At 28.9% G+C, this 57,671-nt stretch carries 57 protein-coding genes and 1 tRNA gene (1 of these 58 running past the window's edge); 46 read left to right on the top strand and 12 right to left on the bottom strand.

The genetic code is table 11. The annotated features are described in order from the left end of the window. Window positions 1–447: part of a transglycosylase domain-containing protein coding region (locus Q0U66_RS00290; protein WP_297376236.1), annotated on the bottom strand (this coding region is incomplete at its 3' end). Its footprint begins 1,617 nt before the window's first position; the window shows 447 of its 2,064 annotated nt. 132 nt (window positions 448–579) lie between these two features. Here Q0U66_RS00290 and hflX point away from each other — a divergent pair. The 21 genes from hflX (at window position 580) to Q0U66_RS00185 (ending at window position 20,650) form a co-directional block, all read left to right on the top strand. Then, window positions 580–1,842, top strand: a complete 1,263-nt coding sequence (gene hflX / locus Q0U66_RS00285) for a GTPase HflX (protein ID WP_297376234.1) — start codon at window positions 580–582, stop codon at window positions 1,840–1,842. After that, window positions 1,843–2,502: a YigZ family protein gene (locus Q0U66_RS00280; RefSeq protein WP_297376232.1), complete on the top strand. Its 660-nt coding sequence runs from the start codon at window positions 1,843–1,845 to the stop codon at window positions 2,500–2,502. Next, on the top strand, window positions 2,502–3,233 hold the full coding sequence (locus tag Q0U66_RS00275; RefSeq protein ID WP_297376230.1) for a YebC/PmpR family DNA-binding transcriptional regulator: 732 nt from the start codon (window positions 2,502–2,504) through the stop codon (window positions 3,231–3,233). Before Q0U66_RS00280 ends, Q0U66_RS00275 begins: the two co-directional genes overlap by 1 nt. After that, the gene (locus Q0U66_RS00270; RefSeq protein WP_297376228.1) at window positions 3,223–3,933 is read left to right on the top strand and encodes a TIGR01906 family membrane protein; all 711 of its coding nucleotides are present in this window, start codon (window positions 3,223–3,225) and stop codon (window positions 3,931–3,933) included. The genes Q0U66_RS00275 and Q0U66_RS00270 overlap by 11 nt, the downstream gene beginning before the upstream one ends. Beyond that, window positions 3,926–4,678, top strand: coding sequence for a prolipoprotein diacylglyceryl transferase (gene lgt, locus Q0U66_RS00265; RefSeq protein ID WP_297376226.1), 753 nt, complete (start codon window positions 3,926–3,928; stop codon window positions 4,676–4,678). The genes Q0U66_RS00270 and lgt overlap by 8 nt, the downstream gene beginning before the upstream one ends. 248 nt (window positions 4,679–4,926) lie before the next feature. Then, a complete protein-coding gene (gene mraZ / locus Q0U66_RS00260; protein WP_297376242.1) occupies window positions 4,927–5,358 on the top strand; it encodes a division/cell wall cluster transcriptional repressor MraZ in 432 nt (143 codons plus the stop codon). A 16-nt stretch (window positions 5,359–5,374) separates the two neighbouring features. Beyond that, window positions 5,375–6,310: a 16S rRNA (cytosine(1402)-N(4))-methyltransferase RsmH gene (gene rsmH / locus Q0U66_RS00255; RefSeq protein ID WP_297376224.1), complete on the top strand. Its 936-nt coding sequence runs from the start codon at window positions 5,375–5,377 to the stop codon at window positions 6,308–6,310. 24 nt (window positions 6,311–6,334) lie between these two features. Further along, a complete protein-coding gene (locus Q0U66_RS00250; protein ID WP_297376222.1) occupies window positions 6,335–6,826 on the top strand; it encodes a septum formation initiator family protein in 492 nt (163 codons plus the stop codon). Beyond that, window positions 6,826–9,072, top strand: coding sequence for a penicillin-binding transpeptidase domain-containing protein (locus Q0U66_RS00245; protein WP_297376219.1), 2,247 nt, complete (start codon window positions 6,826–6,828; stop codon window positions 9,070–9,072). The genes Q0U66_RS00250 and Q0U66_RS00245 overlap by 1 nt, the downstream gene beginning before the upstream one ends. Then, entirely contained in the window at window positions 9,069–10,019 is a 951-nt protein-coding gene (gene mraY / locus Q0U66_RS00240; protein ID WP_297376218.1) for a phospho-N-acetylmuramoyl-pentapeptide-transferase, read from the top strand. Before Q0U66_RS00245 ends, mraY begins: the two co-directional genes overlap by 4 nt. Before the next feature lie 11 nt (window positions 10,020–10,030). Next, entirely contained in the window at window positions 10,031–11,353 is a 1,323-nt protein-coding gene (gene murD, locus Q0U66_RS00235; protein WP_297376216.1) for a UDP-N-acetylmuramoyl-L-alanine--D-glutamate ligase, read from the top strand. Then, the gene (locus tag Q0U66_RS00230; RefSeq protein ID WP_297376214.1) at window positions 11,346–12,542 is read left to right on the top strand and encodes an FtsW/RodA/SpoVE family cell cycle protein; all 1,197 of its coding nucleotides are present in this window, start codon (window positions 11,346–11,348) and stop codon (window positions 12,540–12,542) included. Before murD ends, Q0U66_RS00230 begins: the two co-directional genes overlap by 8 nt. After that, a tRNA-Arg gene (locus tag Q0U66_RS00225) sits at window positions 12,542–12,615 on the top strand. The genes Q0U66_RS00230 and Q0U66_RS00225 overlap by 1 nt, the downstream gene beginning before the upstream one ends. Before the next feature lie 108 nt (window positions 12,616–12,723). Beyond that, window positions 12,724–13,779, top strand: coding sequence for a cell division protein FtsZ (gene ftsZ, locus Q0U66_RS00220; protein WP_297376212.1), 1,056 nt, complete (start codon window positions 12,724–12,726; stop codon window positions 13,777–13,779). Window positions 13,780–13,789: 10 nt separating this feature from the next. Continuing rightward, on the top strand, window positions 13,790–14,239 hold the full coding sequence (gene nrdR / locus Q0U66_RS00215; protein WP_297376209.1) for a transcriptional regulator NrdR: 450 nt from the start codon (window positions 13,790–13,792) through the stop codon (window positions 14,237–14,239). 53 nt (window positions 14,240–14,292) lie between these two features. Beyond that, window positions 14,293–15,621: a replication-associated recombination protein A gene (locus tag Q0U66_RS00210; RefSeq protein ID WP_297376240.1), complete on the top strand. Its 1,329-nt coding sequence runs from the start codon at window positions 14,293–14,295 to the stop codon at window positions 15,619–15,621. Then, on the top strand, window positions 15,611–16,999 hold the full coding sequence (asnS, locus tag Q0U66_RS00205; protein ID WP_297376207.1) for an asparagine--tRNA ligase: 1,389 nt from the start codon (window positions 15,611–15,613) through the stop codon (window positions 16,997–16,999). Before Q0U66_RS00210 ends, asnS begins: the two co-directional genes overlap by 11 nt. Before the next feature lie 53 nt (window positions 17,000–17,052). Beyond that, window positions 17,053–17,934: a TraX family protein gene (locus Q0U66_RS00200; RefSeq protein WP_297376205.1), complete on the top strand. Its 882-nt coding sequence runs from the start codon at window positions 17,053–17,055 to the stop codon at window positions 17,932–17,934. 122 nt (window positions 17,935–18,056) lie between these two features. Further along, on the top strand, window positions 18,057–18,836 hold the full coding sequence (locus Q0U66_RS00195) for a Yip1 family protein (protein WP_297376203.1): 780 nt from the start codon (window positions 18,057–18,059) through the stop codon (window positions 18,834–18,836). A 14-nt stretch (window positions 18,837–18,850) separates the two neighbouring features. Continuing rightward, on the top strand, window positions 18,851–19,885 hold the full coding sequence (locus tag Q0U66_RS00190) for a hypothetical protein (protein WP_297376201.1): 1,035 nt from the start codon (window positions 18,851–18,853) through the stop codon (window positions 19,883–19,885). 162 nt (window positions 19,886–20,047) lie between these two features. Beyond that, entirely contained in the window at window positions 20,048–20,650 is a 603-nt protein-coding gene (locus Q0U66_RS00185; protein WP_297376199.1) for a hypothetical protein, read from the top strand. A 106-nt stretch (window positions 20,651–20,756) separates the two neighbouring features. Here Q0U66_RS00185 and Q0U66_RS00180 read toward each other — a convergent pair whose 3' ends face one another. The 5 genes from Q0U66_RS00180 to murQ are packed head-to-tail and all read right to left on the bottom strand — an operon-like array spanning window position 20,757 to window position 25,883. Continuing rightward, window positions 20,757–22,307 (bottom strand): glycoside hydrolase family 3 protein, encoded by a 1,551-nt coding sequence (locus Q0U66_RS00180; RefSeq protein ID WP_297376196.1) that lies wholly within the window; start codon window positions 22,305–22,307, stop codon window positions 20,757–20,759. 5 nt (window positions 22,308–22,312) lie between these two features. Beyond that, on the bottom strand, window positions 22,313–23,389 hold the full coding sequence (locus Q0U66_RS00175; protein WP_297376193.1) for a MupG family TIM beta-alpha barrel fold protein: 1,077 nt from the start codon (window positions 23,387–23,389) through the stop codon (window positions 22,313–22,315). Between the two features lie 13 nt (window positions 23,390–23,402). Then, the gene (locus Q0U66_RS00170) at window positions 23,403–24,719 is read right to left on the bottom strand and encodes a PTS transporter subunit EIIC (RefSeq protein WP_297376190.1); all 1,317 of its coding nucleotides are present in this window, start codon (window positions 24,717–24,719) and stop codon (window positions 23,403–23,405) included. A gap of 22 nt (window positions 24,720–24,741) precedes the next feature. After that, the gene (locus tag Q0U66_RS00165) at window positions 24,742–24,960 is read right to left on the bottom strand and encodes a hypothetical protein (RefSeq protein ID WP_297376188.1); all 219 of its coding nucleotides are present in this window, start codon (window positions 24,958–24,960) and stop codon (window positions 24,742–24,744) included. Between the two features lie 29 nt (window positions 24,961–24,989). Beyond that, window positions 24,990–25,883 carry an N-acetylmuramic acid 6-phosphate etherase gene (murQ, locus tag Q0U66_RS00160; protein WP_297376185.1) on the bottom strand — a complete coding sequence of 298 codons (894 nt, stop codon included), beginning with the start codon at window positions 25,881–25,883 and terminating at the stop codon, window positions 24,990–24,992. Between the two features lie 236 nt (window positions 25,884–26,119). Between murQ and leuS the strand changes: the two genes are divergently transcribed. The 13 genes from leuS (at window position 26,120) to Q0U66_RS00095 (ending at window position 39,425) form a co-directional block, all read left to right on the top strand. Next, a complete protein-coding gene (leuS, locus tag Q0U66_RS00155; RefSeq protein ID WP_297376183.1) occupies window positions 26,120–28,537 on the top strand; it encodes a leucine--tRNA ligase in 2,418 nt (805 codons plus the stop codon). A 222-nt stretch (window positions 28,538–28,759) separates the two neighbouring features. Further along, entirely contained in the window at window positions 28,760–31,360 is a 2,601-nt protein-coding gene (gene alaS, locus Q0U66_RS00150) for an alanine--tRNA ligase (RefSeq protein ID WP_297376180.1), read from the top strand. 11 nt (window positions 31,361–31,371) lie between these two features. Continuing rightward, window positions 31,372–31,641 (top strand): IreB family regulatory phosphoprotein, encoded by a 270-nt coding sequence (locus tag Q0U66_RS00145; RefSeq protein WP_103981005.1) that lies wholly within the window; start codon window positions 31,372–31,374, stop codon window positions 31,639–31,641. A gap of 44 nt (window positions 31,642–31,685) precedes the next feature. Then, a complete protein-coding gene (gene ruvX / locus Q0U66_RS00140) occupies window positions 31,686–32,096 on the top strand; it encodes a Holliday junction resolvase RuvX (RefSeq protein WP_103981004.1) in 411 nt (136 codons plus the stop codon). A gap of 2 nt (window positions 32,097–32,098) precedes the next feature. Beyond that, on the top strand, window positions 32,099–32,338 hold the full coding sequence (locus tag Q0U66_RS00135; RefSeq protein WP_297376175.1) for a DUF1292 domain-containing protein: 240 nt from the start codon (window positions 32,099–32,101) through the stop codon (window positions 32,336–32,338). Between the two features lie 20 nt (window positions 32,339–32,358). Beyond that, a complete protein-coding gene (locus tag Q0U66_RS00130) occupies window positions 32,359–34,038 on the top strand; it encodes a ribonuclease J (RefSeq protein WP_297376172.1) in 1,680 nt (559 codons plus the stop codon). A gap of 10 nt (window positions 34,039–34,048) precedes the next feature. Next, window positions 34,049–34,957, top strand: coding sequence for a YitT family protein (locus Q0U66_RS00125; RefSeq protein ID WP_297376169.1), 909 nt, complete (start codon window positions 34,049–34,051; stop codon window positions 34,955–34,957). Further along, window positions 34,920–35,762, top strand: coding sequence for a S1-like domain-containing RNA-binding protein (locus Q0U66_RS00120; protein ID WP_297376166.1), 843 nt, complete (start codon window positions 34,920–34,922; stop codon window positions 35,760–35,762). The genes Q0U66_RS00125 and Q0U66_RS00120 overlap by 38 nt, the downstream gene beginning before the upstream one ends. An 8-nt stretch (window positions 35,763–35,770) precedes the next feature. Beyond that, window positions 35,771–36,514 (top strand): peptidylprolyl isomerase, encoded by a 744-nt coding sequence (locus Q0U66_RS00115; protein ID WP_297376162.1) that lies wholly within the window; start codon window positions 35,771–35,773, stop codon window positions 36,512–36,514. Next, on the top strand, window positions 36,514–37,959 hold the full coding sequence (locus Q0U66_RS00110; RefSeq protein ID WP_297376159.1) for an aminoacyl-histidine dipeptidase: 1,446 nt from the start codon (window positions 36,514–36,516) through the stop codon (window positions 37,957–37,959). The genes Q0U66_RS00115 and Q0U66_RS00110 overlap by 1 nt, the downstream gene beginning before the upstream one ends. A gap of 48 nt (window positions 37,960–38,007) precedes the next feature. Next, a complete protein-coding gene (locus Q0U66_RS00105) occupies window positions 38,008–38,445 on the top strand; it encodes a DUF1292 domain-containing protein (protein ID WP_297376157.1) in 438 nt (145 codons plus the stop codon). Window positions 38,446–38,469: 24 nt separating this feature from the next. Further along, complete coding sequence (locus Q0U66_RS00100; RefSeq protein WP_297376154.1) at window positions 38,470–38,886, top strand: hypothetical protein; 417 nt, start codon at window positions 38,470–38,472, stop codon at window positions 38,884–38,886. Next, on the top strand, window positions 38,886–39,425 hold the full coding sequence (locus tag Q0U66_RS00095) for a DUF6648 family protein (RefSeq protein ID WP_297376151.1): 540 nt from the start codon (window positions 38,886–38,888) through the stop codon (window positions 39,423–39,425). Before Q0U66_RS00100 ends, Q0U66_RS00095 begins: the two co-directional genes overlap by 1 nt. A 71-nt stretch (window positions 39,426–39,496) precedes the next feature. Here the strand turns inward: Q0U66_RS00095 and Q0U66_RS00090 are convergent, their stop codons facing one another. Continuing rightward, window positions 39,497–39,874 (bottom strand): hypothetical protein, encoded by a 378-nt coding sequence (locus Q0U66_RS00090; RefSeq protein ID WP_297376148.1) that lies wholly within the window; start codon window positions 39,872–39,874, stop codon window positions 39,497–39,499. Between the two features lie 71 nt (window positions 39,875–39,945). Between Q0U66_RS00090 and Q0U66_RS00085 the strand changes: the two genes are divergently transcribed. The 4 genes from Q0U66_RS00085 (at window position 39,946) to Q0U66_RS00070 (ending at window position 44,479) form a co-directional block, all read left to right on the top strand. Continuing rightward, a complete protein-coding gene (locus Q0U66_RS00085; protein ID WP_297376145.1) occupies window positions 39,946–40,887 on the top strand; it encodes an RluA family pseudouridine synthase in 942 nt (313 codons plus the stop codon). Next, window positions 40,880–41,575: a response regulator transcription factor gene (locus Q0U66_RS00080; protein WP_297376142.1), complete on the top strand. Its 696-nt coding sequence runs from the start codon at window positions 40,880–40,882 to the stop codon at window positions 41,573–41,575. Before Q0U66_RS00085 ends, Q0U66_RS00080 begins: the two co-directional genes overlap by 8 nt. A 92-nt stretch (window positions 41,576–41,667) precedes the next feature. Beyond that, a complete protein-coding gene (locus Q0U66_RS00075) occupies window positions 41,668–42,999 on the top strand; it encodes a HAMP domain-containing sensor histidine kinase (protein WP_297376140.1) in 1,332 nt (443 codons plus the stop codon). Next, window positions 42,983–44,479, top strand: coding sequence for a hypothetical protein (locus Q0U66_RS00070; protein WP_297376137.1), 1,497 nt, complete (start codon window positions 42,983–42,985; stop codon window positions 44,477–44,479). Before Q0U66_RS00075 ends, Q0U66_RS00070 begins: the two co-directional genes overlap by 17 nt. Before the next feature lie 116 nt (window positions 44,480–44,595). Here the strand turns inward: Q0U66_RS00070 and Q0U66_RS00065 are convergent, their stop codons facing one another. The 3 genes from Q0U66_RS00065 to rpmB all read right to left on the bottom strand — a co-directional run bounded on the left by Q0U66_RS00065 (window position 44,596) and on the right by rpmB (window position 46,655). Beyond that, entirely contained in the window at window positions 44,596–44,982 is a 387-nt protein-coding gene (locus tag Q0U66_RS00065; RefSeq protein ID WP_297376134.1) for a hypothetical protein, read from the bottom strand. 9 nt (window positions 44,983–44,991) lie between these two features. Continuing rightward, window positions 44,992–46,026 carry a hypothetical protein gene (locus Q0U66_RS00060; RefSeq protein ID WP_297376131.1) on the bottom strand — a complete coding sequence of 345 codons (1,035 nt, stop codon included), beginning with the start codon at window positions 46,024–46,026 and terminating at the stop codon, window positions 44,992–44,994. 413 nt (window positions 46,027–46,439) lie between these two features. Next, the gene (rpmB, locus tag Q0U66_RS00055) at window positions 46,440–46,655 is read right to left on the bottom strand and encodes a 50S ribosomal protein L28 (protein WP_297376128.1); all 216 of its coding nucleotides are present in this window, start codon (window positions 46,653–46,655) and stop codon (window positions 46,440–46,442) included. A gap of 124 nt (window positions 46,656–46,779) precedes the next feature. Between rpmB and Q0U66_RS00050 the strand changes: the two genes are divergently transcribed. The 6 genes from Q0U66_RS00050 to Q0U66_RS00025 are packed head-to-tail and all read left to right on the top strand — an operon-like array spanning window position 46,780 to window position 52,281. After that, window positions 46,780–47,130 carry an Asp23/Gls24 family envelope stress response protein gene (locus tag Q0U66_RS00050; protein ID WP_297376124.1) on the top strand — a complete coding sequence of 117 codons (351 nt, stop codon included), beginning with the start codon at window positions 46,780–46,782 and terminating at the stop codon, window positions 47,128–47,130. Between the two features lie 10 nt (window positions 47,131–47,140). Next, on the top strand, window positions 47,141–48,784 hold the full coding sequence (locus Q0U66_RS00045; RefSeq protein WP_297376121.1) for a DAK2 domain-containing protein: 1,644 nt from the start codon (window positions 47,141–47,143) through the stop codon (window positions 48,782–48,784). Window position 48,785: 1 nt separating this feature from the next. Further along, window positions 48,786–50,771 carry an ATP-dependent DNA helicase RecG gene (locus tag Q0U66_RS00040; RefSeq protein ID WP_297376238.1) on the top strand — a complete coding sequence of 662 codons (1,986 nt, stop codon included), beginning with the start codon at window positions 48,786–48,788 and terminating at the stop codon, window positions 50,769–50,771. A 6-nt stretch (window positions 50,772–50,777) separates the two neighbouring features. Further along, the gene (gene rsmD, locus Q0U66_RS00035; RefSeq protein ID WP_297376118.1) at window positions 50,778–51,326 is read left to right on the top strand and encodes a 16S rRNA (guanine(966)-N(2))-methyltransferase RsmD; all 549 of its coding nucleotides are present in this window, start codon (window positions 50,778–50,780) and stop codon (window positions 51,324–51,326) included. Next, a complete protein-coding gene (gene coaD / locus Q0U66_RS00030) occupies window positions 51,323–51,799 on the top strand; it encodes a pantetheine-phosphate adenylyltransferase (protein WP_297376115.1) in 477 nt (158 codons plus the stop codon). Before rsmD ends, coaD begins: the two co-directional genes overlap by 4 nt. 8 nt (window positions 51,800–51,807) lie before the next feature. Further along, complete coding sequence (locus Q0U66_RS00025; RefSeq protein ID WP_297376112.1) at window positions 51,808–52,281, top strand: ATPase; 474 nt, start codon at window positions 51,808–51,810, stop codon at window positions 52,279–52,281. Between the two features lie 45 nt (window positions 52,282–52,326). On the opposite strand, the gene mprF is transcribed toward Q0U66_RS00025, so the two are convergent. Continuing rightward, entirely contained in the window at window positions 52,327–54,906 is a 2,580-nt protein-coding gene (gene mprF / locus Q0U66_RS00020; RefSeq protein ID WP_297376109.1) for a bifunctional lysylphosphatidylglycerol flippase/synthetase MprF, read from the bottom strand. Window positions 54,907–54,925: 19 nt separating this feature from the next. Further along, window positions 54,926–56,092, bottom strand: coding sequence for a nucleotidyltransferase family protein (locus Q0U66_RS00015; protein WP_297376106.1), 1,167 nt, complete (start codon window positions 56,090–56,092; stop codon window positions 54,926–54,928). A gap of 108 nt (window positions 56,093–56,200) precedes the next feature. Between Q0U66_RS00015 and Q0U66_RS00010 the strand changes: the two genes are divergently transcribed. Both Q0U66_RS00010 and rpmF read left to right on the top strand, forming a co-directional pair. Then, a complete protein-coding gene (locus Q0U66_RS00010; RefSeq protein WP_297376103.1) occupies window positions 56,201–57,397 on the top strand; it encodes an acetate kinase in 1,197 nt (398 codons plus the stop codon). A gap of 84 nt (window positions 57,398–57,481) precedes the next feature. Then, a complete protein-coding gene (gene rpmF / locus Q0U66_RS00005; RefSeq protein WP_103980979.1) occupies window positions 57,482–57,667 on the top strand; it encodes a 50S ribosomal protein L32 in 186 nt (61 codons plus the stop codon). The last annotated feature ends 4 nt before the right edge of the window (window positions 57,668–57,671 follow it).

Raw genomic sequence — 57,671 nt, 5'->3', positions numbered from 1 at the left:
ATTTTTAACTAATTGTTGAGTAATGGTAGAACCACCTTGTACTATACCACCAGAACTTATGTTTTGAACTATAGATCTAGCTATACTATTTAAATCTATACCATTATGTTGTAAAAATCTTTCATCTTCAATTGATATAAAAGCATCTATTAAATGCTGAGGTATATCTTCATATTTTATTAGCTCTCTATATTGACCATCAGAACCATATGCAATAGATTCTATCATGTTACCATCTTTATCATATATTTTTGAGTTTTCATCTAAGGTTAACATTATATTTTTAGGTTCAATTTTTGGAGCATTTTCAGCAACTTTTACCATTGAAATTCCAAGCATAGCGCTAACAACTACAGCTACCATACTTGCAACTAATACGAATAATAGGATTATTTGAAGGATTGACTTAAGTAAGACCCATATTCGGTTATTTGAGTTTTTAATCATTTTTTCTCCTTATTTACAATATTTCAATTATAATATATGCTATTATACCATAGATAAATATCAAATTAAATATTAGGATTTATGGATTATACAGCTTGACTGACTTTTGATATAATATATTTAGAGGTGAAGATGATCAAGGAAAAAGTTTTAATTGTATTATTAAATGTAGATAATCAGTATAGTGTATCTGAAATTGAATACAAGATAAGCGAATTAAAAGAGTTAGTAAGGGCTTCTAATGCAGAAGTTAAATATACTGTAGTGCAAAATGCTGGTAATATAAATCCTAAATATTATATTGGAAAAGGTAAAGTTGAAGAAATAAGATTACTTTGTGATAATCATAATATTGATACTGTAATATTTAATCATGATTTATCAGGTAGTCAAATGAAGAATTTAGAAGATATTATAGATAGGAAGATTGTCGATAGGACTGGATTAATTCTAGATATATTTGCAAGAAGAGCTAAAACTAAGGAAGGTAAATTACAAGTAAAATTAGCCCAGTTAGAATATAGGCTACCCAAATTAGTTGGCTTTAGAAATTATCTATCCAGGGAAGGAGCTGGTATAGGTACTAGGGGACCTGGTGAACAAAAACTTGAAATTGATAGGAGATCTATTCAATCTGAAATCACATCGATTAAACATAAACTAAAAAATGAAAAACTTAAAAAAGAGACAAAGACAAAGAAGAGATTCAATTCCAAATTACCTAGTGTATCACTTATTGGTTATTCAAACTCAGGAAAGTCTACTATACTAAATAGTTTATTAGCAAAAAACACTAAAGACAATAAGTATGTATATTCTGACAATTTACTTTTTGCTACTTTAGACACATCTTCAAGAACTATTAGATTAGATAATGATAAGGATATAATTATTAGTGACACTGTTGGTTTTATTAGTGATTTACCAACAGGGTTAGTTGAGTCTTTTAAATCAACTCTAGAAGAAATAAAAGAATCTGATTTATTGGTATTAGTAATTGACTCTTCAAATGAACAGTATGAAAATCAAATACAAGCAACTTTAGATGTATTAAAAGAAATGAAATTAGAAGATAAAAAAATACTTTATGTGTTTAACAAAATTGATCTTGTAGAAGATTTTAAGGATTACAACAATTTTGATAATGAAATTTATATATCAGCGCTATTAGATGAAGATATAGATGCTTTAATAGTAAAAATAAAAAATATTTTATACGCTGATTATGACTACTATAAGGTATTAATACCCTATGATATTTATGATGATTTAATTTCTCTTATTCCTAACAAAATAAGAGAAAATCAAATATATAAAGAAGATGGAATCGAAACATTTATTTATATTAATAAAAAAGATTTACCATTATACAAAGATATAATTAAGGATGAATAGATGGAAGAAAAATTAAAAGATGAATATACCACTATTTTAGGCCATAGTATTAAAGAAATTGAAATTAAAAAATCTAGGTTTATTGCCAATTTAAAAAGATGTAATAGTGAAGAGGAATCTCTTGCTTTTATAGAAAAAATAAATAAGATGCATAGGGAGGCTACCCATAACTGCACGGCCTATATAAATGGACCAAGGCAAATGGTTCAAAGATATAACGATGATGGTGAACCACAAGGTACAGCAGGTATACCTATGCTAGAGGTCTTAAAAAAGGAAGGCCTTACTGATATAGCAGTAGTAGTAACAAGATATTTTGGTGGTAAAAAACTTGGAGCTTCTGGACTAATAAGAGCCTATGGCGGAGCTGTTTCTGAAGTTTTACAAACTTCTAAGATAGTTGACCTCAAAAATTTCTATAAAATTAAACTTGTATTCGACTATACTTTTTTAGGTAAAATAGACAATTATATATCTGAGAATAATTTTTATCTTAAAAGTAGAGACTATTTAGAAAAAGTAGAAAATACTATGTATATTAGTGTAAATGAATATAAGAAATTTAAGAGTGATTTATTAGATATGACAAGTGCAAACATAGAAATAGACATTGAAGATGTAATATTATTACAAGTGAGTAAAGGAGAGATAATAGAATAATGGCTGGACATAATAAATGGAGTAAAATAAAAAATAAAAAAGGTGTTGCTGACGTAAAGAAAGGAAAAATGTTTACTAAAGTAGGTAGACAGATTACGGTAGCGGTTAAAGAAGGTGGAGAAAATCCAGAATACAATGCTGCCTTACAATCAGCTATAGAAGATGCGAAAGCAATAAATATGCCAAATAAAAACATAGAAAGAGCTATAAAGGCAGCTAGTCAAAACCTAGACTCTGCTAATTTTGAACATGTTTTATATGAGGGCTATGGACCTGAAGGTATAGCATTTATAGTTGAAGGATTGACTGATAATAGAAATAGAACTGCTCCAGAGATAAGACATGCTTTTGATAAACATGAAGGAAATTTGGGTACAGATGGATCTGTTGTTTTTATGTTTGATAGATTGGGTGTAATCCAACTAAAAGGAGAAAATCATAATCAAGAAGAGCTTATGGAATTAGCTTTGGAATCTAATGCTAATGATGTAGTTGAAGAAGATGGTATTTCTGAAATATTTACTAGCGTAGAAGATTTCCATCAAGCTAAGCAAGTTATCAAAAGTAAAGGTTATGAAATAGAAAATTCTCAAATAATGTACTTACCTAAAATGACTAATACCGTCAGTGATCCTGACAAGAAAAAATTATTAGAAAGCTTGATTGAAACTTTAGAAGACAATGATGATGTACAAGATGTGTATCATAACTGGGAGAATGATGAAGACTAATAAAAAATTGAACATTCTATATGTTGCTTTGGCTATTATAGTGATACTTTATTGCCTAACATCTGCCATACATCAAATTTCAAATGATAGGAATTATTATAAAGATTATGTTGTAAAAAATGAATTAGATAAACAAGTTAATTTAGATGAAAAACAAATATTTGATCTCTATGATTCTTTGATAGATTATATAGATACTGGAGATGAGAACTTAATAAAAGATAATTTTAATAATAGAGAAGTTTTGCATATGAAAGATGTTCATCAATTGTTTAACTTAAATAAGCAAATAAACAAAGCAAGTATGCTGGTATTTTATCTTTTTATTTTAATGAATTTTATTATAATAATATATAAAGAAAAATCTAAGACATTAACTGAAAAAGATTTAATTAGATTTAGTGAAAAGACAAAATTAGTTAAAAATTATATTCTTGTTATTATTGTAGCAATGTTAATTTTATCTATTTTTATTGCTAGTGATTTTAGTAAATATTTTATAAAATTTCACGAATTGTTTTTTGACAATGATTTATGGGTATTAAATCCCGAAACAGATATTATGATAAGAATGTTACCAGAAGATTACTTTATGAAGATGGCAAGTAGAATCGCTTTTTCCTTTATTTCGAAACTTGCTATAATAATAATTATATTAATGGGCTTATCATATTTAGCAAAAAGGAGACAAAATGTTTGAATACAATGGAAGTAGAATTGCTTTTTCTTTATTTGGTATAGATGTGTATTGGTATGGATTACTTATAGTATCAGGTATGGTTTTGGCAATAAGTTTAATAGCAAATGAGTTGAAAAAACAAGGTGAAGATCCAGACTTGATTTACGACTTATCTTTATGGGTTATTCCCGTTGCCATAATTGGTGCTAGATTGTGGTATGTAATATTTGAATTTGATAGGTATGACACTATATTAGAAATGATAAATGTTAGAGACGGTGGTCTCGCTATACAAGGTGGTATAATAGCTGGTGTAATCAGTGGTTATATATTCTCTAAAAGAAAGAAAGTAGATTTTATAAAATTATCTGATATAATATTTATATTTTTACCTCTAGCCCAAGCTATAGGAAGATGGGGAAACTTTATAAATAATGAAGCTTATGGTTATGAAACTAATTTACCATGGGCTGTTATCATCGATGGTAAGTCATACCATCCAACATTCTTTTATGAGTCTTTTGCTAACTTTATATTATTTATGTTTTTATGGTATTTATATAGGAATAAAAAACTCAAAGCAGGAACTACTACGTCTTTATACTTAATATTTTATGGAATAATAAGATTTTTCGTAGAAGGCTTACGAACAGACTCACTTTACTGGGGTCCTATAAGAGTTGCTCAATTATTATCAATAGTATTTATACTTGTAGGTATAGCATTGTTGGTTTATATGAATTCAAAAAAGAAAAAAGACATATAGAAATATTACAAAAAATTAATAATACAAAATATAGTTGCTTATATGGTGTGAAGCACTAAATAAGCTGAAAATTATGAAAGTATTTACATGAAAAATGTAAATACTTTTTTTTGTTTTTAAAATTCTATAAAAATAATGTTTAGATATTGAGAATTCTCAAGTTTAAGCTTGTAAATTTCAAAATATTAGTATAGAATATAGGCAAGTGGTAACACAGTGGAGTGTTAGTGGAAGAAAGTGGTGGAATTATGTTTATAGGTGAATACAATCATTCAATAGACAATAAGGGAAGAGTAATCATGCCTTCTAAATTTAGGGAAGAGCTTGGTGAAAAGTTTTACGTGACCAAGGGAATGGAAGGTTGCGTTTTTGTCTATGATGAAAATGAATGGCACCGCTTAGAAGAAAAAACTAAACAACTAAGATTGACTTCTAAAAAGGCAAGACAATTTGAAAGAATCTTCTACGCACCTGCAAGAGAAATGGAATTTGATAAACAAGGAAGATTTGTAATACCACAAAACTTAAGAGAATATGCAGATATTTCAAAAGAAGCTACCATAATCGGGGTTTCTTCAAGAATTGAAATATGGGATACAGATAAATATGAAGAATATATGAAGTCTGAAGATATGGATTATGACAACATATTCGAAGATTTTGAGGATTTAGGAATATAGAAAGTAGATGGCTGATATGAAATTTCAACATGAACCTGTATTGTTAGCAGAAACAATTGAGGCGTTAAATATTAAAGAAAATGGAATATATGTTGATTGCACCGTAGGTGGAGCAGGCCATTCAATTGAAATTTTAAAAAGAGTGGGTAAAGATGGTCGTTTAGTTGCTATAGACCAAGATGCTAATGCTTTAATGGCGGCCACTGAAAGGCTTAAAGAATATAAAGATCAGGTATATTTCATTAAATGTAATTATGCCTATTTAGGGCAAATATTAGATGAATTAAATATTGATAAAGTAGACGGAGTATTGATGGACATAGGAGTTTCTTCCCATCAATTAGATGAGGGGAATAGAGGATTTTCCTATCATCAAGATGCCCCATTAGATATGAGAATGGATAGTGACCAAGAGTTAACAGCTAAAGATGTCGTTAATACTTATAGTCAAGAAGAATTAGAAAATATTCTTTGGAACTATGGTGAAGAAAAATGGGGAATGAGAATAGCTGAATTTATAGTAAAGGCAAGAGAAGAAAAAGAAATTGAAACAACCTTTGAGCTAGTTGAAATTATTAAGGCAGCTATTCCTAAAAAAGTCAGAATGAATAGCAAACATCCAGCTAAAAAAACCTTCCAAGCTATAAGGATTGAAGTAAACAAAGAGTTAGATGTTTTAGAAACAGGCATACATTCGGCAGTTGATAGGTTAAAAGTTGGTGGAAGATTGGTAATAATTACCTTCCATTCTCTGGAAGATAGAATAGTTAAAACTAATTTCAAAGAATTAGCACAAACTTTTGAATATCCACCAGAAATACCTATACAAGCACATGAAAAGACTGAAAAAATAAAAGTAATTACAAGAAAACCAATTGTTGCATCTAAAGAAGAATTAGAAAAAAACAATAGGTCCAGGTCTGCAAAACTAAGAGTAGCAGAGAGAGTTTAATTTATAAAATAAGAAGAGGTTAAAATGGAAGATTTAAGACAAATTCAATTAAATAATAATTTTACAGGAGCTTTATCTTCCAATAACAGGCGAAGTAGAGTTAAAAAAGCAAATAAACAAAATATAAAAATTAATTATTATAAGCTTAAAAGTAGCTTAATTAAAATTAATATATTAGGAATGTTTTTTGCTGTAATATTGTTAGCTTCTTCTTACTCTAACATGGTTAAATTATCTTCTAATAATTTAGTTTTGAAAGAAGAAATTGAGGGATTAAAAACAGAGCTAAACAATATAGAAACTATAGCTATGACAACAAATTCTTTATCTAGAATAGAGAAAGTAGCTAAATCTAGGTTAGAGATGTCTTATCCAGATGAAAATAGCTATGTTGCTCTGGAAAATGTGGATAAGATTAATACAGCAAAAGAAAAAGATAGTAAAATAAAGATGGCAGAAAATGATAATAAATCTTTAATGTCAACACTTGGCAAGATTTTTGGTAGTGGTGAATAATGAGAAATAGACAAAAAAATAAAAAGCTAAAAACAAATGAAAAGATATTTCGTGTTCTTTTGTTTTTAGCTTTTTTACTTATAACATATATAGGAAGATTATTTTCTTTACAAATAATTGATAAATATAATTATAAAGAAAAAGGAAACAATGTATCATTAGTAGGTAGGGCTATAAAACCTGAAAGGGGTAATATATACGATAGAAATGGTAATCCATTAGCTGTGAGTCAAAGAATAGAAAGCTTATATATGCTAAATGTGGTTAGCGAAGAAGAAAGTAAAAAGGCTCTAGATATTATAAATAATAAAGTATATTTTGATAGTCTAAGTCAAGAAGAAAAAGACAAATACCTAAATACTGCTTCATTAGCTATATATAAAGAAGAAGAAATATCTAAGATTGCAAAAATATTGAAGGTTGACGAAGAATATTTGTATAACTTTATAAAGGAAAATAAAGAAGATTTTATATATAAGTCATTAACTAAATATCAAAAAGATCAATTGCAACTATTAGATCTTCCATACTTATTATTTTTAAACCAAGATGATAGATATTATCCAAATCATGAAATATTATCTAATACACTAGGTTTTGTTGAAAGTGACGGTCAAGCTAACTACGGTTTAGAAAAATATTATGATGAAATATTATCTGGTAAGGAAGGTTACAGAGAATTTTTCAAAGCTCTTAGAGGAACAGAAATACCTTACACCAAAGATAAGGATGTTAAAGAAGAGGAATCAAAAGATCTAAGAACCAGTATAAATATTGAATACCAAAAAATAGTACATGAATATTTAACAAAGGTTGTGTATAGGTTGAAACCTATGTATACAACAGCTATACTTTCTAATCCTAATAATGGTGAAATTCTAGCTATAGAATCTCTTCCTAGCTTTGATGCTAATGAGCCAAGAAAACTAGATTCTGAAATTGATAATATGTTTTTAAAACATATAAAAGTAAGCCAAGGTGATTATTTACTAAGCAAGTGGAATAATAGGGCTGTCTCAAATCAATATGAGCCTGGTTCAACTTATAAAACTATTACTGCTGCATTGGCTTTAGAAACAAATCCTGATTTAGCTAATAAGGTATATCAAGATAATGGTTATTATCAATTAGCACCAGGAGTTGTAATAAGATCATGGAGATATTGGGATCCACATGGACCACAAAACCTAAGAGAAGCATTTAAAAATTCATCAAACCCTGTATTTGTTCAATTAGCTAAAGATATAGGTAAAGAAGATTATGTAAAATATGCAAAAGGTTTTAGATTTGGCCAAAAATCAGGCATTGATTTACCAAATGAAGTTGAAGGTAATTATCCTAAGGATGCTAATATAAACGATGTAGATTTTGGAACCTTATCATATGGACACTATTTAAATGTAAACCCAGTTCAATTAGTTGCAGCATTGAATTCGGTTGTAAATGGTGGAAAATATTATAAACCTCATATCGGTCAAGCTGTATTAGATAAAGATGGAAAAGTATTATATGAAATTGGTGAAGAGTATAAAAATAGAACAATATCAGAAAGTACTTCTAAAGAAATTAATGAATACATGAACTATACAGCAACTGAATTTAAGTTGAATACTGGTGGCTATGAATTTGGTGCTAAAACAGGAACAACTGTAAAATATAAATCTGATTCTATTTTTGATTCAAATAATCAATATCCAGATAATATAGCTTCTTTATATGTTACTTATCCTGCTGATAAACCTGAGTTAAGTTTATTAGTTATTATAGATGAGCCTTTAGTAAATAATTCTAGTACTGAAACTATAAGTATGGCCAAAGGAATAATGGAAGATATTTTGAGTTTAAAGAAGAACGAAAAAAATCCTGATGAAAAGGCTCAATTAGTAAGAATACCAGACTTTAATGGACAAACAGTCGAGGAAGCTAAAACAAAATTAGATGAAATAGGATTAGATACATTTATAGAGTCTAATTATGGAAAATACCATATTGTAAATGACCAATATCCTGCAAAAGGTAATATGATTGAAGCTGGGTCTACAATAGAGTTAAAAACAGATGGTAATATAAGAATTCCAAATTTAATTGATATGGATATAGATGAAGCTTTAAGTTTGTTGGAAAATAACAATATACCATATGAAGTTAAAAATAATGGTAAGTTTATAGAAAGTCAATCTATAGAGTCTGGAGAAGTTCTTAAAAAAGATTCCAAGCTTATAATTACATCAAAGGAGAAAAAATGAGCAATACTTTAATATTTATTTTAGCTATAGTTTTAACTATGTTAGCTACAGCTGCATTAATTCCATTCTTAAAAAAGAAAAAATATGGGCAACCAATAAGAGAAGAAGGAAATAAGGAACATTATAAAAAATCAGGAACACCTACTATGGGAGGTGTTGCATTTACTTTAGTCTTTATACTATCTTGTATTTTGTTTATAAGATTCAATGTACATGTCTTATTCATTGTCTTATATACTTTAGCCTATGGTTTGATAGGATTTATTGATGATTATGCTAAGATTGCAAAGGGCAACAACTTAGGTTTAACAGAAAAACAAAAACTTATATTACAATTTGGAGTTGCTTTTGTATTATTAATTTTACAATATTTCTTACTTGATATAGATATGTCAAAAGTAAACATTCCTTTATTTAATGTAGATATCAATGTAAGTATATTTATAATACCAATATTGATGTTTATAGTAGTTGGAACAACCAATGCTACAAATTTAACTGACGGTTTAGATGGCCTCTTATCATCTGTATCAATACCTGTCTTTTTAGGGATTGCTTATTTGGCGAAGGATACTAAAGTGGAAGTTGCAACTAGTGCGATAATATTTGCTGGAGCTTTAATTGGATTTTTAGTTTTCAACTCCAATCCAGCATCAATATTTATGGGGGACACTGGTTCCATGGCTATTGGTGGTGCTATAGTATCTATGTTAATTTCAATAAATAAACCAATATATTTAATTTTTATAGGTGGAATATATTTCTTAGAAGCTGTATCAGTACTTGTACAGACTATATACTATAAAAAATATAAGAAAAGAGTATTTTTGATGGCTCCAATACACCATCACTTTGAATTAAAAGGTTATAAAGAAACTAAAATTGTAGCAGCTTTTACAACTGCAAGTGTGATTTTAACACTATTCACAATTTTGATTATTAGATAGCGTAGGTAAATATGCAAGTGAAAAATAAAAATATTATTGTTTTCGGTTTAGGGATAACCGGGAAATCTGTAGTAAAAGCTCTATCAAACTTAGGAGCAAATGTTTTAATTTATGATGATCGTCCTTATGAAGAATTAAAAAATGATGTATTCTCAATTTCAGATTATAACTTCGGCATAATTCATGAAGATGTAGATGTAAATTGGGAAGAAATAAGTTTGCTCATAAAATCTCCTGGCATAAACCTAAATAATCAATTTATACAGTTAGCTATTTCAAATAATGTTGAAGTAATATCAGAAATAGAATTAACATATAGAATATATGGTGGTGATAGATTTATTTCTATTACTGGTACTAACGGCAAAACAACAGTTACTTCACTTATTGGACATATTTTAAAAGCTGCGGGTAAAAAAGTAAAACTGGTAGGAAATATAGGTGTTGGCTTATTAGCTGAAATGGAAAAATCTGATGAAGACACCTTATATGTTTTGGAACTTTCAAGTTTTCAATTGGCTAGTACAAGAGATTTTAGGTCTAAAATTTCAGTAATTACAAATATTAGCCCTGATCATTTAGATTGGCATGGAAGTTTCGAAGAGTATTATAAGAGTAAGCTAAATCTAATAAAAAATATTAAAGATACTGATTTACTAATTGTTAATAAAGATGATGATTATTTAAATAAGCTAACTGCTAATAGAATACAGTATTTTTCAATTAATACTAAAACAGATGCTTATTTATCTGAAAATGAACTTATAAGTGGTGATTTCACATATGATAAGGATAATATGCAACTTGTCGGTAAGCATAATATAGCAAATGTTTTAGCGTCGATACTAGTCGCTCAAGAATGTGGTATAGCTAATGAAATGATTAGGGAGGCGCTAAATTCATTCAAGCCAATAAAACATAGGCTGGAATTTATTTCCGAAATAAAAGGCGTAAAGTATTATAATGATTCTAAAGGGACAAATGTGGATTCTAGCAAGGTTGCTTTGGATTCTTTTGATGATAATATAATCCTTATTGCAGGGGGATATGATAAAGGCGTAAAATTTGATGATTTATTTTTGGATCCAAAAAAAATCAAGAATTTAATTTTAATTGGGCAAACAGCGAAAAAAATAGAAGAAACAGCTATAAACTATGGTTTGAAAAATATAAATATTGTAAATGATATGGCAGAAGCAGTTAAGCTAGCTTATAAAACAGCAGTTAGTGGAGATGTAGTTTTACTATCACCAGCTTGTGCCTCATGGGACATGTATAAAAACTATGAAATTAGAGGGGATGATTTTAGAAATCTAGTTAAAAGTTATGAATAAGAGAAAAAACAAAAGAGGGATTATCAATAGATATTTAGATAAGTATTTCAATTATCCTGAAAAAAACAATCAATTTAATATATATTTATTTTTATCTATTCTTGCTTTGTCTTTTGTTGGACTATTAGTTTTGTTTAGTGCTTCATCATATTTAACAATCAAATATGATACCTCAACTTATCATTTTGTTTTAAGACAAGCAATGTTTTTAACTGTTGGTATAGTTGTAATGATCATAAGCTCAAAATTATCCTATAAGTTTTATAAAGATCATGCAAAGATTTTATATATTATAGGTATTATACTTTTAATCATGGTATATATACCTGGGATAGGGAATTTTGAAAAAGGTGCGAGAAGAAGTGTGAACTTAGGTATAACTTTTATGCCTTCTGATATAGCTAAGTTTACTTCAGTAGTATTTTTAGCTAAATATTTAATAGATAATAGAAAAACCATGTATAAGTTTATGGAAGGATTTTTCTATCCGGTACTTATAATTATCTTTCCTTTCTTACTTATAGCTATGCAAACGGATTTATCTACTTCAATAGTTGTTTTTGTGAGCCTTTCTTTAGTATATTTAATTGGTGGTTTTAATTCCAAATTTATGCCGATTTTAATTAGTGGAGGAGTTCTTCTATTGATTTTAATAATATTTGGATTAAAAGATTACCAAATTGCAAGGATAACTGGTTTTCTAAATCCCGAAGCTGACTACCAAAACCAAACTTGGCAAGTATTAAATGGATTATTTGCAGTAAGTCGAGGCGGGATTATAGGTCAAGGTTATGGTAAATCAATTTATAAATATGGGTACCTATCAGACGAAGTAAGTAATGATATGATTTTTTCTGTAATAGGTGAAGAATTCGGATTTTTAGGTTCAGTTTTATTTCTTATTTTAGTATGTACAATAACTTATTTAATAATTAAAACTGCTATTCAAAGTAAAGATTTGTTTGCGAAATTATTAGTATTTGGAATTTCTATGGTTTATGCCTTACAATCATTCATAAATATAGGTGTATCTCTATCACTAATACCTAATACAGGTATAAACCTACCTATGGTATCTAATGGGGGGACCTCATTGGTTGCCTTTTGCTTCATGTTTGGAGTGGTATTGAATGTTTCAAGATATAATAATGAGAACAAACAAAGAGATAAGTCCAGAAAAAGGATATAGAGCATTTAGTTTAATGGTAAAACAGGACAGTCCGAATGTTAAGTTAGGGGTTCGATTCCTCTAATGCTCGCCATTAATAAAAAACACATAAAAGTTTTAAATTTTAATAGTCTTTGATATAATATATTAAAGTGTTACAAAATAGTTAAGAATATATTTAAATTTATAAGCGGAGGAATATATGAGCAATTTTGATATGGAAGTAGACAACATGGGTCTTGCAAAAATCAAAGTAATTGGTGTTGGTGGTGGTGGAAACAACGCTATCAGCAGAATGAAGGAAGAAGGTTTGACTGGAGTTGAGTTTATAGCTGTTAATACTGACAAACAAATATTAGATGCTATAAATACAGATGAAGTTTTACAAATTGGAACAAAAATTACAAGAGGTCTAGGTTCTGGTGGTAACCCAGAAGTTGGTGAAAAAGCTGCTGAAGAAAGTAAAACAGAAATTTCAAACATGCTTGAAGGCGCAGACATGGTATTTGTAACTGCAGGTATGGGCGGAGGTACTGGTACAGGTGCTGCACCTATTATAGCTCAAGTAGCAAAAGAATTAGGTATACTTACAGTAGCAGTTGTTACAAAACCATTCATGTTTGAAGGTCGTACAAGACAAAAACAAGCTGAAAATGGTATAGAAAGTCTAAAAAATAATGTAGATACCTTAATAGTTGTTCCTAACGATAGATTATTACAAATATCAGAAAAAAGAACAACAATGATTGATGCCTTCAAGATGGCTGATAAAGTAATCTTAGACGGGGTTAAGGGTATATCAGATTTAATAGCTGTACCAAACATGATTAACCTTGACTTTGCAGACGTTGAATCAGTTATGAAAGACCAAGGTGTAGCACACATGGGTATAGGTTATGCATCAGGTGAAAATAGAGCTGTTGAAGCTGCAAAAGCTGCAATCAAATCACCTCTATTAGAAACATCTATAGATGGAGCAAAAGCTGTATTAATTAATATTACAGGTAATGATTTAGGTCTATTTGAAGTAAATGAAGCATCAGAATTAATTAGAAACCAAATTGACCAAGATGCAAATATTATATTTGGTGCTGGTACAGATGAAAGTCTAAAGGATGAAATTAAAGTTACAGTTATTGGTACAGGTTTTGACAATAGACGTATTGTATCTTCATCAAATTCCAACAAACAAGTACAAAACAATTCTCCAAAATCAGATGATAATCAAGAGTTTGTAATACCTGATTTTTTAAGATAGGATTATTAAAATGAAGTGTCCTTATTGTAATTTTCATGACTCAAAAGTCATAGACACTAGACCAACTGATAACAATGAATCAATTAGACGAAGAAGGTCTTGCTTATCTTGTGGTAAGCGCTTTACAACTTATGAAAGAGTTGAAGGGCAAACATTAGTAGTTATAAAAAAAGATGATACTAGAGAAGCTTTTCAACGTAGTAAAGTCTTAAATAGTTTGATAAGAGCAGCTGAAAAGAGACCAGTAAAATTAGAAACTTTAGAAAATGCTGTTGATGAAATTGAAAAAGAAATTAATCACTTAAACCAAAAGGAAGTAACATCCGCTTACATAGGTGAGCTTGTTATGGATAAATTAAAAGGCATAGATAAAGTTGCTTATATAAGGTTTGCATCTGTATATCGTGAATTTGAGGATGTACAATCATTTGCAGACGAAGTTGAAAACTTAAAAGATTAGATAAATGCCTTCTTGAAGGCATTTATTTTTTATAAAGGATTAATATGGATAACTTGGATTTTTTCTCAATGAATAAAGAAAAACAATTAAATCACTTTAAGCCTCTAGCAGCTAGACTTAGACCAAATACCTTGGAAGACTATGTGGGCCAAGAACATTTAATTGGGAAAGATAAACCTTTGTATAGGATGATAAAGGCTGATAGATTATCATCTATGATTTTTTATGGTCCTCCTGGTACAGGAAAAACTACCTTAGCTTATATTATAGCAAAGGCAAGTAAGATGAACTTTGTTGAATTATCTGCAACTTCTTCCGGTGTTAAAGATATCAAAGATGTAGTAAAAAAAGCTGAAGAAAACCTATCTATGTATTCAATAAGGACCTTATTATTTATAGATGAGATACATAGGTTCAATAAAGCTCAACAGGATACATTATTACCACATGTTGAAAGTGGATTAATAATATTAATAGGTGCGACTACAGAAAATCCTTATTTTGAAGTAAACAAGGCTTTAATTTCTAGGTCTCAAGTCTTAACTTTAAATAGTTTTACTGATGATGATTTAAGGATATTGATAGATAGGGCTCTAAAGGATAAAGAAAATGGCTTTGGTAAATTAAATGTAAGTATAAGTGACGAGGCGGTAAATTACTTAATAAGAACAAGTAATGGTGATGGAAGGAATTTATTAAATAGTTTAGAAATTGCTGTTTTATCAAGTAATGATAATGAAAATATAAATATTAATTTAGAAGATATTAAAAATAGTATTATTAAAAAAGCTGCAGTATATGATAAATCTGGAGACCAGCATTATGATACAATATCGGCTTTTATAAAATCAATGAGAGGGTCAGATCCAGATGCTTCAATATACTATTTAGCAAAGATGTTGGTTGCTGGGGAAGATATAAAATTTATTGCTAGACGAATAATTATTTTTGCTTCTGAAGATATTGGTCTGGCAGATCCAAATGCTATGAATATAGCTAACTCAGCTTTCCAATCAATTAATGTAGTTGGTATGCCTGAGGCTAGGATTATACTTGCTAATGCAGTTTTATATATGGCCCTAGCTCCAAAATCTAACTCAGCTTACATGGCTATAAACAAGGCTATGTCATTTGTGAAAGATAATAAAGACTTTGACATACCAAATCATTTAAGAGATAGTCATTATAAAGATGCTGAAAAATTAGATCATGGTAGAGGATATAAATATCCTCACAACTATGAAAATTCATATGTTGCCCAAACTTATTTACCTTATGACATTAAAGATTTAATTTTGTATAATGAAAGAGATACAGGTTTAGAAAAAGAATTAAATTCTAGACTTAAAGAAATAAAGAAAAGGAGAAGAGATGGAAATTAAAGACTTATTTAAAAGCTACAAAAATTTTGTAGGTCAAGAAATTGAAATCCATGGATGGATAAAAAAATCTAGACAATCTAAAAATATTGGATTTTTGGAAATAAATGATGGTACATTCTTTAATAATGTGCAAGTTGTTGTTGATTCTAGTTTAGATAATTTTAATGAAATATTTCACTTAGGCCTATATTCAGCTATAAAAGTAAAGGGGATATTAGTAGAGCCTGAAAATGCTAAACAAGACTTTGAAGTACAGGCTAAAGAAGTGAATATTTTGAATGAATCATCTAGTGACTATCCTCTACAAAACAAGAGACAAACATTCGAATATTTAAGAACTATGCCTTCTTTGAGATCCAGAACAAATGCTTTTAATGCTGTGTTTAGGGTAAGAAGTGAGTTAGCCTTTGCTATTCACAAGTTTTTCAATGAAAGAGGTTTTGTATACATCCATACTCCTATCATCACTGCATCAGATGCGGAAGGTGCAGGTGAAATGTTTAGGGTAACCAACCTAGATTTAAATGATTTACCAAAAGATGAACAAGGTAAAGTTGATTTAACTAAAGATTTCTTTGGTTCAGAATCTAATTTAACAGTATCCGGTCAGCTTGAAGTTGAAAGTTTTGCTATGACTTATTCAAAGGTATATACCTTTGGACCAACCTTTAGAGCAGAAAATTCAAATACACCTAGACATGCTGCTGAGTTTTGGATGATTGAGCCAGAAATAGCTTTTGCAGAATTACCACAAGTTATGGACTTGGCTGAAGACATGGTTAAGTATATTATTAATCATGTTCTAGAAACTCTACCTGAGGAAATGAACTTATTTAACCAATTTGTAGAAAAAGGTATTATTGATAAATTAACCAACATAGTTAAATCAGATTTTAAGAGAATTACTTATACTGAAGCTATTGATATTTTAGAAAAATCTGATAAGAAATTTGAATATCCAGTGGAATGGGGAGTTGACTTACAAACTGAGCATGAAAGATACTTATCAGAAGAAGTATTCAATGGACCAGTTTTTGTTACTGATTATCCTAAAGATATAAAATCATTCTACATGAAGCTCAATGACGATAAAAAGACCGTTGCAGCAATGGATTTATTAGTTCCTGGAGTAGGGGAATTAATTGGTGGTTCTGAAAGAGAAAATGATTCTGAAACTTTAGAAATGTTGATGGAAGAAAAAGGAATTAACAAAGAAGATTATCAATGGTATACAAACCTAAGAAGATTTGGTGGAGTAGCTCACGGTGGTTATGGACTAGGTTTTGAAAGAATGGTTATGTATATGACTGGTATGAAAAATATAAGGGACGTTATACCATATCCAAGAACAGTAGGATCAATGAAAAAACACAAATAATAAATTATAGTTAAATAGTTGGGGAAACCCAACTATTTTTGTATAGGAGGAACATGTCAACTTTTGCATTTAAAATGATAGCTACTATATTAATGTTTGTAGACCATTTAGCAGCTAGCCTTCAATTAAGTAATAGTAATTTAATATCATATGAAAGTTTATCTTTTATGAGATCACTGGGTAGGATGGCCTTACCAATATTTGCATACTTCCTAGTAATTTCATATGGGAAAACTAGAGATGTCAATAAATATATTTCCAGGTTACACCTAGGAGCCATTATATCTCAAGTACCTTTTTCCTTACTATTTAATCAAAATTTATATGCTTATGAGTCCATAAGTTTTTTTAAGTATCAGTATGAAAACTTAATATATATTATTCTAATTATTGTTAGCTACTATATTTTTATAGCCAATAAAAAGTTTACTAAAGACCTATTTATTATATGCTTGGCCTGGTTAATTTCTCCATTAAACATATTCTATAAGGGGAATTACATATTTAATCCAGCCGATTTAAATATTTTTTATGAATTAGGTATATCACTTATAGTCATATGTTTATTGGATAAACTTATAAATCTGAATAAGACTTATACTATAGAAGCTTCTTTAGCTATTATATCCATATTAGTAATAAGCTATTTTATTGATAAAGTTGGAAATTATGGCTTTTCAGTTCTTTTATTAATAATGTTGCTTTTTGCCTCTAGAAATAACCAATATATACAAAGTGGAATTATTGCTTTATGGGGATGCTATATGTATTCTTACAATATTACAAATGTAATTTTTGTAGTTTTAGCAGGAGTATCTTTATTATTTTATAATGGTAAAAAGGGTAAAAACTTAAAAAGTTTCTTTTACTTTTTTTATCCTTTGCATATGCTTTTATTAATCTTTTTAAGGTCAAAGTTTTTCATTAACCTATAAGTCAGTAAACAAAATTAATAGTTTTGTATAGTTATTTATGATATTATAAATTTGTAAGTTATAAGTCATTTAATAATTTTATAAATGGCAAGCAAATCAATATTATGGGTACAGGAGGGAATATGGACGATAAATTAAATAATAATGAAAGTAATAATAATTTTGAAGAAAACAATAATCAAGAAGAAAGAAAACAGCTTGAATTAGAGCTCACAGGCAAGAGTGAATCATATGAAAATAATAATACCTTTAATAAGAAAGAATTTACAAATATATTTGCAGATATATTAGAAACATCAAAAAAATGGTTTACTAAACAACCTTTAAGTGCTTTTTCTAAAAAATTAGATATGCAAACTAGTTTAAGTCTATTAGCTAGTCATCTATTAATTTCAATGATAATATTTTTCTTATCATTTAATAGTATTGTATCAGTAATGGATGGACTTAATATGATTAATCGTTCTGGATTATCATTTAGAATGATTTTACCAATATTTTCTATGCATATCATATATTATCTTTTACTAACAACAACAATTATGTTAATAGCTAAATTGATAAAAACCTCTGAAAATAGCTTTAAGGACTCTTTATCATTAGTATCTATTGCATTGATACCTGTGACTGCCTTAGCTCTGGCGAGCTTAATAATAGGATTTATTATTCCACAATTAATTCCTGTTTTTTATATAATGCAATTTATAGTTTATTTAATTTCATTATACATGGGTTTAATGGTTCATCTTGGAAAATCTGAAAAATCTCTATTTTGGATTTATCCTACAGCTATAACTATCATGCTTATATTATTTATCTTAATAATGGGAAGTATATCTAGAGCTATAGTTACAAGCCGAGTTAATAGTATAAATAATTTTAATTTCTTTAATGGATTTTAATATTAGGTAAGCTAATGAAAAATAATAAAAAAAATAAATTTAAATTATTACTTGTAATATTGTCCTGTTTTTTGCTAACTGCATGTGGTATACAAGCTAAAGATAACTTAGAAATAAATGAAAATTTTAAAGGTAAACGTGTAATAAATATTAGCTTAGATAAAGAAAGCTTAGATAGAATTAATGGAAGCAGTACAGCTGTAAAGAAATTCTTAAATGACTATATTGAACAACCTCTAAGCTATGAAATAAAAAATGAAGAAGACAATTTTCTAAATTTTGATTTAACTTTTTCCTTTAATGATATTAGTGAATATAAGGATATAGTAAAAAAATTATATGAAAAAAGCGGTGAAAACTACGAAGATAATATAAAGTTTTTATATGCTGATTCTGAATCAGTATTTGCTAGAGGTATGGAGTTTGAAGATTCATCTGATATTAAAATAATGCTAAGATTTTTGGAACAAAAATTAGTAGATGAAAAACTTATTAAAGAATCTGATGTATCTAATATTTGGAAAAATGTAGAAAAGAATGTAAGTATTAACGATGAATTAATTATCAAAGATGCCTATACAAAAGCGTCCTACAATAATATTTCTTATACTGGACCTTATCAACATTTGATCTCTATATCTAAAAGTAATATATCTGACAATTATAATATGAGAATAAGGTTAGCTTTTGATAATAAAAATCTTGAAAAGTTAGCAAATAATTGGAAAGATAGATTATTTGATAAGAATTTAGTTACTAATATTAAACCTATAAATAAAGAAGAAAGTACTATTGAAATTTTTGATATAGAAAATAAAGATCTAACAGACATAATAAAAATTTTGGAAAAGCTTTTTAATACTAAGGTTTCCTTATCTTTTGATAGCAAGTTAGATAAAAGTAAATTAGCTAAAGTTATCAAAATTAATCAGAATATAGCTGGTGATAATAATTCCAAATCAAATTATGGATTTATATATTATGCAGATCCATTGAGTGTTGAAAAGCATATAAAAGATATTGACTATTCTAATATTGAAGAAAAATAGCTTTCAACTAATAGTTTAGAAAATGTAGAATTAGAAGAAGAATTTCCTATTATATTTGCTAAACTAGAAATTATTACAAGAGTAAATAAAGATTCTATTTCTAGAAGCCTAACTATTAATAAAGCAGATAACTACAACAAAGAGCTTGTTAATGAATTTCTAGTGTCCTACTTAGATGACTTAGGAATTAAATATAAAAATAACCAGACAAATTTGACAATAGAATATTCTGGAGACGAATTTTCAGAGACAAATAGCAAATTATTTACGAGAAATCCAAATGTAGACAAGCAAAGTTTAGGATTTTTTAAAGACCTTATAAATTATTCAGAAGATTCTAGCTTGATTAACATAAATTTTAATACTATAGAATATTCATATAAATATCCTATACTTGCGTCCGAGACAAGACAAGTTGAACATATATTTACGACAAATAATAATTGGATAAATGCTCAATTGCATATTGAAGTCTTTAAGATGTCATCCTTCATTATATTAGCTATTCTTTTAATGGCCTTAATTTTCTTTATAATCTTTTTCATGAAAAAAATGAAGTCTAATAATAAAAGTTTTAATGAATATATGGCAAAAGGAAGAGAAAAGGCAAATGAAGCTAAAGAAAAAACTAGGGCAGCTAAGGATAAGCTAGATGACAAGGTAAAAGAAAATACTTCAGCTGAATATAAAAATGCTAAAAATAATGTTGATGTAAATCAAGTGCTAGATGATTTTATTGATAGTATAAATCAAGATGAAAATTAATATGAAAAAAACTGCTAAAATATTTAGCAGTTTTTTTATAGAATGTTGAATAATTTTATATAAGGTAGTGGACTGATTTAGCAATCTCCTTATTTAATCAAAATAATTATTTAAAACTTAACTTAACTGGTAGTTTTCCTTTTGGGGATATTTTACCAACTAAACTTTTAACAGCAATGTCTATTGGAATTGGACTTGCTTGATAAGTGTTTATATAAGACTTCGAAATATCATAAACTACTTTATTTGGATAAGGATCTCTCATAGCAATTGTATAAAATTCTTTGCTAGAAGCTATATCATTAATTGAGTTTTCGATATTTTCATCTAATTCATTAGATAAAAGTCCAAATATAATTTGATTTGAATCTTTTATATCATATATAAGCTCAAGTTTTTCTTTTAAGTTAGTTTTATCGTAGTAAATAAATTCTACATTTTTAATATTATCTTTTACACTATCAGCAAGATATCTTTGTTTTTTCTCGTCTGATTTTTCTCCTACTTGTCTTCTTTCGTTGTTTGGTACTAAAGCTATAACTTTTTGATTTTTATCAACAAATGATTCATTTTTTAATAAAGTAACTGAATTAATAAAGTATTTTTCTACCTTTGAAAAATTAATTTCTTCATCATTAGCATCATAGAATTTTTCTATTTTTTCATATAGTTTATTAATTCTAGAGATGCTTTCATCTAAATCTTCTAATTCAATTTCCTTATCTTCTATAGCTTTGACTAGGGCATCTGCTGCATTATACTGTTCTTCCGGTGTATGAGATACTATTATTAAATCAGCTCCTGCCTTAAATGAATTAATAGCACCATTTCCTACGCCATATTCTTTTGAAATAGCATCCATTTCAAGGCAGTCTGTAACCACAACGCCATTAAAACCCATTTTATCTCTTAGAATATCAGTTAGGAATGTCTTTGACATTGTTACAGGATAATCATCCTTCTTTATATTAGGGAAAAGAACATGAGATGTCATCACTGAATCCACTCCATTTTCAATAGCATATTTAAATGGGATTAGTTCTTTTTCTTCTAATTCTTCCAAGTTTTTATTTACAACTGGTAATCCAAAATGTGGATCTACTGAAGTGTTTCCAAGCCCTGGGAAATGTTTAATTGTAGTCAAGACATTATTTTTATTGTGTCCTTTGATGAATGCATAAGCTAGTTTTTTTGCTAAATTGGGATCATCACTAAATGACCTTATACCAATTCCTGGATTGTTAGGATTAGTATTTATATCTAATACTGGAGCTAAATTCCAATTTATACCAAGTTTTCTTAAATATTTTGCTGTTAGATTACCTACATCTTCTGAAATTTCTTCAGAAGATGTAGCCCCTATAGACATAGCACCGGGTAGATAAAAGTTAATATCATTTAATCTATTAACTAATCCATTTTCTTGATCGATACATATTAATATAGGTCTATCATATCCAGCTAATTTAGCTTCTTTTTGAATATCGTCTGTTAGTTTTTTTATCTCTTTTTTGGTACCTAAATTATGAGAAAAAAGTATTAATGAACCAACATTATATTCGTAAATCAGCTTTTTAACATGGTCATCAACTTCTTTGCCCTTAAATCCAAAAATAAATAGCTTGCCAACTTTTTTTCTTAAATTATTAATATCCATACTTGTTATACCGCTTTTTTCATTTCAATAAATTTGAACTTAACATCATCAATAATATATTTCAAAAGGTTAATATCATCAGATAAAACTTCTCCAATTACATTAACTCTTTCATCTGCTTTAAGATCTCTTAAAGCTATTTGAAGTTCTCCGTTATATCGTAGATATTTTTTATTATCCAAAGTAATATAACCTTTTTTTCTCTCAATATTATTGTATGGTTCTATTTCTTTTTTTATATTTACTCTTGTCATAGTACTTCTCAAGATATATTCTGAGTAATCTTTTCTATTTTTATGTTCACCCATAATAACATTTTTTAAATCTGAATCTAAGTCATAAAAGAATTTAACATTGAGTTCAATTAAATTTTCGTTTTCAAATTTTAGTATTCTTCTTAATGATTCTTCCTTCATACTTATATCACCAACTAAGACTTCATCAACATGAAAATCTTCCTTTAATTCAATATAAGCAACTAATGGATCAATAAACCTATGTCTTTCTAGGGTAGGGAGTCCTTCTTTAAGAGGACCCCTTAAAATGTCATCACCTGGTATAAAGGCTTGGATTTTGAAACCCTTAGACTTTAGGTATTTATTTTTTTCTAAAAGAAACTTTTCTGATAAGCCTGTTTCAGGTCTAGGATAGAAATTATGGCATACAGTTATATTTGATAAGTCCAATCCGGCCTTAGTTAAATTTTCACAGTAGCTATCATCTATAGTACTTGCATTTAATACTATATTGAAATCTCGGCTTATATTCTTTATTTCTTCAAAGGTAAAACCATAATCAATTCTTAAACTTTTAACTTTAAGATTTTTTAGAAAGTCTACCATTTCATCTAATGTCATTTCATATTTTTTTAGAGTATTAGTTGAAATATCAACCATCAATTCTAAGTTGTTTTCATTAATTTTATTTGATACTTCTTTTATTTTATTAATAGAATCGTCTTTATCGTCTTCTAAAATATGCATAGAAGTGAATATAGTTTTAGCTCCAACTCTTGACATTTTGTCTAAATAATCAAAAATATCTTTTTTGTCTTGAGATAAATAAATAGATGCTCCAAACATGAATTCTCCTTAATTATGCATTAGCTTTTTTTGCTTCTTTACCTACATCTAAATCTTTTTCTAAGTCTTGTTTTTCAATAATTTTAACAAATGGATAGAATACAAGACCCATAGCAACCCATCCTAATAGAACGTAAATAGCTGGCCATATAGAGGCGTTTGTGGCTAAGAATGTTTTTATTGGTGCTGGCATTATCCAAGGTACTGTTAAAACAGGAACTGGTAATACTCCTAGTGAAGTCAATACTACTGATACTATAGCTAGTATTACATAAGATAATACAAAAGGTATCATTAATAGTGGGTTCATCATAATTGGAAGACCAAATATTAGAGGTTCACCAATGTTGAATAATGCAGCTGGTATAGCCAATATACCTAAGGATTTTAATCTTGGTGATTTTGAGAATGACATTATTAATGCTAATGGTAATAAACCTGTCCAAATATAGTTATCCATATATATTGATGTAAATGTATATGGTAAATTCTGTAAGCTACCTGTTAACTTAAATGCTTCTTGGTTTGCAGCAACCATTTGTTGCCAAATAGTTCCACCTACAGATGAAACGATATTTCCACCGTGAATACCAACTGACCATAAAACTCTATTTAAGAAAGATGCAAGTACAACAGCTATACCGGTATCACCAACTCTTACTAAAGGTTGGAAAATTGATTGAATAATTTCAGGAATATTTAATCCGGCAACGTGTCTAATTAACCACCAGAATAGAACAACTACAAATGATGGAATTAAAGAAACAAAAGCTTGTGATACCATTGGAGGTACATTTTCAGGTAATTTAATTACAATTTTCTTCTGAATAAAGAATCTATATATTTCTACAGTTACAATACCAACTATAATAGCTGTGAATACACCTAGTGCTCCAAGATATGTGGTTGGTACACCAGAGAATTTAACAGGGTCTGCCACACCTTCTACTATACTATCAACTGTTTTCACAGGGTTTAATAGTAAGAATGAAGCTGCGGCTAATATTGTTGGTTGTAATAAGTCCATCTTAAAGCCTTTATTTTTGTTATACCATTCAGTTAAACCATATGAAATAGTAATTACTGTGTATAATCCTATAAATTGAGTAGCAATACCCGCTGCTTGTGCAATTGTCCATCTAAAATCACCTAAAAAGTCTAGGTAAGGTTGATATGGAAATGATGCAAATATTAAGAATATAGAGCCTATAACAAGTAAACTCATTATACCTAGACCCATTCTTTGCATAACTGCAACATATCTCATTTGTGAAAACTTAATAAGAGGTGGTGCTATTTTTTCTTCTACAAATTTAGTTAATTTATCCATAATATTCTCCTTTTTATATTTATTAAATATATTCTTTTCTAACTTTGATTATAATTCCATTACTTATTGGATCAGACTTGATCCTATTTTTTATAATGGATATAGCTTGATCATCATCAACATTAGTTTCAAAATACATGTTAATGCCTTCAGTTTTTATATGCTTAACATCTATTTCTTCTATTTCTTCAACAATTTTTAATACCTTATCCTTCATTAAAGGACTAGTAACGATTACCATAAATAACTCCTTATAAAAAATTTAAATTATTACATATTAATTTTATCGATATGACCATCTGATTCATTTAACCTGTTTAGAGCATCCTCTTTATTCAGATTAAATAATATCATAACTATTGCTAGCTTAACATGTCCATCTGTTTCTTTTAGTTTTTCTTCAGCTTCCTCAACAGAGCAACCAGTAACCTCGGTCAATATATTGATAGCTCTTGTAGAAAGTTTTTTATTGGAAAGTTTTAAATCTACCATATAATTTTTATAAACTTTCCCTAAATTTTTCATACTAATAGTACTAATCATATTTAAGACTAATTTAGTAGATGTACCAGCTTTTAACCTTGTAGAGCCTGTTAAGACTTCTGGTCCAGGTACGACTTCAACAGGGTAATCGCTAATCCTTCCTATTTCACTTTCTGTAGTGCATGCTATTGATCCAGTACTAGCTCCAATAGATTTAGCATATTCAATAGCTCCAATAACATAGGGAGTTCTGCCACTAGCGGCAATACCTATTAAAATATCTTTTTGGGAGAAGTTTATTTTTTCTAAATTTTTTTTTCCTTCTTCCTTACTGTCTTCTGCACCTTCTTTAGCCTTTACAAAAGCGTTATCTCCACCTGCGATTAATCCAACAACAGTATTATAATCTACTCCAAAAGTGGGAGGGCATTCAACAGCATCTAAAACACCTAGTCTTCCACTAGTACCTGCTCCAGCATAAATTATTCTTCCGCCGCTTCTTAGAACATCGCTTGTCTTAGAGATAAGTCTTTCGATATTATCAAATTGCTCTTTAATACATTCAACAGATTTTAAATCTTCTTCATTCATTATCTCTAGCGCTTCTCTAATAGACATGCTACTGAAATTACTAGTATTAGGATTTACTTTTTCGGTTTTAACCTTGCTTAAATCTATCATTAATATCACCTCCTTTATTTATAATATTATAAGAAAGCGAAATCATTTACAATATGACGGAAACATTATTAAACAAAGTTTCACAAATAGAAATATTTAATACCATATATATTAATCAATAGAAGATGATTAGTGATTAGAAGTAGGATTTATTTACTACTTGGATTAATATATTAGTAAAGATAAGTAAATTTATGGTATTATGTTTATTATAATAATTAAGAATGGAGACTGAAATGGTAGAAAGATATAATCCTAATGCGATTGAAAAAAAATGGCAAAAGATATGGGATAAAGAAAAAACATTTAAAACTGTTATGGATAAGAGTAAGGATAAATTTTACGGCTTAGTAGAATTCCCGTATCCATCAGGAGCAGGCTTGCACGTGGGTCACCCAAGATCATATACAGCCTTAGATGTAATTTCAAGAAAAAGAAGAATGCAAGACCAGGTTGTGTTATATCCGATGGGTTTTGATGCCTTCGGTCTGCCAGCTGAAAATTACGCTATAAAAAATAAGATTCATCCAAAGATTGTTACAGAAGAAAATATAGCTAATTTTACTAGACAATTAAAATCTATTGGATTTTCTTTTGACTGGGACAGGATGATTGATACTACTGATCCGGATTATTATAAGTGGACCCAATGGATATTTGTTCAAATGTTCAAGAAAGGGCTAGCCTACAAAAAAGAATTTCCGATTAACTGGTGCCCATCATGTAAGGTTGGTCTTGCCAATGAGGAAGTTGTTGGTGGTAAGTGTGAAAGATGTGGTAGTGAGGTAGAGCATAAGATAAGAAATCAATGGATGCTAAAGATTACAGAATATGCAGATAGACTTATTGATGACCTAGATACTGTGAACTACTTAGACCATATTAAGCAACAGCAAATAAATTGGATTGGAAGATCTCATGGTGCAGAGATAGATTTTCAAATAAAAGACAAAGAAAATAAATTAAGAGTTTATACAACAAGGCCAGATACTATCTATGGTGCCACATATATGGTAATAGCTCCAGAACATGAAACTATAAATGAATTAGCAGACTCTATTGAAAACTTAGAAGAAGTCCAAGCATACAAAGATGCAGCAAATAAAAAGTCCGAATTTGAGAGAACTGAAATGAATAAGGACAAAACTGGTATTGAATTGAAAGGACTTAAGGCTATAAACCCTGTATCTAAAGAAGAAATGCCTATATGGGTATCAGATTATGTAATGATTACCTACGGTACAGGGGCCATAATGGCCGTACCAGCCCATGATACTAGGGACTATGAATTTGCTAAAAAATTCAATTTACCTATAAGAGAAGTTGTAAAAGGTGGAGATATAAGCAAAGAGGCTTATACAGACACTGAAAATGGAGAAATTATTAATTCTGAATTAATAAATGGTTTACAGGTTGATGAAGCTAAAGAAAAAATTGTACAAATTTTAGAAAAAGAAGGATTAGCTTCTAAAAAAACAAATTATAAGTTAAGAGACTGGGTATTTTCTAGACAAAGATATTGGGGAGAGCCAATACCTATGGTTTATTGTGAAGACCATGGTTGGACACCAGTTGATGAAAAAGACCTACCAGTTAAATTACCTGAAGTTGAAAATTACGAACCAAGTGGTGATGGATCAAGTCCTCTAGCGGATATAGATGAATTTGTTAAAACAACTTGTCCAATATGTGGTAAACCAGCAGAAAGGGAAACAGACACCATGCCTCAATGGGGAGGATCTTCATGGTACTACCTAAGATATATGGATCCGAAAAATGATAAAGACTTAGTAGGTAAGGAAGAAGAAGCCTTCTTTGGACCAGTAGACTGGTACAATGGTGGTAATGAACATACAACCTTACACTTGTTATATTCAAGATTTTGGCATAAATTCCTATATGATATAGGAGTAGTATCAACAAAAGAACCTTATATGAAGCGTACTTCACATGGTATGATTTTAGGTGAAAACAATGAGAAAATGTCTAAATCAAGGGGCAATGTTGTAAATCCAGATGATATAGTTGCAAATTATGGCGCTGATACCCTAAGAACTTATGAAATGTTTATTTCAGAATTTGACAAGTCTGTGGCTTGGTCAGATGAAGGGGTAAATGGTATAAGAAAATATTTAGATAGGGTATGGAGACTTTTAGATATTTTAGTTGATGGTGACCATTATTCTGAAGATTTAGAAGTTTTAATAAATCAAACAATTAAAAAAGTAAGCGATGATATTGAAAATATGAAATTCAATACAGCTATTTCACAATTAATGATTTTACAAAATGCCTTTGTTAAGAAAAATCAAGTTACTAAAAAAGAACTAGAAACTTATTTGATCTTACTAAATCCATTCGCACCTCATATTACAGAAGAAATGTGGGAAAAGATTGGAAATACAGAACAATTAGCAAATCAAAATATATGGCCTTCATATGATGAGGACAAATTAATTGCTGATGAAATAGATTTACCTGTACAAGTTAATGGTAAAATGAGAGGTAAATTAAAAGTATCTGTAAATGAAGATAAGGATAAAATAATAGACCTGGCAAAACAAGATGAAAATGTAAATAGTTTCATTGAAGGAAAAGAAATTGTAAAATTAATATATGTACCGGGCAAAATACTAAATATAGTTGTAAAATAGACTAAAGGAGTTGCTAGTAAATAGTAGCTCCTTTAATTTATTCTAAATATCAAGCTTACTTTAAATATTGCTCAATATTTGATATATTTAATTATAGGTTATTGTGCTAAATAGAAGTTATATTATCTAAGTAGATTAACTGTAATAGAAGTTTACAGATCTTTAAAACATATAAATATTACATAGGTAGAAAAACCTTGACCATAAATTATTGAGGTGTAAATGAAAAAAATGAATTTTAATGAGTTAAGAACAGCTTTTCTTGACTTTTATGAAAAAGAAAATGACCATATAAGACTTAAATCATATTCATTAATTCCAAATAATGATAAGAGTCTTTTATTAATAAATGCGGGCATGGCTCCACTTAAGGACTATTTTACAGGAGCTAAAAAGTTTCCTAAAAACAGAGCAACATCATCACAAAAGTGTATACGTACTGCTGATATTGAAAATGTAGGAAAGACACATAGACATGCTACCTTCTTTGAAATGTTAGGTAATTTTTCATTCGGAGATTATTTTAAAAAAGAAGCAATAACATGGGCATGGAGATTTTTAACAGAAATTATTGAATTGGATAAGGATAAGCTATCTGTTACAGTGTATGAAAATGATGACGAAGCTTACGACATTTGGGCCAAAGAAGTAGGGCTAGATCCTTCTAAAATTTCTAGATTAGGTAAGGATGAAAATTTCTGGGAACTTGAAGAAGGACCATGTGGTCCATGCACAGAAATCATGTATGACAGAGGTGAAGAATATACAGACCCTGAAGATAGGTACCTAGAAATCTGGAACCTGGTATTTACACAATTTAATAAAAAAGCTAATGGTGAATACGAACCTTTAGAACATAAAAATATAGATACTGGTATGGGCTTAGAAAGATTGGCTTTAATTGTAGAAGATGCTGCAAATATTTTTGAACTAGACTCATTTAGACCTTTATTAACAGCTATTGAAGATTTATCAGGCCATAAATATGGAACAAATGAAAAATATGATGAATCATTCAGAGTAGTTATGGACCATACAAAGGCAATGACCTTCTTAATATATGATGGTGTTATCCCTTCAAATGAGGGAAGGGGTTATGTCCTAAGAAGACTAATGAGAAGAGCTATCAGACATGGAAAGTTGTTAAATATTGAAGGTCAATTCTTAGAAAAACTATCTAAAATAGTTATGGAAATTTATAAAACAGAATATCCTGAATTATTAGAAGATAAGGATAGAATTTTCAAAATAATAAATAGGGAAGAAAAGAAATTCCAAGAAACTTTAGACCAAGGACTAGACATCCTAAATAAGATGATTGCCGACCTAGATGAAGATGCTAAAGAATTGAATGGTGAGGATGCTTTCAAACTTTATGATACTTATGGATTCCCACTTGATTTAACCTTAGAAATTTTGGAAGAGAAATCATTAACTGTAAATAAAGAAGACTTTGAAGAAGCGATGAACAAGCAAAAAGAAAGTTCTAGACAACACACTTCATTTAAAGGCGGATGGGAAGATGATAAACTTGAAATATCAGGTTATCCAAAAACAGAATTTGTAGGTTATGTTCAAAATGATATAAAGGCAGAAATAATAGGTATAGAAGCCTTTGATGATAACAGTTTATCTGAATCAGACAAGGCTATAATAATTTTGGATAAAACACCATTTTATGCTGAATCTGGTGGACAAATTGGTGATACCGGATATCTAGAATCTGATAATGGACTTATAAGAGTCTATAATACTAAAAAGACAGCTGATGATATTTTCTATCATTTTGTAGAAGTGGAAAATGGAGAGTTTAAAAAGGGTGATATAGTAGAAGCTAAAATCGATGTTGATAGGAGAGAAGATATCAAGAGAAATCACTCTGCTACTCACTTATTGAATAAGGCTTTAAAAACAGTACTTGGAAATCATATTAACCAAGCAGGTTCTCTAGTTACAGATGAAAGACTTAGATTTGACTTTACCCATTACGAGGCTATTACAAAAGAGCAATTAAGCGAAATTGAAAGAATAGTAAATAAATCTATTTATGATAATTTACCAGTAAATATTAATGAAATGTCCTTAAAAGAATCACAAGAAATTGGAGCAGTTGGACTATTTGAAGACAAATATAAAGATATAGTAAGAGTTGTTGATATGGGTGGATACTCTACAGAATTATGTGGTGGTACTCATGTAAACAATTCAAGCGAGATTATGATGTTTAAAATTTTATCTGAATCTGGTATAGCTGCTGGTGTTCGTAGGATTGAAGCTATAACTGCTTTTAGAGTTTATGATTATATGAATCATATGATTGAAAAAGAAGACAATATAAGTCGCTTATTAAAAACACCAAAGGATTCATTAGAAGATAAGATTTCATCTATATTAGAAGAAGAAAAAGAATTAAATAAAACGATTGAATCATTTAAATCATCTGTTGAAAATGGATTAATAGATTCATTAGTAGAAAAAGCAAAAGATATAGATGGCGTAAAGACAATAATTGCTAAATTAAATGATCTTGATGGACAATCCCTAAAAAATATGGCTGATAAAATTCAAGCTAAGGATGATGATTATATTTCCTTACTAGCATCAGTAGTAGAAGATAAAATTATTTATGTATGTTCAGTATCTAAAGCCTTGGTAAAGAAAAATATAAAAGCTGGTGATTTAGTTAAATTTGTTGCTCAATACACAGGCGGAAATGGTGGAGGAAGACCAGACTTTGCTCAAGCTGGTGGTAAAGATGTAGATAAACTTGATGAAGCCTTATTAAAATTGGAAGACTTTATTAAAGAAAAGATAAATTCATAAAATAGGAGACCATTATGCAAAAAGATTTTGATGAAACAATGAAGTTTAGTATGGAAAATTTAGAAGAAGCAAAATTAATAAATATAATGCAAGATGTTTATACTGCCCTAGAAGAAAAGGGCTATGATCCTGCAAGCCAAATTATTGGATATATTATTTCAGGGGATCCTACTTATATAACAAGCCATAAGGATGCAAGAAAGAAAATTAAACAAATCGATAGAAACGATATACTTGAAGATATTTTAGAGTTTTATTTTGTAAAGAATAATATTAAATAATACAAAACAAGGGTAGAAATTTTTCTACCCTTTTGTGGGGTAATATGGATAGGTTTTTAGGTTTAGATTTGGGCAAAAAAACTATTGGTGTTGCTATTTCTGATCCAATGAAAATTTTTGCTAATGGTTTAGTGACAATAAAAAGAACAAGTGTAAGAGAAGATATAGATAAGTTAAAGAAAATAATAGAAGAAGAGAATATAGATAAAATAATTGTGGGTATGCCATACAATATGGATGGTAGCAAAGGTCCACAAGCTCAAAGAGTTATGAGTTTTGTAGATTTATTGAAAAAAGAGATTGACAATGAAATCATATATGAAGATGAAAGGCTTACAACTCTTGAAGCGGAAGAAGTATTAATAAAACAAAAAGTTAGAAGAGAGAATAGAAAGGAGCATATAGATAAGATTGCAGCTTGTTTTATACTACAATCTTATTTAGACGCAAGGTGATTATGGATAATTTAGATCAATATATTGAAATTACTGATGGAGATACAACATTGAATCTACTTCTTTTAGACACATTTGGAGTAGATGATAAAGACTATGCAGCTTTACTAAATGAAGAAGTAGAAGAATTATATATTTTTGAGATTGAAACTGAAGGAGATGAAGCTGTATTTTATCCAATAGAAGATGATAAAGAGTTAGATGAAATCCTTGCTGTATATGCTGAACTTTTAGAAGATTAAATTAGATTGAAAGGTTAAATATGGCAAGATATTATAAAAAGAAAAAAAATCAAACAATAAAAATTATTCCTTTAGGCGGTGTTGGTGAAATTGGAAAAAATATGACCGCAGTTGAATATAACAATCAAATATTCATTATAGATGCAGGTACAACTTTCCCTGATGATTCAATGCCTGGTGTAGATATAGTTATACAAGACTTTACCTACTTAGAGGAAAACAAAGATAAGATAAAAGCTTTACTAATAACACATGGTCATGAGGACCACATTGGTGCAGTACCATACTTATTAAAGAAGATAAACACAAGAGTTTATAGTACAAGACTTACAAATGGATTAATCCAAGGAAAATTAGAAGAACATGGTTTACCAACAAACATGTTAAAAAATGTATCTCCTGGTCAAACAATTAGACTAGGTGATGTTGATGTTGAATTTATTTCTGTAAACCACTCCATTCCTGCAGCTTGTGCTATAGCCCTTCATACAGAAGTTGGAACTATACTTTTCACAGGTGACTTCAAGGTTGACTATACACCTATAGATGGTGTTCATATGGACTTACAAAGACTTGGTGAACTTGGTAGACAAGGTGTACTAGCTATGTTAAGTGATTCAACTAATGTAGAGAGATCTGGATATACAATGAGTGAAGTTTCCATCAGAGAAACTTTTAAGAAAGTTTTCTCAGAAGCTGAAGGACGTATTTGTGTAGCTACTTTTGCATCAAACCTACACCGTGTACAACAAGTATTTGACGCTGCTGAATACCATAAGAAAAAAATATTTATATCAGGTAGGTCAATGGTAAGAAATATTGGGATAGCTGTTGAACTAGGTTATTTAAGAGTTAAGAAAGATACTATTCAAGATATTAGTAAGATTAACAAGTTTAAAGATAATGAAATTGTTATGTTGACTACTGGTAGTCAGGGTGAACAAATGGCTGCTCTTACTAGAATGGCTAGGGGAGACCACAGGCAATTAAAATTGGAAAAAGGGGATACAGTAATTATTTCTGCATCTCCAATACCAGGTAATGAAGAATCAGTTTCTACAGTTATAAACAACCTAGCAAAATTAGGTGTTAAAACTGTTTACTCAGCCCTAGCAGATGTTCACGTTTCAGGACACGCATCTAGGGAAGAACTAAAGCTAATGCTTGCCTTGGTTAGACCTAAATACTTTATTCCTGTCCACGGTGAACTTAGACATCAAATCATGCACAAAGAACTTTATGTATCTATGGGGGCTAAAGAAAAAGATTGCTTCATATTAGAGCTTGGTGATGTCCTAGAATTAACTAATAATTCTGCAAAGATTGTTGGCAAAGTGCCAGCAGGAAAAGTTTTAGTTGATGGTTTAGGTATAGGTGATGTTGGTAATATTGTCTTAAAAGATAGGCAAAAATTATCTGATGATGGTATTATCACAGCTTCAATGGTATGGGATAGCAAAGCTAAAAAGATTGTTGGTAATCCACAAATTTTATCAAGAGGATTTGTGTATGTTAAAGATTCCCAAGATTTGATGGATGGAGCTTATAAAATTTTAGGTAAACTTAAGAATGAAATTAACAACAAAAAGATTACTGATGTATCAGAAATGAAACGTCAAGTAATCGATAGGTTAAAATCATATACAAGAAAGGAATTAAATAGAGACCCTATAATATTAATAATGATCTCTGAAATATAAGGAGGTATAGATGAAAGAATCTATAATAAATAGAAAAAGAATAGAATCCATATTTTTTATTTTAGTAGGTACATTTATAATGACGACAGGTACAATATTTTTTAATATACCATTAAAAATTGCAGCTGGCGGAGTTACTGGTTTTGCCCAAGTAATTAATTATTACATACCTAATTTAAATATTGGTTTGACCATGGGGGTATTAAATGTTATTTTACTCTTGGTCGGCTATATGGTTATTGGTAAAGAATTTGGATTATATACTATTATAGGGGCTGGCTCATATTCTGGTTTTATGACTATATTTGATGCTTTGATAGATATAAAAGAACCTATCTTAGGAGACAATTTAGCTAATCTAATCTTAGGTGCTGTTCTAATAGGTCTGGGACTAGCTATAGTATTTAGACAAAATGCATCAACGGGTGGAACCGATGTTTTAGCTAAAATATTAGAGGCTAAGATGGGAATATCAGTTAGCAAAGGGATGTTGATAGTAGATGCCTTTGTAATAGCCTTAGCTGGTCTTACTTTTGGTTTGCAATCTGGTATTTATGCCTTTATGTCCCTATATATAACAACATGGGTCCTAGATAATACTATCGCTGGATTTAACTCAAAAATTCAAATGGTTATTGTATCTAAAGAAATTGATAATATTAATAATTTTATCCACAAAGAAATTAACAGAGGTACAACTTTTTACGATGCTAGAGGTGGATATACTAAAAAAGAACAAAATGTACTAGTATCTATAGTTGATACAAAACAGTATATTAAAATAAGAAATTATATTGATAGTATAGATGACGATGCATTTGTATATATAACTAACATAAATGAAGTTATAGGATATGGTTTCTCAAGAGAGGCGGCAAACAATGTACAAGTTAGGGAAAACGCAAACGCTAATAATTAAAAGGATTACTAGTATCGGTGCTTTTTTAGGAGAAACTATTGATTCAGATGATAAAGATGATGTTTTAATACCTAAAAAGTACCTAAGAAAAAATAAAGAAGTAGGCGATAGCCTAGAAGTATTTATTTATAAAGACAATCAAAACAGACCTATAGCAACTAGCAAAAAACCCAAGGCTGAAGTAGGAGACTTAGCAATTTTACAAGTGGTAGACACTACTAAAATAGGAGCTTTTCTTGATTGGGGATTGGACAAAGATCTTTTATTACCCTTTGAAGAACAAGTAGGTCAGATAAAAAAATATGATTACCACCTAGTCGGAGTTTATATCGATAAGTCCGATAGGTTAACTGCCACTATGAAGGTCGATGATTATTTTGCTAACGATGGAAAAATAAAAGAAGATGATTGGGTAGACGGTATTATTTATGCCTATGATTCATCTTATGGTGCCTTTATATTAGTTGAAGGTAAGTATAATGGAATGCTACATCAGGATGAAATAACAGGTGTACCTAAAGTTGGCGATAGTATAAGGTTAAGGGTTAAAAAAGTTAAAGAAGATGGTAAACTAGACCTTACCTACAACAATAGAGCTCATGTGGAGCTAAATAAAGATGCTAATTTGATTTACAAGACATTATCAGATAATGGTGGGTATTTAAAGGTTAATGATAAGAGCGATCCGAAGCTTATAAGATCTGTCTTCAACATGTCGAAGTCTCAATTTAAGAGATCTATAGGAAGATTGTACAAACAAAGAAAGATTAACATTACTAAAGATGGTATAAAATTACTTAAATAGGAGGATATATGTCAAATAAAGTTTATTACAGAGTGAATGGAAAAGAAATAACACAAGATATGGTTCATGATTTTGTACACAGCATGGGACCACAAGGTCAAAGTTTCCATAACGAAGAAGGGTTTAAACAAGTAGCAGAAGAGTTACTAAACCAAGAGCTTTTTTACTTAGACGCAAAAGAAAATGAATTAGAAAAAGATGAAGATTTTATAAAAGAGTTAGATTTACTAAAAGATCAATTCTTAAAACAATATGCAATCAGAAAGTTTTTAGATAATGTTTCTGTAACTGAAGAAGAAGTGAAAGAAATGTATGAAAACAACAAAGATTCATTAAAAGATGTGTATAAGTTTAAGGCATCACATATACTAGTTGATGATGAAGAAAAGGCTAAAGAAATTAAAGAAAAATTAGATAATGGTGAAAGTTTTGAAGACCTCGCTAAAGAGTTTTCAAAAGATGGCTCAGGAAGTTTAGGTGGATCTTTAGGAGAATTCTACAGTGGACAAATGGTACCAGAATTCGAAAATGCTTTATTAGAATTATCAATTGATGAAATTTCAAATCCTGTTAAGAGTCAATTTGGATACCATATTATAAAATTAGAAGACAAGTCTGTAGAAAGAGAAAACACTTATGAAAACTATAAGGATGATATTCAAAGAAATCTAAAAATGTCAAAACAACAGGAAGAATATTTCAATAAAACTAATGAATTAAAAGATAAATATAAAGTAGAAAGAGTTGACTAATGGAACAATTAAAACAATCAACTGCTTATGCAGTATTTAAAAATTTTGAAAAAATATCACAAATACCAAGATGTTCAAATGATGAAGAAAAAATATCTGAGTTTATATATGATTTTGGTAAGAGATTAGGTTTAGATACAAAAAGAGATGATACCGGTAATGTACTAATAGTAAAGCCAGCAAGTCCTTCTTTTGAAGGTCATGACCCAGTTATTTTACAAGCCCACTTAGATATGGTTTGCGAAAAAACTGAAGACTCACTTCATAATTTCGCCTGTGATCCTATCGACATAGTTGTAGATGGAGACTTTATTAAAGCAAAAGATACAACCCTTGGTGCAGATGATGGGGCTGGCGTAGCCTTGATGATGGCAATACTAGAAGACAATAAATTAGAGCATCCAAAGTTGGAATGTATTTTCACAACTACAGAAGAGACAGGTATGGATGGTGCTTTAGCTTTATCAGACCAGTGGTTAACTGGTAAAAACTTAATTAACTTGGATAACGAAGAAGATTGGATTGTTATAGTAGGTTGTGCAGGAGGAATAAATGCATACCTAAATTTAGATATTAACTTTGTTGAAGCAAGAGATCTAAATAATTTCCAAATTAAAGTTTCAGGACTAAGAGGTGGACACTCTGGATCTACAATAGGTGAAGCTAGGTTAAATGCTATAAAATTATTAGATTCTCTATTGATTAAGCTTCAAAATGAACTTCCTATTAAGTTGAGTAAAATTGAAGGGGGCTCAAAACATAATGCTATTCCTTCAATGGCAAATGCTATTATAGGGGTAGAAGCTGAAAATATAGGTAGTCTAAAAGAACATTTTGAAGCTATTAGCCTAGAATTAAAAGACCTATATCTAAAAAGAGAATTAGATTTAGAATTTACTTTAGAAGAAGTAGAAAAAGAAGATGATTTATACATTGATGATGAACAAGCTAAATTGATATTAAGATCTTTATCAACTTTCCCACATGGAGTAAATAGTTATGATAAAGAATTAAATATTGTTAGATCTTCAAATAACTTAGCCAAAGTAAGAACAACAGAAAACAGTTTTTATATAGAAACATCAATTAGAAGTTCGCATGATCAAGACCTAGAAGATTTAAAAGATACTGTAAAAAAACAAGCTGAAATATATGGATACAAGATAAGATTTTCCGAAGGATATCCTATGTGGAAACCTGAATTCGAAACTGAATTATTAGATAAGGCTGTAAAAACATATAAATCAATAAGAAATGAAGATATGGAAGTATTAGTAATCCATGCAGGACTAGAAACAGGAATATTAAGTCAAAAATATCCTGATGTTCATATGATAGCTATAGGACCTACAATTACAGGCGCACACACACCTAATGAACAATGGTCAATATCTTCTACAGAATTTGTATTTGAATATTTGAAAACGTTATTAAAAAATTTGTAAAAGTCTCCTAAAAAGTGTATATTTAAATAAAGGAATGTAGGAGGTTTTATGGACAAAGATTTAAATTATGATGACGATTATTCTAACCCATATGATGGATTAGAGATATACGATGATATGGATGAATTCGATATCGATGATAGTGATTATGACGAATTTGAAGCTCTAGAAGACTATGAAGATTTTGAAACTATCATTTTGACTTTGGAAGACGACCGTGAGCTTGAATGTGTAATACTCGCTGAGTATGAAATTGATGGTCAAGACTATGTAGCCTTACTACCAGTCGAAAATGATGATGATGAAATATTGTTGTATAGGGCAAATTATACAGAGGATAGTAATCCTTTTGAAGTAGAGTTGATCGAAGACGAAGATGAATTTAATCTTGCTGTAGATGCCTACTATGAAGTTGTAGATTCCCTTGACCACCATCATGAATGTGGTGATGATTGTGATCACGATCATGACCACGATCATGAATAAATATAATAGAAAAGGATGTGTTATATGATTACTTTAATTTTAGGAAAATCAGGAAGTGGAAAAACAAAACACCTTATTGAAAATGCCAACAATGAAAAGGCAAGAGGTAACGGTAATATAGTATTTATAGATACTGATGACTCACATATATTCACATTAGACTATGCTGTGAGACTTATAAATGCTAAAAACTTCCACATTGACAATGTAGAAAGTTTATATGGATTTATTTCAGGTATAGTTTCAAGAGACTATGATATTGAAAAAATATACTTAGATGGTATATACGAAATTATTGATTTTTCCGATGAAGACTTAAGAACTTTAGTAGAAAAGTTAAATATGTTAACAAAGGATAATGATTTAGAAATCTTGATGGGATTAGATAAACACGAAGAAGAATTACCTGAAGGACTAGAAGTAGAAATTAAGGTATTATAGTGTGCAAATCTGAAAAAGATAAATTAGATCGATTTATAGAGCTTAGAAATTTATATATAGATTTATTAGAAAACAAATCTATAAATAAACAAGAATTTAACCACAAAAACAATGAAATTTTTCAATTAATAAATCTAAGACCCTTCGTGGTCTTAGATTCTTTTGAAAAAGCCTTATATAATTATAATTATTATAATTCTAAGGCGAAGCTTGATATGGAAAATTATAATAGACATAGAAATAGTAAAAATAATAGGAAAGCTAGGATAGCATTAAATAATTGTTCTAATAACTATTGTCTAAAAGATGATTCTGTAATGGCGATGATATCATTAGAAAGTCCTCAATATATAGATGCTTATTATATTAATATGCAATCAAAAAAATTAGCGGATCAAATTTTCGAAATTAATTTTACTAATAAATACAGAATAATTTTACATACTAAAAATATTAAAATTAAAAATACTTTAGAAGCTATGGGATGTTTTGATGAAAAATATAGAGACTCCTTGATAGCATCATATGTAAATAATTAAAAGGAGCCATACGAATAATAAATTCGTAATAGCTCCTTTGTTTTATCTAATATTATTTTATAATATATAAACTAATGTACTATAAGTATTTCTTTTATTTTTTCAAAATCCATATCTTTTTCAAGTTCAAAAGTTCCAGAATTAAATATAGCATCTTTGTCAGTAAAAGAATCCATGAATTTTTCTTTGTCTTTTATAATACCATATGAAAGTAATATTTCACTAGCTTGGTCTAAGTTGACACCGGACGGTATACTTACATTAATTTTACTTTCCTCTATGGTTTCTGTTTGATTGGCACTGACATTGGATACAATAGCTTCAGTATTATGTTCAATGTTAATTAATTGATCCATACTAAAATATATAAGATATATGGCACCTATTGCTACTAAAACAGATAAAAGTATATCGCTAAAATTATAGAAAAAATCTTTTATATATTTCATCATATCTCCTTTCATCTACTCATTATTACTCAAGTATGCTACAATAATAACATAAAAAGGATTAAAAATAAATGAGAAAAATTAAGATAGAATCTAACGATTCACAGCAAACATTGATAAAATTTCTTAATAAATATTTAAACAAGGCACCGAATTCGCTCTTGTATAAATGGATAAGAAAGAAAAAAATAAAAGTAAATAAAAAAAGAGTTGAATCTAATTATAAATTAAAAGAAGGGGATATTCTTTACCTATATATTTATGATGAAGAATTGGAAAAATGGATGGAAGAAAATAAGCCGTTTAAGTCTCTAATAGATGTAGATATTGCCTTCGAAAATTCTGATGTAATGATTATGGATAAAGACCAAAATATCCTTGTTCATGCTGCAGATAAGTCAGATTATGGAAAAAACTTAGTGGATTTTATGATAGATTTAATGATTTCAAATGGAGAATATATTCCTAGGCTTGAAACTAGTTTTAGACCGGCAATTGTCAATAGATTAGACAGAAATACAAGAGGTCTAGTTATAGGTGCAAAAAATAGAGAAAGTTTACTAAAGCTAAACCAAGAGCAGGAAAAAATATCTAAATTTTACCTAGCAATCGTACATGGAAAGATTGATAAAAAAATTGAAATTATAAATCAATTAGAAAAAGACGATAACAACCAAGTACATGTTGTAAAATCTGGGAAAAAATCAAAAACTATAATTAGACCTATACAGTTTAATGATGATTATTCTTTGGTAGAGATAGAATTGTTAACTGGTAGGACCCATCAAATTAGAGTTAGCTTATCCGATATAGGTCATCCTATCTTAGGTGATAGGAGATATGGTATCGAAGATAGGGATAAGAGGTATAAAGACCAGCAATTGGTAGCTTATAAGCTTGATTTTAGCAAGGATATATCTGTATCTAGTCTTAGGGGAAAAGTAATAAAAAGTAAATATGAAAAATATATTTATAATTTATATGAAAATTTAGTAGGAGAAGTAAATGACTAAGAAAATTTTGTTAGTTGAGGACGAATTAGCTATAAGAAAATTTACAAAAATAAATATTGAAAAAGCAGGCTATGAAGTTTTAGAAGCTGGGTCAGGTGAAGAAGGTGTGGAAATAGCCTTTAAGGAAAAACCAGATGTAGCCATATTAGATGTTATGCTACCAGGGATTGATGGTTTTGAAGTGTGTGATATTTTAAGAAATGAAATGCCTGGAATAGGTATTATCATGCTTACAGCAAAATCTCAAGATGTAGATAGGATATTAGGATTAGAAAAAGGGGCTGATGATTATATGAATAAGCCTTTTAATCCACAAGAGTTAATATTAAGAATAAATTCATTAATTAGAAGATTAGATTTTTCTCATAATTTTGAAAGTTCGAATAATTCTAGCTTAGAATATGGACCATTTAAATTAGATTCTTATTCTAAACAATTCACTAAAGATGGAGTTGTAATAGATCTTACTCCTACAGAATTATCATTAATAAAAATATTTATGGAAAATGAAGGTAAAGCATTTACAAGAGAAGATCTACTTGAGAAAGCTTGGGGAAATGATAGCAAGGCTGATACCAAGATTATTGACGTAAACATTAGAAGAATCAGAACTAAAATAGAGGATGATTCTGCCAAACCAAAATATTTACATACAGTATGGGGCGTAGGTTATAGATGGGGAAATTAGCAGATTACATAAATCAGAAAAAAGAAAGCTTAAAGTTTAGTTTAATTTTTTATTATATGCTAATATTCTTTATATTTGTATCAGTGTTTGTGGTGTTTTCTTTTTTTTCAGTTAGAGATTATTACTACAATACTTTAAAAAACAATATGCTTTCTCAATCTATTTACTCAACGGAATTATATGATTCATATATTTCTTCTTACACTTTAAGTGATGTAGTATTGAACGAAAGATTTGAATTTTTAAATAATATAGATGGTCAAGTTCAATTATTAGATAATAATGGTTTAGTCTATTATGATAGCTTAGGTTCATCTGTGGTAGGGGAAAAAGCTATTGATCCAAATAGTCTACTAAAAGATAATGAATCTTATAAGTTTATAATAGATAATATTCATAATAAAATGTCATTAAATTATCCTATTACAACAAATAATAGTCAAATAGGTATATTGAGAACTATTACTTCTTTGGATCAAGTAAACTTTGAAATAGGAAAAAGAATGGTCATATTTATATTATTTGGATTAATTTCCTTACTTTCTGGCTTTGCTTTATTATATTACTTTAGTGGTAAATTATTGAAGCCTGTAAATATGTTAACAAGTTTAGCTAGGAAATTATCAAATGGTCAATATGAGGAAAAATCAAATATGCCATATGCTGGTGAAATTGGTGAATTAGCTGAAGTTATGGATCAATTAAGTGAAAATATTTTGCTTAAAGAAGAAATGAAAAATGATTTTATATCTTCTGTATCACATGAACTTAGGACACCTTTGACATCAATCAAAGGTTGGGCATTAACTTTGCAAGATTCAAGCTTAGATGATGAAACCAGAAATGAAGGTTTAAAAATTATAGAATCTGAATCAGACAGATTATCTGACATGGTAGAAGATTTATTAGATTTTTCAAGATTTACATCTCCATCATTTACTTTAAGTAAATCGAAATTAGATTTAATTCCTATTGTGAAAAACATCGTAAAGCAAATGAAACCAAGAAGTACTCAAAAAGAAGTGGATCTAATTTTAGATTATACTGATAGTGAAGTTATTTTAATTGCCGATGAAAACAGATTGAAGCAAGTGTTTATTAATATCATAGATAACGCTATAAAATTTACTGATGCAGGTGGCAGCGTTGTAGTGTCACTTGAAATTGATAAAGAAAAACGCATTGTTAAATGTAGTGTTATTGACTCAGGAATTGGTATAAGTGAAGAAGAAATTAAAAAAGTTACAACTAAATTTTATAAAGGTTCATCAGCTCAATCTAGGACAGGTCTAGGTTTATCTATTTGTGAAGAAATAATAGTAAAACATAATGGAATATTAGAAATATCAAGTGTTTTAGATAAAGGGACAACAGTTTCTTTTGAGCTACCATTAGCGGAGGATGAAGATGTTGAAGAAGAATAAAATATTGTTGTTATTGCTTTCATTGCTATTACTAGTTTCATGTTCAAAAAAGGATAATAGAGATAATGATAAGTTAAATATTATAAATAAACCTGAAGTTGCTTTAGGTATACAGGGTATTTGGGAAAAAGTATACGAATATAATATTGCTGATGAGAAAACATTAGAAAATATTGAAGCGGAAGAATTATTTATTTCCAAAGAGGTGGTAAATTTTAAGGACTCATACATATTAGATCCTAAAATTAATTCAAGACTAGTTAATTATGACTTATATATGAAAAACAAAATTACTAATCCACCAAAAGAAATTGGTCAAAGTGATGTTATGATAAAGGTATATGAGTTATCTAATAATGTAGCCATATCTCAAGAATTTATACTCTTACCTGATTCAAGACTGCTTACTATATATCTAGGTAATATTAGTATTTACGATAAAAAAAGTGAAGTAAGTAAAAGTGTAGCCCAAGAAAAATACGAACAAGTTAAAGGTATGATAACAGGTAATCAAGGAGCAAATGATAGAAAATTTGCCTTGGCCATATCTTTTAGGCAAAGAGATACTGCTGTAAGTAATTTTACTAAGCACAATTATTACACTTATTATATGAAAAAAAATAAAGATGATGAATCCCCAGACGTATTAAAAGTAAGGGATATTGTTTTACCTAAAACAACAGACTTGTGGACTGTTGAACAAGAAATCTTAGATAATAGAGATGGTTCCTTTAACCATCAAAAATTAACTGCCAATCCAACTTTTTCTGAAGAAAATAAAAAAACAAATTCTATTCAGGATAATTTATATAGAAGGATAGACTATGTTGATAAGGATTATATAGCTGTTACAAATTTCGACCATAGTAAAAGCAATATATCGGAAAGTTATAATATATTTGATATCCAAGAACTATCAAAAAAATCACCATTACAAATAAGTGAAATAGCTGGTCCTAACGGTGTTGAAATATATCAAACAACATTTAAGGAAAATGCCAATCTAATTTTCACTAGTCAAGATTTAAACTCTATAGATTTGAAAGCAGATTTATCCAGAGTTGGACTCCAAAGAATTAGGAATGGTTGGAAATTTATATCAGGTATAGACCAAGAAATAAGTTCTACTAGCGGAAATAGAATATACAGAAAGTTTGATTTGAATATAACACCTATAATCAATATTGCTAAAACTCAAGCTACAAAACTTACATGGAGAGATATCTTAGAAAGAAGACCAAATGCTATAGATGCAACAATATCTCCAGAAAATGATTTTGTATTGATTCAATCAAGGGATACTTTGGAACTATACCCAATTTATTATAACTTTATTAGTAGCAATCCGCTTTTTACTATTCATAACACTGAAGACTATGAAATAGTTATGGCAGAATGGATAGGAGATAAAAATATAGATGACATATATAATGAGTTTTCTAAGCTTCCACAAGTAAACAATCATATTGTATATGAATAATAGAATTACTAGTAAATAATTAGCCCCAGAACTTTGATTTCTGGGGCATTAATATATTTTTCGAATTTTAACGCTCAGCTATATGAATATATAAGTTTTGAAAGTAAGTATTTATCTTATTTATTTTTAAATAAATATAGTAAATCATTCTTATTTAAATTATTTGAAATATACATTTTATCATCTAAATAAATTATATTATCCGATATTGAAAAAAAAATATCTTTATCAGATTTTATTCTTATTAAATATTGCCAACCTTTTGTGCCGTCATATTCTTTTTCCTCTACAATATTGTAGGATAAAATCTTGTCTAGGAATTTTTTATAATCTTTTTTTTCCAGTACAAGATCTGATTTATCTTCAGTCATCGTTGTTTCTACAACTATTTTTTGTACCTTATCCTCTTTAATATCCAATATATCAGACAATTTTTTATTTTGGCAAGCTACTAGTATAAGTAATGTAAATATAAGAGTAACTATATATATTATTTTTCTCATATAATACCTCTATTTTTCAAAGTATATTAATCCATCAAATGATGCTGATTTTATATTTACCCAAACATCATTATTTTTCCAGCCGTCATTTACTATTATATAATCTGAACTACTTGTATGACCAAAATTCATTTCAGCATAGCCATGAGCTATTATCCAGTGATTTCTAAATTTTTTATCATTTAGTGTTCCTACAATTACAGGTCTATTTCTATCTATCCTATTTACTAATCTATAATAGCTGAAATAATTTAATGATACTACTGAATTGTTTATGCCTCTATCTCTAAAATACCTATTTAAACCATTTTTTAAATTTGAATATCCAGTACGACCATAGCCTACATATTTTTGCATTAGACTAATTAAGTTATTTTTTGATATTTTTGAAGAACTTACGTAATTTTTATCTATATAATCATAATAGTATCGCATTGTAATTGCACTAGCAATTGATCCACAATTATTACCATCTATATACCAAGTTTTCAATGTGCCGGGTAATTTTTTTATAGTATTTAAGTTACCATAAGGCACTACATCATTATTAGAGTTTTTGTATGTGAATAAATTTAGTTCTTCTAAATTAATTTTTTTATTAGCATAAATATTTGCAAAATTATGTTTTTCTATAATTGTTGAATCTTTAATGTTTAAAGCAGTATTTAAATCTTTTTTACTATAGTAATTTAATGGACCGTTATATATAGGATTTTTTACATTATTAAATGGATTTTTGCGTTCTAAACTAAATTCTGGTACAGTGAAATCGTTAATATTTACAATAATATATCCTGTTTTATCTAATGAAAATAAAACTGCTTCAATATCACCATTTAAATTTTTTAATAAGGTTAAATTATTTAGATTTGAATTTTTATCTAAACTTGTAAGTAAATTATTGGCAACTTCTTTAGTCTTTTCTATTCTTTTATCGAATTCAGCAACAGTATTATGATTTTCTATAGTAAACGCAAAACTCACACTTGGTACTATAATTACGATTGCTAGAATGACACTAAGTAACATCAAAAGTTTTTTCATAATGATCCTCCTTCATGGATTATATAAAAAAATAAATTATATTTTCATCGATACTATTTATTATCCAATGATTAGATATTTGCTGACCAATTATATTATGAGTAGAATTAATATGTAGAAATTCAAGATTTTAGTCCATAGTTTTACCTCTCTTTCTTAATTAAGTTTTATAGTTTTTTATTAGAATAAAGGATAAAGTACTCATTGTTAATATTATAACATAAGTTAATGAAAATATATACAAAAATGTATTTAAATTCTATTTTATACAAGTTACCATAATTAAATAAGCACATAGTATTTAAATAATAGGATTACTAGTAAATAATTAGCCCCAGAACTTTGATTTCTGGGGCATTACTTTTATAATTTATTTAAAATAAAAATGGATGACTGAGTCATCCAAATTAAAATTATTCACCATCAACTTGTGTGTCTGTTACAGGTCTTTCAACTAAGCCTGACTTGATAGCTTCTGTAGATACCCAGATTTTTTTTACCTTACCATCTACAACAGCTCTAACTCTCTTTAAGTTTGGCTTAAAAGCTCTTTTATTCTTCTTGTTTGAGAAAGACACATAGTTACCTGATTTTTTCTTTTTACCTAGGTAAAAGCATTCTTTTGCCATTGTTTCCTCCTGTTTGACTGATTTTACTATTACTCGAGTTATTATACCATAGTTATATAAATTATTGCAAGTTATTGTTATGACTGATATAATTTAGTTATTAATCGAATAATAGGAGGAGAAGATGTCAGCTATAATTAATAATAAATACGGTGAAATTGTTTTAGATGAAAAAGTTATTGCAACTTTAGCAGCTGAATCTGCACAAGAATCTTATGGTATCGTAGGCTTAGTAGCTCAAAATACAAAAGATGGCTTATTTGAATTATTAAAAGTTGGAAATAAAACTAAGGGGGTAAATGTTACTATTAATAATAATGTAGTGGATATTGACCTTAGTGTTATGTTAGAATTTGGAGTTAGAATATCTGTAGTAGCAGATAATATTATAGAAAAAGTAAAATATACTGTAGAAAACAATACAGGGCTAAAGGTAAATTCTGTGAACATAATTGTTCAAAGAATTAGGATTTAATGGAGGTATGATGAATAGTTTAAACTATGAAGATTTAAGATTAGCCATTCGTGGCGCTCAAACAAATCTTGAATCAAACAAGGAATATGTTAATGGATTAAACGTATTTCCGGTTCCAGATGGAGATACTGGAACAAACATGTCCTTGACTATGAAATCAGTAATAAATAAATTAGCAGAATCTGAAAATACTATGGAGTCAGTTGCTAAGGCTCTATCTAATGGTTCTCTTATGGGAGCCAGAGGTAATTCAGGAGTTATTTTATCTCAATTATGCCGTGGTATGGCTACAGTTTTTCAACAAGTTGATAAGATAGAAATAATAAATTTAGTAGAAGCATTTGAATCAGCAAAAGAAACAGCTTATAAGGCAGTATTAAAACCTACTGAAGGTACAATTTTAACTGTATCTAGAAAAATTGCTGAATTTGCTAGGGCAGAATATATCAAATATGATGATATTATTCTATTCTTATCAGATTCTATAAGAGCTGGACAAAGAGCCTTAGACCAAACACCAGAAATGCTACCTGTATTAAAAGAAGCTGGAGTAGTAGATGCTGGTGGCCAAGGATTGGTATTATTACTTGAAGGTGTTTATAAAGCTTTAATTGGTGAAGAGATAGTTTCAGATATTAGTACTGAAGATATTGAAAATATTAACTTGGCAAAAACAATAAGCCACCATTCAGATGTAAAACCAGAAGATATAATTTATGGCTATTGTACAGAATTTTTAATTCACCATGATGGTAGTCAATCATATGAAGATTTCAAAAATGAAATCATGAAATATGGTGATTCTATCGTATCTGTAGGTGATGATGAATTAATTAAAACTCATATCCATACTGATGATCCAGGTTTGATACTTTCATTAGCTAGAAAACGTGGAGAATTATCAGATATTAAAATTGAAAATATGAGATTCCAAAACGCAGAAGTTAATAAGCTTAAAGAAGCTCAAGAAAAAGAAGAGCATGTAAATTTAGTAAGAAAAGAATATGGTTTTGTAGCAGTATCCATTGGTGAAGGATTTAATGAAATATTTAACAGCTTAAATGTAGATAATATTATAGTTGGTGGACAAACAATGAATCCTTCTACAGAAGATATAGTTGAAGCTGTAAATAAAGTAAATGCTGACAATGTATTTATTTTCCCAAATAATAAAAATATTATTTTAGCTGCCAAACAGGCAGTAGATCTAGTTGATAACAATTTAGTAGTTGTAGAAACAAAATCTATACCTGAGTCTTTTGCTGCCTTGATTAATTTTAACAGTGAAAGTTCATTAGAAGATAATATTGAAACTATGAATGATGCTATCGAAGACCTTACTTCATTACAATTAACATTTGCAGTAAGAGATACAAAAAATGGAGACTTAGAAATCAAAAAAGATGATTTTATTGGTCTAAAAGATGGTGACATTATAGTAAAAGGAGAGAATTTAGAAGATACATTTATAGATTTAATTGATAAATCTATAGATGAAGATTCTGAAATTATAACTCTTTATTATGGGGAAGATGTAGATGAAGAAGATGCTGAAGATCTATATGAAAAATTAGAAGAAAAATTCTCTGATTTAGATATAGAATTAAACTTTGGTGGACAACCACTATATTACTATATAGCATCTATTGAATAATATGAATCTTTTGAATATCAAAGGGATAGGAAAAAAGAAAGAAGAAATCCTCAATAATATGGGGATTTTTTCTTTGTTAGACTTATATAAATATTTGCCTAAAAACTATGAAGATAGGTCTAAAAAGGTAGATGTAATAAATGCTGTCCCTGACATTAAACAATATTTTGAATTAAATATAATTGAAATTAGCAAAACTTATTTTTACGGGAAAAATAAGTCTGTAAGTAGGGCAAAAGCTAAGGATGAAACAGGATTTATTAATTTAATCTGGTATAATGATAGATTTACTCCAAGAAAAATTGTAGTTAATAAGACTTATAAATTTTTTGGTAAGTATGACCAAGAAAAAAATGCACTAATAAATCCATTAGTAGATAGCCTTAGTGATGATAATATAGGTTCTATAGTTCCTATATATAAGACTATAAAAGGTATATCTAATAAAGAATTAAGTAAATTTAAAGAGTATTTATTTACAAGTGAATTTATAATAGATGAATATTTAGATAAAGAAATTTTAAGCAAATATAAAATAGAAGAAATAAATACTATGTATAAAAATCTACATGATCCAAAGGATAATTTATCCTTATATGATTCTATATATAGTTATTATTTTAGAAATATACTGCTGGAAAAAATAGTATCTAAGATGTATAGAGACGAACTTAACAAAAAATCTCTTACTTATAAAATATATGATGTAAATATATTGAAAAATTATTTAGACTTTGCTTTGACTAAATCACAAGAACTTGCGATAAAAGATATATTTGCAGATATGGGAAGTAAAAGTAGGATGAATAGGCTGGTAATTGGTGATGTAGGCTCAGGTAAAACCCTTGTAGCTATATTTGCTGCTTATCAGGCTATCTTAAATTCTTACCAGGTAGCCTTCATGGCTCCAACTGAGATTTTAGCCCAACAACACTATGATAAACATAAAGGTTTATTCAATAAACTAGGTATTAAATCCGCTATTTTAACTGGCTCTACTAGTACAAAAGATAAAAAAATAATTTATGAAAAGCTAAAAAATTCTGAAATAGATATAATCTTTGGTACCCATGCACTTTATCAAGATAAGATTATCTATAGAAATCTTGGCTTAGTTGTGGTTGACGAGCAACAAAGGTTTGGTGTTAACCAAAGAAAAGCTATCATAGATAAGGGTGAAAGCCCAGAAATACTTTTGCTTTCTGCTACACCTATTCCAAGGACCTTGGCTTTAGCCTTATATGATGATTTATCTTTAACTTATATGGATACTATGCCATCAGATAGATTAGAAATAAAATCAGCTTATATGACTATATACCAGGAAAAGAAGTTTATTGATTTTGCCTATAAGCAAATTCTTGAAGGTAGGCAAGTTTACCTTGTTGTATCAAGAGTAGAAGATACTGATGATTTAGAATCTGTTCATTTAATGAAAAAGAAACTAGATAAGTATTTTAATAAAAAGATAAAGATAGAATGTTTATATGGTGAACTAGATTCTGAAAAAAAAATAGACATACAAAATAGATTTGCTAATGGTCAAATAGATATGCTTATAGCAACATCTATTGTAGAAGTAGGTATAGATGTCCCAAATGCAAATACAATGATTATTTATAATGCAAACCAGTTTGGTTTATCACAACTCCACCAGCTAAGGGGTAGGGTTGGTAGGTCTGATATACAATCATATTGTTTCTTTGTTAGTTCAGAGAAGATTAAAAATGATGAAAAACTAGATTTTATATCTAAAAACAATGATGGATTTAAGATTGCCAACAAAGACCTAGAAATGCGTGGTAGGGGTGATCTATATGGAAGAAACCAATCAGGATTTATATACATAGATAATTCATTATTATATAATGAACAATTACTAGCAGATGTAAATAAATTGATAAATGAAGACTTGAAAATTAATAGTAGTTTAGAGAAAATTATAAACGAGGAACTATATAAATATAAAGATATTATTATGAATTGAGGTAATATGGCTTTAAGAGTTATTAGTGGATTAAGAAAAGGGCATAAATTGAGAGGACCAATTGATTCTAGGGCTAGGCCTACGGAAGATAGGATAAAAGAATCCTTGTTTAATATTATCCAGCCTATAGATGAAGATGCTGTATGTTTAGACTTATTTGCAGCTACTGGTAATATAGGTATAGAGTTTTTAAGTAGAGGCGCTAAGAAAGTATACTTTTCAGAAAAAGACAGGTCTAATGTAAATGACCTAAAATGGAATCTAGACCATACCAAACTAGCAGATAAGGCTGAAATTTTAGAGTTTGATTATAAGAAAAATATTTTGACTATCAGAGAAAATATTGATTATGTTTATATTGATCCACCTTATGAGTCAGACTATTATATTGAAGCTCTTAAATTAATGGTGGATAGAAAGTATTTTAAAGATGCTTTATTTATATTAGAGTCAAATGATGACTATGATTACTCGAAAGATATTAAAGAATTAAATTTAGTATATGAGAAAAAATATGGAAAAAAACATTTAAAATTTTATAGGATGGAAGTATGAAGGTAGTATATCCGGGTAGTTTTGACCCAGTAACAAATGGTCACTTAGATATTATCAAAAGGGCTGCTAATATTTATGAAGAAGTTATAGTTTGTTTACTAATAAATCCAAGAAAAAATTATTTATTTGATATGGATGAAAGAATTGAAATGTTAGAAGAGTTATTGTATGATTATGATAACATTAAAATAGCTAAATATTCTGGACTACTTATTGATTTTGTTGAAGAAAATAATGTAGATGCGATTATTAGAGGCATCAGAGCTGTTTCTGATTATGAAACAGAATTACAATTGGCTCAAATGAATAAGTTCTATTCTAAAAATAATATAGAAACTTTATTTATGGTTGCAGAACCACAATATTCTTATTTATCATCAAGTATAGTAAAAGAAATAGCTTCATTTAATAGAGATGTATCGAAGCTAGTGCCAGAGAATGTAGCAAAAAAAATTAAAAGTAAATTTAATTAGGGGGAAATATGGATATTATTTCATTATTAGAAGAATTAGAAGAGTTAATGGATGATGCTAACTCAGTTCCTTTTTCAAAAAAAGTTTCAGTAAATCCTGAAGATGTTTACGGCATAATTAGTGATATGAAAGAAGCTATTCCACAAGAAATTAAGGATGCACAATGGGTAAATTCTGAAAGAGAAAGAATTTTAGCTGAAGCAAATTCACAAGCTGATGCTATGAAGGAAAAAGCAAAAGAAGATATTAAGAAAGGTTATGACGAAGCTAATAGAAAGATTAAACAATTAGTAAGTGAGCATAACATTACAGTGGAAGCAAATACTGAAGCAGAAAAAATTGTATCAGAAGCAAAAGCTACAGCCCAACAAATAGCTACAAATTCTTTAGCTTATGTTGACCAATTACTTACAAAAACTTCAGATGACCTAAAAAACACATTAAAAGTTATTGATGAAAATAGATCACAATTAAAATATTAATGATACGAAAAAACCGACCATGTGGTCGGTTTTATATTTTAAATATTACTTATTACTTTTGTTTCTTATTCTTTCTTCAATTAGATCTTCCATGCCATCATAAATATTAGCTTGCTTGTCACCATAGCCGTTAATTAGATTTATTTGCTTTATAAGTGTATCTATTAAATTAAACTCATCCTTATAGGCAAGGAATACTGATTTCCATTCAGGATTGTATTTGTTTTTAAACTTTCTTAAACCCTTGAAACCATATATTTTATTTCCGTATTTATAGACTAATTTTATAGCTTTTTCTTTTGTGGAAGCATACAATTTATTACCAATATTAGATAGGGGGGCTACACCTAGGTCGAAAGTATCATATCCTTCAGCTTTACCCCAATTAATTATTGATAAAAACATCATATCCATAAGACCAGAAGGCATGTCATTTACATGTCGCATAAGGTCAATTGAGAAAGTTTTGGTACCTTTAACAGGGAACATATTTGCAAATGCATAGATTTTATCATCATCTTCTATGGTGAATATTGGTGCTTCTTGTAGGTAAGTTCTATCAAAAGCTCCTACTGAAAACTGCATTTCTTTTCTTTTTCCTAACCATTCGATAGATATATCATTTAACTTATTTAAAAAGTCGTCAGAAAATGGAGGATTATTTACTTTGAATTTAAGTCCTAGTCCATCCATACTATTTAAAGTTCTCCTCATGATTTTAAATTTCTTACCTTCCATAGAGAAGCTATTTAGGTTTACTAGGGCAGTTTCACCTAGTTTAAGTAAGTTAAAGCCTTCATTTACAAAGTATTCTAAATATTGACCAGATATTTGATAAAAGGCTACATCCATTTTATGGGCAGATGCTAATTCAATTAATTCATCCATTGCATCTTCAAAATCTTCTACATGACCAGTAGGGTTACCAAAGACAAAAATTTTATCCTTATATGGTCTATATATCATAGATACTGTATTTTTACTATTGTAAAATACATTTTTATCTCCCATATAAAATGAATGACTTGTAAGTGCATATGGGTATTTTTCATGAAAGTCTTCAAATTTTTCTATATCTTTTTTTGTAACAGTTCTAAATGGCATATATCGTCTATCTAAACCTAAAAACATGGAATAAATTGAAATACTTATAAGTACTGGCATCATTGTCTTAAGTGGTTTTTGAGTCATATAGTTTAAGCTATATTTTCCAACCCCATTTATGAAATCAATTTTATGTTTGTAATTATATACTCCAGCTAAAATGGAGTAAAAAATAAAAAAGAAAACACTAGCTATTAATATTTTCTTTACAGATATTCTATCCGCTAAACCATCAAAATATTTTCTATTAACAAATAGGGCATAAATTAAAATTGCACATATTGTTATTTCCATGTAGCTTTGGCCATTTCGAATATATAGGACTATTAAAATGCTTAATAATAGTATTGATAAAACATGTGCCAATTTAACTCTATTTCTAATACCATTTGAAACTGCCATTAGAGAGAATCCAGCTATTAGGGTAATTTGTTTGTTGATTACCATCAAATATGTTGGGAATATCCTTCTTATAAACTTGTATTTTAAGAATATTCTTGGAAGTAGGATAGATGCTACAATTAAAGCTCCAACTACTAGCAAAACATAGGCTAAAATTTTACTTATTGAATTAGCTTTTTTAATAAAATCTTCACTATTTTGGCCTTTAGTATTTGAAACTAATAGAAGCAAACCTACAATCCAAGGGATAATTGTATAGCAAACTCTACATATCAATAAAGATAAAACTATATTTGGTGTTGAATATCCTATAAGTGAAAATAGGAATATTGCAGATGCCTCAAAGGCTCCTAAACCACCAGGTATCATTGATAGTAATCCTATTATAGTAGCTAAAACATAAACAGTAACTGCCTGTAAAATATGTATGTTAGGTTCGAAATATTTAATAGTTACAGCAAAAAATAAAGCTGCTAAAAACCATTCAAATGTAGATTGTAAAGTTATGTATAATCTAAGAGGTCTTTGCTCTCTTTTGAAAACTGATCCATCATCTTTTATGAAATGTGAAATTGGTAGTATATCTATAAAGATAAATACTATTACAAGTAGAAACATTATAAATAGTATAGGAACAAGACTATAGTATTTTTGTATTATTAAAGATATACTTGAAGGCAAGCCTAAAGAAAAGAGCCCTACCATATCAGAAAACAATACTATAAATAATATTCTATTAGTTAGCTTCTTGTCTATTTTATATTTATCATACATTAATTCCCTAAGGGTAAGACCAGCCATTCCAGCAAAACCTATAAAGTTACTGAAAGATTGGGAAATCCAACCTATCTTAAAGACTTCTTTGCTAGGTATGTCCATCTTATAATATTTAACTAAAAGAAAATCATATAGGGTTGCAAAAGAAAAACAAATGAGTCCAAAGACTACAAAAAATATTTTACTTTGTAGACTCATTTCATGCATCAAAACTTTGAGGTCATGCATATTAATATTTTTAATCTCTTTATTTGTCACATAAATTGTTATAGAAATTATAAATATTATAAAGATAGCCCTTATAACACTTTTATACTTGTCAAAAAAATTTTTAAATTTCATTATTTACTCCATTTTTAAACTATTTAATATAAGGCATATGGGTATAATCTAAGCTATTCAATTGCTTAGACCTTATATTATGTAGTTTATATGATTTCATGTCAATATTTACTAAATTTTTATTACAATTATCTTTAATATCAGTAAAATTATTTAATATTACAATTTCAGAATTATCTTTGATTTCTTTTAATACTTGTCTACCCTTGTCATTAAAGGCGAGAGGGCGAATATAATTTATTTTATCTAAAGAATTTACATCTTCAGTAGTAATATCAAGTAAATAATTAAAAATAAATCTTCTAAGTCTAGCCTTTGAATGCCTCTTATTGTGACTAAGGTCTATAGTCTCACTTAAAGTTTTATCAAAATTTTTATTTAATAAATTTAATATCCCTGGTTCATATCCAGCTATTTGACTAGGGTCTTTTTGTACTATGAAAGACTTGTAATAAAATAGATCACTATAGTTATCCAAAGAATACTTAATTGATTTCTCTAATTTTATTTTACTTTCTAAAGGTACATAGGCTGAAAAATCTTTATTTTCTTGCACAAGTTTTCTAATAGTGGTTGCAGATTGAAAAGCCTTATCTGATACTTTATCGTTATTATATCCATTATCATTTCTAAAAACTGGGAGTATATTTATATTGCTTTTCAACTCTCTTAAAGATTTATAATAATTAAAGGCGAGGGTATTGTTTGGCTCCTTTATAAAAGAACTATCAATACCTAGTTCATCCAAAGACCTTATATAAGAATGTTTATAGGATAAACCTTGGTCAATATATGTTTTTAATTTATTTTCTATCATATGAGTATTTAAATATATAGCTTCAAAATTTTCTATTAAACTAGTAAAATCTTTACTTTCAACCCCAAAAGATAAATAGTCTAATATATTCAAATTATTTAAAATCATTGTTGAATAGTAAGCGAAATAGTCAGCACTTTGTAAGGAAATTATGCTTGGCATTTCTAAAACCAAGTCAACACCGTTTTTTACTGCAATTTCTGCCTTATCAAATTTATTCAAAATAGAAGGCTCACCTCTTTGTACAAAAGAACCACTCATTAATACAATAATATTCGATTGAGGATATTTTTCTTTAATAGCTTTAATTTGATGAATGTGTCCCAAATGCATTGGATTGTATTCAGCGATAATACCTATATTTTTCATTTATACTCCTAAGCCTTTAATAAATCTGTCATTTTTGATATAATCAACTAGTATATTGATTATAATATTATAATATAAAAAAAATAATTTATGAAGATAGGAGTAAGAATGGATATATTAGTGTTAAATAGTGGTAGTTCATCATTGAAGTATCAATATATTAATTCTGTATCAGGAGAAGTTTATGGTAAGGGATTAATTGAAAGAATAGGTATTGAAGGTTCAAATATTGAGCATAAAAAACCTGGTTCAGAACCATATGTAATTGAAAGATACCTACCAAGCCATACAGAAGCGGTAAAATTATTATTTGAAGTTTTATTAGATAAGGAACATGGGATAATTAACAACCTAGATGATATCCAAGCTATAGGGCATAGGGTAGTTCATGGAGCTTCAATTACTGAACCAACATTAGTAAATGATGAAGTTTTAGAAACTTTAGAGTTCGCAAAGAGATTTGCACCATTACACAATCCAGGAGCTATTGCAGGAATCCAAGGGGTTGAAGCCTTGGCACCAGGAAAACCTAATGTAATTGTTGTTGATACAGGTTTCCATTCTGATATTCCACAAGAAAATGCCTTATATGCAATACCATACAAATATTACACAGAAGATAAGATTAAAAGATATGGTGCTCACGGTATAAGCCACAAGTACGTAACATTAAAAACAGCAGAATTAATGGAAAAAGACCCTGAAGAATTAAATGTAATAACAGTACACTTAGGTAATGGAGCATCTATAAGTGCTGTAAAAAATGGACATTGCTATGATACATCAATGGGACTTACACCATTAGAAGGTTTAGTAATGGGTACAAGATCTGGTGATTTAGATCCAGCTGTTGTGTTTACAATAGGTAAACAACACGACTTATCCTACGACCAAATGGATACCTTATTAAATAAGGAATCAGGATTATTAGGAGTTTCAGGAATCTCTTCAGACTTTAGAGATGTTACAGAAGCTGCAGAAGCAGGAAATGAAAGAGCTCAAATAGCCTTAGACATGTTTATAAATAGGGTTAAAAAGTATATAGGTGCTTACTCAGCCCTATTAGGAAGAGTTGACGCTATATCCTTTGCTGGTGGTATCGGTGAAAACTCAGACTTTGCTAGAGCTGAAATATTAAAAGGACTTGAAAACTTAGGTATAAGCATAGATCCTGCATTAAACGATGGCGCTAGGGAAGAAAAAGAAATTTCTGCAAAAGATAGTAAGGTAAGAGTATTTATTACTCCAACAAATGAAGAGCTAATGATAGCTAGAGAAACCCAACATATAGTAGAAAACTTATAAAATAATTGACAAAGACCGAAAATAGATATATAATAACGATTGTTATTTAAAAATGATTAAGATTAAGAGTTAGGAGGTGTTAGGATGGCAGTACCAAAGAGAAAAACATCTAAAGCTAAGAAAAATTCAAGAAGAGCTTCAGCATACAGATTAAATAAAGCAAATTTTGTCGTTGATAAAGAAACAGGCGAAGCAAGAATGCCTCATAGAGTTAGCCCATCAGGCTACTACAACGGTAGACAAGTAGTTGAAGTTGAAGACGAAGAATAAAAAA

The sequence above is a fragment of the uncultured Helcococcus sp. genome (assembly GCF_946998255.1).
In the GTDB taxonomy this organism is placed as follows: domain Bacteria; phylum Bacillota; class Clostridia; order Tissierellales; family Peptoniphilaceae; genus Helcococcus.
The sequence above is the reverse complement of the archived record's forward strand: the minus strand, read 5'-3'. Positions and strand labels throughout refer to the sequence as shown.

What these genes read in the sequence shown, in the direction of transcription:
- hflX (WP_297376234.1), top strand. Translation starts at nt 580, where the DNA reads ATGATCAAGGAAAAAGTTTTAATTGTATTATTAAATGTAGATAATCAG.
- Q0U66_RS00280 (WP_297376232.1), top strand. Translation starts at nt 1,843, where the DNA reads ATGGAAGAAAAATTAAAAGATGAATATACCACTATTTTAGGCCATAGT.
- Q0U66_RS00275 (WP_297376230.1), top strand. Translation starts at nt 2,502, where the DNA reads ATGGCTGGACATAATAAATGGAGTAAAATAAAAAATAAAAAAGGTGTT.
- Q0U66_RS00270 (WP_297376228.1), top strand. Translation starts at nt 3,223, where the DNA reads ATGAAGACTAATAAAAAATTGAACATTCTATATGTTGCTTTGGCTATT.
- lgt (WP_297376226.1), top strand. Translation starts at nt 3,926, where the DNA reads ATGTTTGAATACAATGGAAGTAGAATTGCTTTTTCTTTATTTGGTATA.
- mraZ (WP_297376242.1), top strand. Translation starts at nt 4,927, where the DNA reads ATGTTTATAGGTGAATACAATCATTCAATAGACAATAAGGGAAGAGTA.
- rsmH (WP_297376224.1), top strand. Translation starts at nt 5,375, where the DNA reads ATGAAATTTCAACATGAACCTGTATTGTTAGCAGAAACAATTGAGGCG.
- Q0U66_RS00250 (WP_297376222.1), top strand. Translation starts at nt 6,335, where the DNA reads ATGGAAGATTTAAGACAAATTCAATTAAATAATAATTTTACAGGAGCT.
- Q0U66_RS00245 (WP_297376219.1), top strand. Translation starts at nt 6,826, where the DNA reads ATGAGAAATAGACAAAAAAATAAAAAGCTAAAAACAAATGAAAAGATA.
- mraY (WP_297376218.1), top strand. Translation starts at nt 9,069, where the DNA reads ATGAGCAATACTTTAATATTTATTTTAGCTATAGTTTTAACTATGTTA.
- murD (WP_297376216.1), top strand. Translation starts at nt 10,031, where the DNA reads ATGCAAGTGAAAAATAAAAATATTATTGTTTTCGGTTTAGGGATAACC.
- Q0U66_RS00230 (WP_297376214.1), top strand. Translation starts at nt 11,346, where the DNA reads ATGAATAAGAGAAAAAACAAAAGAGGGATTATCAATAGATATTTAGAT.
- ftsZ (WP_297376212.1), top strand. Translation starts at nt 12,724, where the DNA reads ATGAGCAATTTTGATATGGAAGTAGACAACATGGGTCTTGCAAAAATC.
- nrdR (WP_297376209.1), top strand. Translation starts at nt 13,790, where the DNA reads ATGAAGTGTCCTTATTGTAATTTTCATGACTCAAAAGTCATAGACACT.
- asnS (WP_297376207.1), top strand. Translation starts at nt 15,611, where the DNA reads ATGGAAATTAAAGACTTATTTAAAAGCTACAAAAATTTTGTAGGTCAA.
- Q0U66_RS00200 (WP_297376205.1), top strand. Translation starts at nt 17,053, where the DNA reads ATGTCAACTTTTGCATTTAAAATGATAGCTACTATATTAATGTTTGTA.
- Q0U66_RS00195 (WP_297376203.1), top strand. Translation starts at nt 18,057, where the DNA reads ATGGACGATAAATTAAATAATAATGAAAGTAATAATAATTTTGAAGAA.
- Q0U66_RS00190 (WP_297376201.1), top strand. Translation starts at nt 18,851, where the DNA reads ATGAAAAATAATAAAAAAAATAAATTTAAATTATTACTTGTAATATTG.
- Q0U66_RS00180 (WP_297376196.1), bottom strand. Translation starts at nt 22,307, where the DNA reads ATGGATATTAATAATTTAAGAAAAAAAGTTGGCAAGCTATTTATTTTT.
- Q0U66_RS00175 (WP_297376193.1), bottom strand. Translation starts at nt 23,389, where the DNA reads ATGTTTGGAGCATCTATTTATTTATCTCAAGACAAAAAAGATATTTTT.
- Q0U66_RS00170 (WP_297376190.1), bottom strand. Translation starts at nt 24,719, where the DNA reads ATGGATAAATTAACTAAATTTGTAGAAGAAAAAATAGCACCACCTCTT.
- Q0U66_RS00165 (WP_297376188.1), bottom strand. Translation starts at nt 24,960, where the DNA reads ATGGTAATCGTTACTAGTCCTTTAATGAAGGATAAGGTATTAAAAATT.
- murQ (WP_297376185.1), bottom strand. Translation starts at nt 25,883, where the DNA reads ATGATAGATTTAAGCAAGGTTAAAACCGAAAAAGTAAATCCTAATACT.
- leuS (WP_297376183.1), top strand. Translation starts at nt 26,120, where the DNA reads ATGGTAGAAAGATATAATCCTAATGCGATTGAAAAAAAATGGCAAAAG.
- alaS (WP_297376180.1), top strand. Translation starts at nt 28,760, where the DNA reads ATGAAAAAAATGAATTTTAATGAGTTAAGAACAGCTTTTCTTGACTTT.
- ruvX (WP_103981004.1), top strand. Translation starts at nt 31,686, where the DNA reads ATGGATAGGTTTTTAGGTTTAGATTTGGGCAAAAAAACTATTGGTGTT.
- Q0U66_RS00135 (WP_297376175.1), top strand. Translation starts at nt 32,099, where the DNA reads ATGGATAATTTAGATCAATATATTGAAATTACTGATGGAGATACAACA.
- Q0U66_RS00130 (WP_297376172.1), top strand. Translation starts at nt 32,359, where the DNA reads ATGGCAAGATATTATAAAAAGAAAAAAAATCAAACAATAAAAATTATT.
- Q0U66_RS00125 (WP_297376169.1), top strand. Translation starts at nt 34,049, where the DNA reads ATGAAAGAATCTATAATAAATAGAAAAAGAATAGAATCCATATTTTTT.
- Q0U66_RS00120 (WP_297376166.1), top strand. Translation starts at nt 34,920, where the DNA reads ATGTACAAGTTAGGGAAAACGCAAACGCTAATAATTAAAAGGATTACT.
- Q0U66_RS00115 (WP_297376162.1), top strand. Translation starts at nt 35,771, where the DNA reads ATGTCAAATAAAGTTTATTACAGAGTGAATGGAAAAGAAATAACACAA.
- Q0U66_RS00110 (WP_297376159.1), top strand. Translation starts at nt 36,514, where the DNA reads ATGGAACAATTAAAACAATCAACTGCTTATGCAGTATTTAAAAATTTT.
- Q0U66_RS00105 (WP_297376157.1), top strand. Translation starts at nt 38,008, where the DNA reads ATGGACAAAGATTTAAATTATGATGACGATTATTCTAACCCATATGAT.
- Q0U66_RS00100 (WP_297376154.1), top strand. Translation starts at nt 38,470, where the DNA reads ATGATTACTTTAATTTTAGGAAAATCAGGAAGTGGAAAAACAAAACAC.
- Q0U66_RS00090 (WP_297376148.1), bottom strand. Translation starts at nt 39,874, where the DNA reads ATGAAATATATAAAAGATTTTTTCTATAATTTTAGCGATATACTTTTA.
- Q0U66_RS00085 (WP_297376145.1), top strand. Translation starts at nt 39,946, where the DNA reads ATGAGAAAAATTAAGATAGAATCTAACGATTCACAGCAAACATTGATA.
- Q0U66_RS00080 (WP_297376142.1), top strand. Translation starts at nt 40,880, where the DNA reads ATGACTAAGAAAATTTTGTTAGTTGAGGACGAATTAGCTATAAGAAAA.
- Q0U66_RS00070 (WP_297376137.1), top strand. Translation starts at nt 42,983, where the DNA reads ATGTTGAAGAAGAATAAAATATTGTTGTTATTGCTTTCATTGCTATTA.
- Q0U66_RS00065 (WP_297376134.1), bottom strand. Translation starts at nt 44,982, where the DNA reads ATGAGAAAAATAATATATATAGTTACTCTTATATTTACATTACTTATA.
- Q0U66_RS00060 (WP_297376131.1), bottom strand. Translation starts at nt 46,026, where the DNA reads ATGAAAAAACTTTTGATGTTACTTAGTGTCATTCTAGCAATCGTAATT.
- rpmB (WP_297376128.1), bottom strand. Translation starts at nt 46,655, where the DNA reads ATGGCAAAAGAATGCTTTTACCTAGGTAAAAAGAAAAAATCAGGTAAC.
- Q0U66_RS00050 (WP_297376124.1), top strand. Translation starts at nt 46,780, where the DNA reads ATGTCAGCTATAATTAATAATAAATACGGTGAAATTGTTTTAGATGAA.
- Q0U66_RS00045 (WP_297376121.1), top strand. Translation starts at nt 47,141, where the DNA reads ATGAATAGTTTAAACTATGAAGATTTAAGATTAGCCATTCGTGGCGCT.
- Q0U66_RS00040 (WP_297376238.1), top strand. Translation starts at nt 48,786, where the DNA reads ATGAATCTTTTGAATATCAAAGGGATAGGAAAAAAGAAAGAAGAAATC.
- rsmD (WP_297376118.1), top strand. Translation starts at nt 50,778, where the DNA reads ATGGCTTTAAGAGTTATTAGTGGATTAAGAAAAGGGCATAAATTGAGA.
- coaD (WP_297376115.1), top strand. Translation starts at nt 51,323, where the DNA reads ATGAAGGTAGTATATCCGGGTAGTTTTGACCCAGTAACAAATGGTCAC.
- Q0U66_RS00025 (WP_297376112.1), top strand. Translation starts at nt 51,808, where the DNA reads ATGGATATTATTTCATTATTAGAAGAATTAGAAGAGTTAATGGATGAT.
- mprF (WP_297376109.1), bottom strand. Translation starts at nt 54,906, where the DNA reads ATGAAATTTAAAAATTTTTTTGACAAGTATAAAAGTGTTATAAGGGCT.
- Q0U66_RS00015 (WP_297376106.1), bottom strand. Translation starts at nt 56,092, where the DNA reads ATGAAAAATATAGGTATTATCGCTGAATACAATCCAATGCATTTGGGA.
- Q0U66_RS00010 (WP_297376103.1), top strand. Translation starts at nt 56,201, where the DNA reads ATGGATATATTAGTGTTAAATAGTGGTAGTTCATCATTGAAGTATCAA.
- rpmF (WP_103980979.1), top strand. Translation starts at nt 57,482, where the DNA reads ATGGCAGTACCAAAGAGAAAAACATCTAAAGCTAAGAAAAATTCAAGA.